We start from the raw sequence: 57,671 nt of genomic DNA on the forward strand, positions 1-57,671 counted from the left end.
CGCCTGGTGCGCGACGGACAGTGACCTTTGGTTTTTGCCTACCCGGTTAAAACCATGCACGAAAGTTTTCGCCGGGCACGGAGCCAAGCCCGGTAGGAAAAATTGAAGACAAAAATTGAAAGCCAAAAATTGAAGACAGCCATTAAAATGTAACCGTTTACCCTCATTACCAAGCTCCAGCTTGGTAATGCCTACCTTGCAAGCTCCACTTGCCGTGTTAAACTTCTAAAATGGCTCGAAGCAATTATCAAATCCTCAATGAAGCATTCCCTTATTTCCATACTGCAAGCGTTATAGCCTGGTTGCTTGTTTTCGCCCGTAGAGCTTGGGAATGAGGGGACTGTTATGCACTCTGCCAAACTAAACAAAGGTCATCCAACATGAAGCTTTAATCAAGGAGAAATGGAATGCCTATTTCAATCAATAAACCATTAGCAAAAAATGTTAAATTTGATACTGATATGATGTGGCTTGAGCTGGTTGATGGTCGAAAATTAGGGGTGCTGCTGGCTTATTTTCCACGTTTACTCAATGCGCAACTGGAGCAGTGTCAACACTATGAAATCAGTGGCGGCGGTAGCGGTTTGCATTGGGATGAACTTGATGAGGATATTAGTGTTGAATACCTGTTAATGGGCATTGGAGACAGAACACAATCTTACCCACCTTCAAAAAATTTAGCCGCATAGCGTGACAGCGTGGATAAATTCGTAAGGCGAGTAACTCGTAAGGCGGATAAGCGATAGCGTCATCCGCCATTTTGATACTTTATTTGGTGTATAACACTATCACTCTAATATTCATCTCGCCAAAGCTTTTAATACTGCTTGTGGCTCTCGATCCACAACATTAAGCAATACCAATGCTGGACCATGAGGTACACGATCACCCCGCTCCCAATGTCTTAATGTACTTACACTAATACCAAATGCAGATGCAAATTCTGTTTGACTCATATCCATTTTGGTACGAATATTTTTTACATCAACAGAGGAAAATTCATGGACAATAGCTTTGGTATGTTTTCCTTTTGAATAATCAACAGCTTCTTCAAGCCCCTGTTTAATGCTTTTAAAAAAATCAGTCATTAGATACACCATAGTTCTTTAGTAAAAGTTGTGTGAATCTAGCAAACTCATTCCGTTCTGATTTAGATAAATTTGCCTTTTCACTTTTGCCAAATAGTGAAAGCAGAAATAACGGCATGGTTTCATTGTGATAATAGTAAACCACTCTAACTCCGCCGCTTTTTCCCTTATTTCCAGATGCCCACCGAAATTTTCTAATACCTCCCGTACCTTGCATAATTACACCAGATTGTGGATGTGCTGCTAAGCAGGAAGATTTTGGTAATCGACTCTGTTGCCATAGGTTCTGGGTCTTCCCTCTATGCAGGTCAGGGTTTGCAACCCCAACCTTTACATTTTGGAAAACCCAGCATTCTGAACTCCTCTTCCAAATTCCTCCCACTACACCCCCAACACCCCACATCAGCTACATTGCCATAATGTCCCCACCCAAGTCAGGTAGCCAGGTAGGGTGCGCATAATGCCGCCGCTGAACTTTGTTTTGGCAAAAAATTAAAACGGCATTTTGCGCACGCAGGTAATGACCATAACTTTCCGCGTTCGCGCCGCGTAAAACTTGCGGCGCAAACCCTACTGTGCGGGGAAAATTGAAGACCGGGAAAATTGAAGCCCGGTAGGGTGGGCGAATTCCGTCCAATGAATTTTGCTGTGGCACTGAAACATCACGGAATTTGCCCACCATTCCCAATTGGCAATAAATAGTGGGCAAAATGCCGATAAACACTGTACCAGAACCAAACATCGTGGCGGCATTTCGCCCACCCTGCGCGGGATATTGCAATGGCAAATGATTGGATTTATCGGACTTTGCATCGGTATCTCAAGTCAGTAATAAAGCGTTCTTAGCCAGTGCTTTAAGTGCGCTATCCAAAACCTGATGCAACGCTTCCCGGGTCAATGTTGTTTTATCCACATTGGGCGGTGGTGTGATTCTCCCTTCTGCAATCCATTGTTGCAACTGTTCAACCAATTGCTCCCGATTATGATCTCCATCCAGTTCCAGCATAATATGCGCAAGTATGGGGTTGTTGAGACGTATGGTTTCATTTTTCAGATTAAACAAGGCCATTTTGCCTTGTTGCAACTGCAAACGCGCCAAGGGGCTGGCTAAGGGGCTGTCACCCGGTTCCAGCGTATAAACAGGCGGCGTGATGCTGCTTTCAATCGCGCTGCTGCTGGCATAACGCGCAAGAATAGTTGCCAGTTCTTCTCGCTCATTCCCTGTTGGCTGATAAGCCTGTTCTACCAATAGCTTGCTGGCTTGTTGAAAAATGTCTGCAAAACTTAACATGGCGGGGTATTGTTGATATAGAATCAGCAACGCTGCTTTACCAATGGGGCGTTCTTCCGTAATCAGGATACGGCGGTCTTCAAATTTTAGCGCACCGATTTCCACCAATGATGGCATGGACTCGGTTTCCGGTTTCAATGAGGCGCTGAAATAAAACGGTTCCATCACCGCAACGCCACGCTGTTGCGTTTCATCCGAGCTTGCCTGGTGGCGTAACAATGTCTGGCGGAACTGGCGATTTTCCAGAAAATCCAGATATTGTTCCTTATGTAAGGTATCCAGCTCGCCCAGGGTTTCCAGCACCCGTACTGACTTAAACTCGCGGAACATGTTGATTAAACTGGCATCACCGGCATAGGCCAGATTAACACCGTGCGCCTTATCCATAAACTCATGAAAATACAGCGGCTGATTACAGTCTTCCAGAAACTCATGGAACAGATAATCGGCATCCATTTCCGAAAAATATTCACTTTCATTTTTCAGATACTGGTAATAAACCTGATCATTACCCAGATCCGACAGGTCATCACGACTCATTTCCGTCATATGACTTTTCAGAAAATCCATCCAGGCACGCATTTGCGCAATCCGGGTATCCATGTCATCAAATTGCTGAGTGTGATACAACAGCATGTCACGGATAGTGCTGCGCATGTTCCAGCCGGGGCGGGTGTTATAACTGATATAGGCCACACCTTCAGGGGTTAATTGTTTAGCGCAGAGTTTAAGGATATGTTGTTGAATAGCTTCCGGTACCCAGGAAAAAACGCCATGTACAATAATATAATCAAACATGCCGATTTCTGGCCCCAACTCCAGAATATCGGCATGGCGTAATTCAATATTTTCCAGTTGCAGCGTTTGAATTTGCTGTTGTCCTGCTTCGATTTGACGCGCTGAATAATCAATGCCCAAACAAAAGCTCTCTGGCAAGGTGACGGCAATGGATAACAGGTTAGAACCATCAGCGCAGCCTAATTCCAGAATGCGGCTGCCGCTGACATCAGGCGATGATAAACCTAATAAACTGACAACGCTTGCCAGGCGCGCAGGATGCGTTGTCGGTTGTGGTAAACAGGTATAAGGCAGGTCATCATAGCTATTGACAGTGGGCATAACAGATCTCTTTGGCGTAAATCAACTCAAGTTAGAATCAAATAATTTTTTGTCCACTCATATACGTCTGTAAAACGTCTGGAATCGCAATACGGCCTTCAGCATCCTGGTAGTTTTCCAGCACCGCAACCAAGGTGCGACCAATGGCCAGACCTGAACCATTAAGGCTATGCAGTAATTGTGGTTTTTTCATGTCTTTGCTGCGAAAACGTGCTTTCATGCGCCGTGCCTGAAAGGCTTCAAAATTACTACAGGAAGAAATTTCACGATATTTCTGTTGACCTGGCAGCCAGACTTCCAAATCGTAGGTTTTGGTGGCGGAAAAACCAATATCACCCGTACATAAGGCCATCATTCGGTAGGGTAGTTCCAGCTTTTGCAGTACAGTTTCTGCGTGATGGGTGAGTTCATCCAAAGCCTGATAGGATTTTTCAGGATGTACAAACTGTACTAATTCAACTTTCTCGAATTGATGCTGGCGTATCATGCCGCGAGTATCTTTGCCATAAGCACCGGCTTCACTGCGAAAACATAAGGTATGCGCAACATATTTAGCCGGTAGATGTTCGCCTTCTAAAATTTCATTACGGGCAAGGTTAGTGATGGGGACTTCTGCGGTAGGGATCAGGTAATAACCCTGCTCGGCAATTTTGAACAGGTCTTCCTCAAATTTAGGTAACTGACCGGTGCCGCGTAAGCTGTCGGCATTCACCAGAACCGGCACATTCAGTTCAGTATAACCGTGTTCCTGGGTATGTAAATCCAGCATAAACTGCGCCAGGGCGCGGTGCAGACGGGCAATTTGTCCACGCATCAGTACAAATCGGCTGCCCGTGATTTTGCTGGCATTTTCAAAATCCAGACCGCCCAGCTGGGTGCCGAGATCCACATGATCTTTAGGCTTAAAATCAAACTCACGCGGCGTACCCCAGCGCTGCAATTCCTGATTTTGTTCTTCGCCATTACCGACCGGTGTGCTTTCATGCGGTAGATTAGGGATTCCCCAGAGCAGTGCTTGTAAGTCTTGCTGAATTTGTTCAAGGTCGTTCTGGCTTTGCTTGAGCTTATCGCCCAGTGAGGAGACTTCATCCAGTAAAGGCTGAATATCCTCGCCTGAAGCCTTGGCCTTACCAATGACTTTGGAACGTTGATTGCGCTCATTTTGCAGATTTTCAGTTTCAATCTGGCAGCTTTTGCGTTTATTTTCCAGTTCAGTAATCTGTGCAGCGGGCAGTTCAAAACCGCGATTTGCCAATTTCTCGGTGACTTCGCTGAGGTCATCCTGGCGTAAAATATGTGGATCTAACATTGTTTATTTCTCAATTTCGGTCAGGGGCGTATTATTCAAATCGTCCCTACAGGGCTTAATCATTGCTATTTTGATACCCAGAGCAACGCTTCACTGACATTATGCTGGCACAAAAGTTTAAAGGAGGCCAAGCCAAGGCTTGGCCTCCTTTTCAAAGCAACGGCTGTTTCGGGAATGCCCCGGTAGAACCTTCCCAAAGCAGTCAGGACTAAATGTTACGCAGTAATTCGTTAATACCGACCTTACCCAACGTTTTAGCATCGACCTGTTTCACAATCACTGCACAATACAGGCTGTATTTACCATCTTTGGAAGGCAGGTTACCGGAAACCACCACTGAACCCGGTGGCACATAACCATAACTCACTTCGCCGGTTTCACGATTATAAATTTTGGTACTCTGACCAATATATACGCCCATGGAAATCACAGAGCCTTTACCAACAATCACGCCTTCAACCACTTCCGAGCGCGCGCCGACAAAACAATCATCTTCAATAATGGTGGGTGCGGCCTGCAAAGGCTCTAACACGCCACCAATACCAACGCCACCGGATAAATGTACGTTTTTACCAATTTGCGCGCAGGAGCCGACAGTTGCCCAGGTATCCACCATAGTGCCGCTATCCACATAAGCGCCAATATTGACATAAGAAGGCATTAATACCACACCCGGTGCGATATAAGCACCCCGGCGCACGTTTGCAGGCGGTACCACGCGCACCCCGGCATCTTTGAATTGCTGGCTGTTCATGTCAGCAAATTTGGGTTGCACCTTGTCGTAATAGTTGGTGTAACCATCACGCATCACCTGATTTTCTTCCAGACGGAAGGACAATAACACGGCTTTTTTCAGCCATTCATTAACCACCCATTGCTCGCCTTGTTTTTCTGCGACCCGTTGCTCGCCACTGTCAATTAAAGCCAGCGCTTCATTCACGGCAGCGCGAACATTGGCATCGGCATTGACCGGGGTGATGTCAGCACGGTTTTCAAAAGCGGTTTCAATGGTTTGTTTGAGGTTTTCCATGTAGGTTTCCTGATTTAAAGCGAATGAAAAGTTGATAAGCTATTGAAATATCTGTACAAGCCAGTTTTCTAAATTTTTATAGTATTCGATATCTTCATCCAAAAGATTTTCTTTAATAGCCCAATAAAGCCCATGTCCAGGCTGTTTTTGCCAAGCCAACCATGTTGCTATTTTAGCTTTGGTTTTTAAGTGTGGTTTGAATTTTGGACTACTTAGAGAAGCTACGGCTTGACTGGCTTTTTCAAATAATTCAGATTCATCATTTTTAATGCAGGGTTTTATCCAATCTTCCAGCATACCTTCATTTTCATTGTCCGGCATAACCCATAAGCCAAAATCTGAAAACCCATCAGAATGCTTGAAATATAGACCCTTTTTCCTATCATCTTGCCTAAGTTCAAAATCAAAGGGTTTTACAATTTTTGAAACCCTTTCAATCGTTCTTTGTAAGCCTAAGCCATTACACTCGACATAATCAGCATCTATAACAACAGCAATATGGGTGAGTTGTCCGTCAGCAAGTTGAGGTAGCAAGATTTCTAAACGTTGAAACACTCCCTCTTTAGAATTACGTCCACCACCTACATCCTTAGGCGGTGCAACTTGTACACTATTATCTAATGATAGTTTTTTACAAATTTTCTCAAAAAAACTTTTATCTGAATCACCTTCAACTAATAATATTTTTTGGGAAGTAGGCATCAGCGTACTTCGACATCGGATTGGGTAATATTATAAAGCTGTTCTTCATCAAAAACAGTGGCAATTACCTTGCCTTTATCACTATTACGGGCACTTTTACCTACCCTAAACAAGATGCCATCAATATCTTTTTTGTTTACCGCAACTTTTGAAAAGCTCTCAATACAATCCCAGCTATGGGTTGTTGTAAAAATTTGTATATCCAGTTCTATGGATAACTCAAATAATAAGTGCCAGACTTTTTCCTGTACGCTGTAATGCAAGCCATTTTCAAACTCATCAATAAGTAAAAAACCACCCTTGGCAGGAAATATTTTTAAGACTAATTGTAAGATTCGCAACATGCCATCACCTAAACTATTCAGTGGCACTGGGCGAGATAAGCCCGATAGTTTAACTTTAGGCAAACGCCGTCTTTGTTTAGCCTGAGAAGGGTTATCAACAAAAATTAGGTTTTCAAATTCCGGCAAGATAATCTGTAAAGATTTTTTTACAATGGCTTCTGCTTCAGTTAATCCAATTGTATCCCATTCTTTGGCTAAATCATCCATAGGAATAAGCTGAGTTGGAATAAAGCTACAGGGTGTTATCATCTTTGATTCAGTATTAAGTTGCTTAGTACTAGGGGCTACATTATTGAAATCAATAAGAGATACTTTTTTCCCTTTAGTGATTAACAATCCATCACCTAATACTACTTCATTCTCCTGTAATTTATTTGGAAAGATAGGTATACGGCGCTTTATAGTACTTTTTTCATTTAACTCATCTATTATATCAAAATCTTTTTCAATAAAAAAAATATGAGTAATACCTAAAGATTTTTCTGAATTTTCTAAATCAGCTATTAAAATATTATTGTCTTCATCAAAAAACTTTCTTCCTGTAAATAAATCCTCAAATGGTAATGTCGTATCAAATTGCCCTTGTGCTTGATAAGTTGAAAGGCCGGTTTCATCATGTCCTAATGCAATTTCTTCCAGCAAGACTCTGTTAGCGTTAGCGGCATAAATTCTTAAGGCCTCAAGTACAGAGCTTTTTCCAGAATTATTTTTACCAACAATTAAGTTGACCCGCCCCAGCTTATCAATCTGAAAGTCTTCTAAGGATCTGAAATTTTTAATTTTTAATGAGGAAAGCATGTTTACGCGGTAATCCTGTCAGCATAAATAAAGGCAATTATAACTGAAAATGTCATTATGGCGATCTTACACCTTGAATAAATCAATATCCCATAGCTTGGAACTGTGCATATAAATCATCGGGTAAATAAATCTGCGTTCTATGCATAAGCGCCTCTATGATGTATGTTCTGACACATTATACATCATGAAACTTTAATGATTCCCCCCATTCACGTATAATCCAACAATGATGTTTAAGCCCTTACCCTTTTATATCGGCCTGCGCTATACCCGCGCCAAGCGCCGTAATCATTTTATTTCTTTTATCTCCCTGACTTCCATGTTCGGCATTGCGCTGGGCGTGACTGCGTTAATTACGGTATTGTCAGTAATGAACGGCTTTGAAAAAGAGCTGCGCGAGCGCATGTTGGGCATGGCCCCGCATGTCATGGTATTTGCCGCAGGTGATCGGGGCATGGCTGATTGGGAAGTGATGGCAAAATTGGTGCGCGATACACCGACGCAAGTCACCGGTATTGCGCCTTATGTGCAGGGACAGGCGATGCTGACCCATCGTAAGCGTATTAAAGGCACCTTGTTTCAGGGTATAGACCCGGCGATTGAGTCGGAAGTCTCCCAGGTGGGCGATAACATGAAACAAGGCAGTTTACAGGATTTACAGCCGGGAAAATTTAATGTCTTGCTGGGTCAGGAACTGGCGATGGCGATGGGCGTCATGGTTGGCGATAAGGTCACTGTGGTGGTGCCGCAGGCCAATATCACGCCGGTTGGCGTGTTGCCACGCATGAAACGCATGACCGTTGCCGGTATTTTTGAAGTCGGTATGCATGAATTTGACAGTTCCCTGGTATTGATGAATATTGCCGATGCTGCGCGTTTATTGCGTATGCCTAAAGCACATGTACATGGTATCAATATTAAAATTACCCAGATGTTTGATGCGCCCAAAGTCAGTCGCGCTTTGGTGGATGAGCTACCAATTGGTTATTACATTCAGGATTGGACTTATCGTCATGCCAATTTTTTCCGGGCGATAAAAATGGAAAAAACTGTGATGTTTGTGATTTTAAGTCTGATTGTTGGCGTAGCAGCATTTAATATTATCTCGACCCTGGTGATGGTGGTAACGGATAAAGAAGCCGATATTGCAATTTTGCGCACCTTAGGTGCAACGCCGAATACGATTATGGCGATTTTTATGGTGCAGGGTTCCTTGATTGGGGTATTTGGTACCTTGCTGGGACTTGTCGGTGGCGTCAGTCTGGCACTGAATGTGGAAACCATTATTCCCAGTATCGAACAAGCATTTAATGTACAGTTTTTGGATTCCTCGGTGTATTACATCAGTGATTTACCCTCGGAACTAAACTGGGATGATGTGCGTAATATTGGCATTTTATCCTTACTGTTAAGCCTGCTGGCAACACTGTATCCTGCACGCCGTGCGGCAAAAACCCAACCTGCTGAGGCGCTGCGTTATGAATGAGTTGGTGCTGGAAGCAAAAAACCTGAAAAAAACTTTTCATGATGCCGACTTATCGGTTGATGTTTTAACAAATGTTGACTTAAAAGTGGGCAAAGGTGAACAGATTGCCATTGTCGGTAGTTCTGGCTCTGGTAAAAGTACCTTATTACATTTGTTAGGTGGCCTGGATGATCCCAGCGCGGGTGAAGTGCTTGCCGGGGGTAAAAGCCTGTTTGACATGAATGCCGCCAAACGCGGTATCTGGCGTAATAAAACCCTGGGCTTTGTGTATCAGTTTCATCACCTGTTACCGGAATTTACGGCACTGGAAAATGTAGCCATGCCCTTGTTGATTCGTGGTTTAAGCGTGGCAGACGCGCAGGAGCAGGCAGCGGATATGTTGGATAGAGTGGGATTAAAACAACGCCTGAAACATAAACCCGGTGAGCTTTCCGGCGGCGAGCGCCAGCGCGCAGCCGTTGCCAGAGCCTTAGTCACCAAACCTCAGTGTCTGCTTGCCGATGAACCGACTGGCAATCTGGATCAGCACACCGCGCAACATGTTTATGAAACCATGCTGGCCTTAAATACAGAAATTCAAACCAGTCTGGTCATTGTCACCCATGATATTCATCTGGCGCAGAAAATGGACAGAAGTTTTACCCTGAATAATGGGCAGCTTGAGGCGATTGATACAATGGTTAATGATAAATAATGGTTAAATTTAGAAAAATTATTGATTTTGTTATTTTCTAACAGCCTCCTAGAAGTATTCATAATTTATTCAGTGCTACTGCAAATAAAAATAGTATTTTTATTGCAGCGAGTTAAATCCAAATAAACCATGCGCACCTGGTCTATTTATCATCCTATCGGTATTTCCCTGATTGCCCTGGCCTGTGTGGTGTTAGGTGCTGTCACCCTGCCCCGCCTGGGGCTGGATTTACTCCCGCATATTATTTACCCGGAAGTGCGGGTGCGGGTGCTGGATTCCGGCGTGCCTGCGGTGATTATGGAAGAACAGATCACGCGCCAGCTTGAAGAGCAACTGGCAATTACTGAAGGTCTGGTTCATATTCAATCACGTACTTCTCAGGGGCGCAGTGCCGTAGATTTATCCTTTCCTTATGGCTGGGATATTGATAAGGCCTTGGCAGATGCCAGTATTCGTCTGGATCGGGCGAAACGCTTTTTACCCGATACCATTTCCCCACCCGTTATTTACAAACGTGATCCCTCACAATTACCCGTTGCCGAACTGGTGCTGAGTTCCAACTTACGGGGTGCTGTAGCGTTGCGGGATTGGGCGGATAATCAATTTGCGCGCTGGTTGTTAAACCTGCCCGGCGTGGCGGCGGTTGAGACCGGTGGCGGTTTGCGCCGGGAAATTCAGGTGATACCGGATTTATCGCGTTTGCAGGCGCTGGGGCTGAGCATTGCTGATGTGCTGGACAGTTTGCAATCAGAAAACCTGGAAGCACCATTAGGACGTTTACACACACCGGGGCAGGTTATCAGCGTGCGTTTAAGTGGACGCGCTCTGGCCTTGCAGGATTTGGCAAAAATTCCCCTGCAAACCGGGGATAACCCCGTGCATCTGGGGGATGTCGCGCAATTAAATGACGGTCATGAAGAAGAGCAACTGCGGATTCGGCTAAATGGCGAAGCCGGGGTTAAGCTTTCCATTCAAAAACAACCCCGGGCGAATACCGTTGCTGTCGCTGATGCTTTACATCAACGCCTGGGTTGGTTGAAAAGTCAGCAAATTATCCCGGAAGATATTGAAATTGCCGTGGTGGGTGATCAATCGGTTTATGTGCGTCAGTCGCTGCAAAATACCGCCTGGGCGGTGCTTGGTGGGGCGCTGCTGGCGATGCTGGTGGTGTATCTATTTTTGGGTGATGTGCGCCGCACGCTGATTATTGGCAGTAGTATTCCGATTGCTTTGATGCTGACTTTTGCTTTGATGGGCTTGGGTGATTTACATTTGAATATCATGACCTTAGGCGGCCTAGCTGTGGGCGTTGGTTTGCTGGTGGACAGTGCCATTGTCATGCTGGAAAATATTGCCCGACATCAGCAGCAGAATACAGCAAAAGCGGCAGAAATTGCCACGCAGGAAATCAGCAGCGCTATTTTTGCTTCAACCTCCACCAATCTGGCAGCCATATTGCCATTTTTATTTATCAGTGGTTTGATTGGTTTGTTGTTCCGGGATTTGATACTGACCCTGGTGGCTGCAATGTTAGCTGCAATGGTCGTGGCCTTAACATTGGTTCCTGCATTAAGTGCAAAAGTCAGCGCTGCTAACAAAGCAGGCAAAGCAATCCAAGCTGGACGTTTGTTTTCTGCCTTGACAGGTTTGCACCAATGGTTATTGCGCCAAGTGTTGCGTTGGCCTTATCTGATGATATTGGTATTTTTACTGGGACTGGTCTGGGCGGTTTCGGTATTACAAAATAAACCACAGCGTTTTTTACCCAATATGGATGAAGGCCGGGTACAGATTTCAGTACGGGCGGAACCCGGCATTCCGCTGGCACGGATGGATGCCGCAGTGACAAAACTGGAAAACTTGCTGTTAGCCGATCCGCAGGTGATTTCCTTATATGCTCAAGTAGGTGGTTTTGTCTTCGGGCGCTCACAATATCAGGCCACGCATCGCAGCAGCCTGAAACTACAATTACAAGCAGGGAAATCGGGGCGCTGGCACAGTCAGCACTGGATAGGCAAAACCCGCAAGGCGATTAAAGCGCTACAACTGGTGGGCATACAAGTCTATTTACGCAGTCGTGGCATACGTGGCATACGTTTAAGCCAGGGTGATGATGACATTAGTTTGCGTTTGCAGGGGCCGCAGCTTGATACTCTCAAACAACTGGCACAGCAACACGTCAAACATCTGAAGGCACTGCCACAATTGCGTAATCTCAGCCACAGCCAGGAAGATGCACGTCAGGAACTGGTATTGAAAGTGGATCGTCTGGCTGCCGCCGCACTGGGTTTTTCACTGGAACAGATACGTGATGGTGTAGACGTGTTGTTACGCGGCAAGCAAGTGGGTTATTTGATGCAAAATGATCAGCAAATCAATATCCGGGTGCGTTTGCTGAAAAAGGATTTGAACACACCGCAGGCATTGTCTGAAATTCTGCTCTATAACAAATCAGGGCAAGCCGTGTATCTGGATGAACTGGCGCATTTGGAATGGCAGACGGCTATGGCGCAAATTCAACGTGATCAACAGCAGCGAATTGTGGAAATCAGTGGCTCACTGGCAGCAGGTAGCAGTCTGGAGCAGGCTTTTGCTGCGATAGAAAATCACATGATGCAACATCCCTTACCTGCGGGTTACAGCTATTATGACGGTGGCGAGATAAAAAACCTGCAAACCGGGCGTAAGCTGGGCATGTTATTACTGGGATTAGCCATTTTCCTGGTGTTTGTGGTGATGGCGGTACAGTATGAATCCTTGCGCAATCCGCTGGTGATATTGCTGGGCATTCCTTTTGCCCTGATTGGTGTAGCAGGTGGTTTGTTTATGCTGGATGTACCGCTGTCCATGCCGGTCTGGCTGGGGCTGATTTTATTGGCGGGGCTGGTGGTGAATAACAGTATTGTGCTGGTGGAAACTATAGAGCAGCAACGCTGTCAGGCGACTGTGATAGAGGCAATTTTAACTGCAGCACGTTTAAGGCTGCGTCCGGTGCTGATGACTACGCTGACCACCGTTGCCGGTATGATTCCATTGGCGCTGGGCTGGGGTGCGGGTACGGCTTTATTGCAACCCTTGGCAATCACCGTGGTGTTTGGTTTGAGTTTTTCATTGCTGGTGAGTTTGTTATTAATTCCGGCTTTATATGCCTTGTTTCACCAATATACATTAAATGTTGCTAAGAAATAAGCCCATGCTTAACTTTCATGACAACACGTTATCAGGTAAGCTTATGAGTTAATATATAACAAGACATGAGGATTTTATAATACCTTTTATTTTAATCCTCATTTTCACACTATTCACATAAGGGCGTTCCACATTAAGGGGTTTATTACATGGCGACATTACCCAATAATCTGTTCAAACTGGAGGAAGGACAAGATCCGGCTGCTTTATGGGAACAGATTAATGTGCATTACGATCTGGAAAAAAGTATTACCCAGACCCATGACAGCATCTGTTATGACAGTTTTGACTGGCGCTTGTTTCTCCAGGGCTGGCAACTGACTGCGCATAATAAAAAAACAGCATACGAATCTGGGCAGAATACGGCGCAGCAGACTGAGTGTTGGAGCATCATATTGGAATCTGTTGATGGACAGCAGCAATATGCCAGGCAGTCCCTGAAACAGGTTCCCACTTTTGCCTGGGACTTTCCAGACAGTTTGCTGAAAACCCAATTACAGCCAATATTGGAAATGCGGGCATTATTAGCCCATACCCACTTACATTGGGTGGTGCAAACCTGGAAGGTGTTGGATGATGAACAAAAAACGGTGGTGCGCCTGCAATTGGAAACCGTTTATGTAGTTGGTGAAAATTCAGAACACACTTGTCTGGGGCAAGCTCTACGTGTGTTACCCGTGCGCGGTTATACAAAAGCTTTGCAACGGGTTTTACAGATTATTCAGGCGCAGGCACTGGAAACGGAGCAGAAAAGCTGGTTGGAACTGGCATGGCGGCAAACTCAGCAGCAACCGGGCAGTTATAGCAGTAAACTCAATCTCCAATTAAAACCGGATATGCCTGCCAATATTGCTACTAAAATTATTTTGCAGCGTTTGTTAGATACCATGCAGGAAAATGAAGCAGGTACCCGGCAAAATCTGGATTCTGAATTTCTACATGATTTCCGGGTGGCTATTCGTCGCACCCGTTCTGTGCTCAGCCAGGTAAAGGGGGTTTTGCCAAAAACTACTGTAACCCGCTTCAAACCCCAGTTTGCCTGGTTAGGTAGTGTCACCACCCCAACCCGGGATCTGGATGTGTATTTACTGGATTTTGATAAATATCACGCCATGTTGCCAGCGCAGGTACAACCCGATCTTGCGCCATTGTTGCACTTTTTACAGCAGCACCACCGGCAGGCACAGCAGAAAATGGCTAAAACACTGGTGTCTAAAACCTATCAGAAACTGATCCAGGAGTGGCAACAGTTTATTCACAGTCCCAGTCGCGCACACCCGCAAATTCCTAATTCCGGTCGTCCAGTCATTGAAGTGGCTAATGAAAATATCTGGAAGGCTTATCGTAAAGTGCTGAAGGCAGGTAAACGAATTAATGATGATACGCCGGTAGTTGCTTTACATGAACTGCGCAAGGATTGTAAAAAATTACGCTACCTGATGGAGTTTTTCCAAAGCCTGTACCCAAAAGACAGGGCCATGCGTTCAATTAAGATTCTGAAAGATTTTCAAAATATTCTGGGTGATATTCAGGATTATTTTGTGCAAGTTGAGCACTTACAATCCTTTGCCGAGCAGATGGTGGAAGAAGGTACAGGAAGTAGTCGTACCTTATTGGCAATGGGCGTTTTGGTTGGACATTTACTGGATTTGGAACAACAAGCACGCACCCGGTTTACTGAGCGTTTTGAAATCTTTGCCCAGGAAACCAATCGCCATCGTTTTGCTGAGTTATTTAAACCCCAAAAAGCCAAGATTACAAAAGTGATTACAAAAGCCACCCAAGCAGGGGGGGCGTAACAATGAAAATTATTGCTTCTTATAGTATTAAAGGTGGCGTGGGTAAAACGTCAACTGCGGTAAACCTGGCATGGCAAGCTGCGCAGGAAGGTGCGAATACCCTAATCTGGGACTTAGACCCACAAGCGGCAGCCAGTTTTTATTTCCGCATCAAACCTAAAATTAAAGGTGGCACCAAAAAATTATTAAAACCCAAAAGTGTACTGGATAATTTAATTAAAGGTACTGATTATCTGAATCTGGATTTGCTGCCGGCTGATTTTTCTTACCGCCATATGGAATTGGGTCTGAATGAGCAGAAACATCCCACCCAGCAATTATTACGTTTATTGCGACCTTTAACCCAGGAATATGATTATATTTTTCTGGATTGCCCACCCACGCTGACGCTGGTATCGGAAAATATTTTTCAAGCCGCTGATATTATGATCTGCCCTGTCATCCCGACCACCTTATCATTGCGTACCCTGCAACAGCTTGAGGATTTTTGCAATGATAACAACTTAAAACATTTATCGATTTTACCCTTTTTTTCCATGGTAGACCGGCGCAAAAAAATGCATCAGCAAATTATTGAAACCTTTAAACCTCAGGGTTTGTTTTTAAACCAGCAAATTGCTTATGCCAGTGATATTGAAAAAATGGGCCTAAGGCGCGCGGCAGTAGGGGATTATGCCGCCAGCAGTCAGGCTGCCAAATCCTACCAAAGCTTATGGCAGGAAATACAGCAACGTTGGTAGCCTCTTAGAAGTGTTGCCAAAGCATAAGTTTTTTATTCAAAATGCTAAAATTCAGTACACACTATCAAGAACTTAGCATGAGGCGGGAGCGGTTTTCAATGCCTTAAGCATTGAAAGAAGCTTACGCCGAACTCAGGTAAAATATGTTTATTACTTTGGAAGGTATTGAAGGCGCAGGGAAAAGTACCCAGCAGCAATTATTGTGTGATTATTTATGCGAACAAGGCGTGAATTTTATCCAGACAAGGGAGCCTGGTGGTACAGATTTAGGTGAACAACTGCGCGAGATGTTGCTGCATCAGTCTATGTGCACAGATACTGAATTATTGCTGATGTTTGCAGCGCGCGCGGAACATTTGCAGCAGGTGATTTTACCTGCACTGGCAACAGGGCAGTGGGTGATTTGTGATCGCTTTACCGATGCCAGTTATGCTTATCAAGGTGGCGGGCGGGATGTACCGACTGCGCGTATCGCTGCGTTGGAAACCTGGGTGCAGGGTGAACGGCAACCGGATATGACCTTGTTATTTGATTTGCCCGAAGCACTGGGAAGGCAACGCGCGGCATCACGCAGCGCACCAGATCGTTTTGAACGCGAACAACAGGCTTTTTTTCAAAAAGTGCGCGCGGCCTATTTACAACGCGCCAAGGCACAGCCACAACGCTTTCGGGTGTTCAATGGATATCAGGATATTCAAACGCTGGCACAACAGGTGCGTGATTGCTTAAATCCCTTAATAACGTGAGTTCGATATAAGATTTTTTATCGAAAAATGCTGTGACTCAGCATAACTGTTCAGCCCCCATTGTAGATTTTGCCGCAGAATTCACTGAAATACACAGAATGGGTTAACTTTAAGTTATTTTCTGTATTTTCCGCAGCAAAGAATAATCGGAGTCTGAATGGTTACGAGTGGGAATCAGAATTTTAAATTTATTCATGCCTTTGAATTTACAGATACCCGTAATTATAATTTGCAACCTTCCCGGCAGTGCGCACAAAGTGTGAAAAGTTATCTGGTTTCGGTTTATCATATCCCGCCTTCATGTTTGTATATTGCAGCTTATGGCGAAAAACAGCCCTTACGCGGTGATTTATACCACCGTAGAGACGCAGCACTGCTGCGTAACATCTGTTGATTAGGCGTGGCTTCTGTTGATTAGACCTAGCAATGCTACGTCTCTACTATTTGTATAGGATGTATGAATAAAAATCTGTTTCGCGCCCTGGGAACGGTTAGCGGTTTTACGTTTTTGTCCCGTATTCTGGGTTTTGTGCGTGATATGGTGATTGCCCAGGTTTTTGGTGCCAGCACTGCCACGGATGCTTTCCTGGTTGCCTTCAAAATTCCAAATTTTATGCGCCGTTTATTCGCAGAAGGTGCGTTTTCCCAGGCCTTTGTGCCGGTACTTGGCGAATACAAAGAAACCCGGGAACAGCATTATGTCAAACACCTGATTGATCATGTGAGTGGTGCGCTGGCTGGTATTCTGACCTTATTAACCGTATTGGGCATATTCGCCGCCCCTCTGTTGGTTTTAATTTTTGCGCCTGGTTTTGCGCAGATGCCGGAAAAATACGCACTGGCAACTGATCTGTTGCGCATCACCCTGCCTTATATGTTGTTTATTTCCTTAACTGCATTTGCTGGTGGCATACTCAATACTTATGGGCGTTTTGCGGTACCCGCAGTGACCCCGGTATTGCTGAATTTATGTATGATTGCAGCAGCACTATGGTTTACTGCCTGGTTTGAACGTCCGGTATTGGCGCTGGCCTGGGGTGTTTTTGTTGCCGGTGTGGTGCAATTATTATTTCAGATACCGTTTTTATATCGTTTAGGTTTATTACCTAAATTTGCTTGGCAATGGCCCTTGCATTCCGGGGTGCGTAAAGTTCTGCGCTTAATGCTGCCTGCTATTTTTGCCGTTTCTGTCACTCAAATCAGTTTATTAATTGACACGCTGATGGCTTCATTTTTGGTGACGGGCAGTATTACCTGGCTGTATTATTCTGATCGGATGCTGGAATTTCCCGTTGGCGTGTTTGGGGTTGCGCTGGCAACCGTGTTATTGCCGCGCTTGTCGCAATTATCTGCGAAAAAATCTGAAGTGGCTTATCAGCATTCTTTGAATTGGGGACTGCGCTGGGTGTTTCTGATTGGTCTGCCGAGTATGCTGGGGTTGATGCTGTTATCCGGGCCGATATTGACCACCCTGTTTTATCACGGGGCTTTCCGGGCGGAAGATGTCACCATGTCCAGTTATAGCTTAATTGCTTATAGCGTAGGTTTGCTGGGTTTTGTGTTGATTAAAATTCTGGCTTCCGGCTTTTTTTCCCGTCAGGATACCAAAACCCCAATGCGGATTGCCGTGATAGCTATGCTGGTCAATATTACCCTAAATTTTATGTTGATCTGGTCTCTGGCACACATCGGCTTGGCCCTGGCAACTGCGCTTTCAGCCTTGTTAAATGCCGCTTTATTATATCGCGCATTATCAGAGCAAAAATTATTTATTCCAGAATCGGGCTGGATACGATTCTTTAGCCAACTAGTATTTGCCAGTCTTGGCATGTCTGCTTTGTTGTGGTGGGGCGTTGGTTCGTTTTCTGATTGGTTAATCCAGCCTCTGGGCTGGCGTATCTGGCATTTGTTTGGCTGGATAGGTGCAGGTGTGGTTTGTTATTTTACGCTACTGTGGCTGGCAGGTTTAAGACCTGCGCATATGCGCCTGAGGCATTAGGTAACTCGCAGCGAAATAGGGGTGTTATTTCTTGCGAGTTACCTGAGTCCATATTGACTGCAAGCCGTGAACAACTGGCAGCCGTTGACGGGGTGGGAACATCTACGGCTGAGCAAATTCGCTGGTCTGTCAGTGATGAGCAGGAACAGTATTTTTGATGTGCATCCTATTTTTAAAGTCCATACTAATGGCGCTGCTTAATTGCCATTTTCATGGCTAAACTCAGGATCCATCATCTCAATAAAGCTTTTTGCCTGGGGTGACAGAAACTTGCCTTTTCGCAGCACAATGCCATAGCTGCGTTTTGGAAAGTATTCATTCAATGGAATTCTGGAAACCTTATCACAGTCAGTCAGGCAAATATCGGTGACAATAGAGACACCCAGGCCAATTTCAACATATTTTTTAACAATCTCCCAGCCACCCGCTTCAAGGGCAACCTCATAGGTTGCATTATTCTGGGTAAAGACCAGATCAACCATGCGCCATGTACTGAGATGACGCGGCGGCAAAATCAATCCATAGGGACTGATTTCTTTAAGCGTCACGCTCTTTCTATTAGCAAGCGGATGATCAAGCGGGGTAATCAGGCAGGGATCAAAGCTCATGCTGGGGTGATAGATAATGTCTTCAGGCACTTCGAGCATTGAGCCTACGGCAAAGTCAGCCTCATCAGCACGTAACATCGTCATGCCATCACGCCCGGTGACATTGTGTAGCTTAATCTGAACCTGAGGGTAAGTTTTAGCAAATTTGGTAATACACTCTGGCAGAATATAGAGAATGGTTGATTCCCCGGCAGCAATATTAAGCTCGCCACTTTCCAAAGAACCAAATTGTGCGGCAAAAGTTTCAGGCAGTTTATCAATGCCTTCCACCAGAGGATCAGATAATTGATAGAGTGCTTCTCCTTCTGGCGTCAGGCTAATCTTTGGCCCTCGTCGTTCAAATAATTTGACCTGTATATCCCGTTCCAGTGCCTGTATCTGCAAGGTCACGGAGGGTTGACTTAAAAATAGTGCTTCAGCCGCCTGCGAAACACTCCCTGTACGGGCGGCGTAACAGAAGGCACGCAACTGCTTGAGCCGGTTATGCTTATAGTAGATCGGTGATCCCATCATTATCTCCAGAATTATTGGATACGCTATTGTCCGGCACCTCAATTAAAAGTATTTCATCTATCTGGTAGAGGTGGTTTATGTTATATGTCTCAATTATGATAAGATTCAATACTTACTATTTAATTAATAAAAATTAATAATTAGTATTGAAAGAATTAACTTTGACAATAATAAAACCCAGTATATCCTAATACTCAACTAGAAATTAATTGATTATTTTAATAATAAAATAAAGCCGGAGGATATTTGCAAAATGTCAAGTTTTGAATCGATGCTCATCGCAGCCTCCTTCATGGGCGGGCTGGGACTCTTATTGGCGATTGTATTGGCTTATGCTAATCGTCGCCTTTTTGTTTTTGAAGACCCCAGAATAGATGAGGTGGATGAAATGCTGCCACATTCTAATTGCGGGGCTTGTGGTACGCCGGGGTGCCGTCCCTTTGCCGAGAAGCTGATTGACGGCAGCGTCACGCCCGGTCAGTGTACGGTTAATTCCAGTGAAATGAATATTGCCATTGCTGATTTTCTGGGGGTCGATGTCGGCAACATAGAAAAGCAAGTGGCGCGTCTCGCCTGTGCAGGCGGCTCTCATGTTGCTTATACCCGCGCTAGTTATGAAGGACTCAAAACCTGTCGCGCAGCGGCATTGGTGTCCGGTGGCGGTAAAGGCTGTACCTGGGCCTGTTTGGGTCTGGGGGATTGTGAAGTTAGCTGTGATTTTGATGCGATTCACCTGAATAAATTTGGCCTGCCCATCGTTGATGTTGACAAGTGTACTGCTTGTGGTGACTGCGTTGAGGTTTGTCCCAAATCGCTGTTTTCATTGGAACCAGTCAGCCGCCGCCTATGGGTGGCCTGTAAGAGTCTGGATAATGCGGATGAGGCTGAAGCTGACTGTGATGTAACCTGCAACGCCTGTGGGCGCTGCGCCGCAGATGCCCCGGAGGGGTTGATTACGATTAAAAATAATCTCGCTGTTGTCGATTATGACAAAAATGATCTCTCCTCCAGGGTCGCCATTGAGCGTTGCCCTACGGGTGCGATTGTATGGCTTGATGAGGTAAATGGCCCGGTTAAGGGCGTTGGCGCTAAAAAAGTGATTCGTCGTGAACCGCTACCCCGTGGATAGTTGAGTTTAATTAAACTAGAACCGAACAATATATCTAGTATCTGGAGAGAGTGAAGGCTTATGAACAAAAAGGTATCGACATTTAAGTATCCTGGGGTACGCCAGGCAATGGACGGCAACACCGCCGTCATCATGTGTGAGCGTGAATCATCTGATGCTGCTGGCGCTTATCCCATCACGCCCTCAACCCAGATGGGTGAATATTGGGCAGAAGAGGCTGCCAAGGGGCATGTGAATGTCTCAGGTCGCCCCCTTATTTTTGTCGAACCGGAAAGTGAGCACGCCGCAGCGGCGGTCACTGCCGGCCTTACCATGACCGGCCTGCGCTCCACCAACTTTTCATCGGCGCAAGGTGTCGCCTTTATGCATGAATCACTTTATGCAGCCTCGGGAAAACACCTGCCTTATGTACTCAACATCGGCTGCCGCGCCATTACTAAGGCCAGTTTGAATGTTCATTGCGCACATGATGATTATCACTGCGTTGATGATACTGGCTTTTTTCAGGTGATGGCTAACGGCGCTCAGGGCGCGGCTGATCTTAATATCATTGCCCATAAAATATCCGAGCTTTCACTGATTCCCGGTATCGTGGCACAGGATGGTTTTTTAACCACCCACCTTATCGAATCAATTATGGTGCCGGAACGTGGCTTAATTGAAGAGTATCTGGGCCGCCCCGATGACATCATCGACACCCCGACCCCTTCCCAGAAAATGCTGTACGGTGATAAGCGTCGCCGCATTCCAGCGATTTGGGATGTTGATAATCCGATGACTTCCGGCAGCGTGCAAAACCAGGATGCTTATATGCAGGCAGTTGCCGCGCAGCGTCCTTACTTTTTTGACCACATCCCGGCGATTACCGAGCAGGCGATGGAAGAATTCTATCAGCTCACCGGACGCCGTTATAACCGCATCAGTCAGTATCGCACGGAAGATGCCGACTATGTTGTGCTGGGTTTTGGCAGCATGTTAATCACCGCGCAGGCAGTGGCTGATTACTTGCGTAAAACCCGCAGTATTAAAGTGGGCGTGATTGATGTCACCATGTTCCGCCCATTCCCTGGCGATCTTTTAGGTAAGGCGCTGAAAGGGAAAAAAGGCGTTGTGGTGCTGGAACGTACCGATCAACCCTTGGCAGAAGATCTGCCACTGATGCGTGAAGTGCGCGCAACGATTTCCAAATGTATCGAGAACGGCATTGTTGGCGGCACGGATCTGCCTTATCCCGAGTATACGGCTTATAAGACGATGGATGAAACGCCACGTCTCTTCTCTGGCGCTTATGGCCTGGGCAGCCGGGATTTGCAACCGGAAGGGATTATTGCCGCGATTGAAAACATGTTGCCTGGTGGCAGCAAACGTAATTTCTTTTATTTATCCGTCGAATTTGTACGTGATGACTCCGCCAGTCCCAAGCAGGAACTGTATCAACAAGAACTGCTGGAAGCCTATCCCAAAATCAAAGATCTGGCACTCAAAGGCAGTGAAAACCCCAATCTGATGCCTAAAGACGCCGTTACCGTGCGGATGCACTCAGTCGGTGGCTGGGGTGCTATCACTACGGGTAAAAATCTGGCAATGACCTTGTTTGAGTTGCTGGATTTTGATATCAAAGCCAACCCGAAATATGGCTCAGAGAAAAAAGGCCAGCCCACGACTTATTATCTCTCAGCCGCGCCGGAACCTATCCGCATTAATGCTGAGTACCACTATGTTGACGTAGTGCTGTCGCCCGATCCTAATTCCTTTGAACACTCCAATCCGGTTAGTGGCCTGAAAAAAGGTGGCGTGCTGATCATTCAGAGCAGCCTGGAAGGCAGTGATGCCGTCTGGCGCTCCTTCCCGGTCACCATGCAGCGCTTTATTATTGATAATGAGATCCAGGTTTTCTATATTGATGCCTTCAAGGTTGCCCGTGAGGAAGCTTCCAATCCTGAATTGCAACTGCGTATGCAGGGGATTGCCTTCCAGGGCGCTTTCTTTGCCGCATCGCCAGTGATGGAAACAGCCGGACTTAATGAAAAAACATTATTCCTCGCAATTGAAGATCAGATTCGTGCAAAATTCGGGGGCAAAGGCGAGCGTATTGTTGCTGATAACCTGCGCGTAGTACGACGCGGTTTTGATGAGATTCATGAGATCACCGAAAAAGAGGTGGTTCAGGTTTCGCAGCAGATGCTGCGCAAAGAATCACACCTGCCGATTATGCTCAAGCAAATACCGAAATCGGATAACCGCATATCGGACATTCATCGTTTCTGGGAGCAGACTGGTAACTTCTACACCAGTGGACAGGGTAGCGACAATCTGGTCGATCCCTTTATCGGCCTGAGCCTGATTCCTGCTTCGACTGGTATTTTCCGCGACATGACCCAGATCCGCTTTGACTATCCTGACTGGGTTGCAGAGAATTGTACCGCCTGCGGTAACTGTTATACCGCCTGCCCGGACAGCGCCATTCCCGGACTGGTTAATACCATTGGTGAAGTGTTTGACACCACCATTCGACGTATCGAAGGCCAGGGTATGCCGACCCGACACCTGCGCCGCGCCGTGCGCACGGTAGAGAAAAAGTTACGTACTGCTGTCGAAGCACAGGGTGACGAGTGCAATGTTAATCAACTGTTACTCGATGCCATTAACGAAACCCTGGTTGAAGCTGATTTGGGTGAGCAGGAGAAAAACCGGCTCTCAACGGAATTTGATCAGTTTGAAGCGGCAATGGATGGCTTTAAGTTTGCCGCAACCAAACCGTTTTATAGCAATAAAGAAAAACGTGCAAAAGGCAGTGGCGGTCTCTTTTCCATCACCATTAACCCTTACACCTGTAAAGGCTGTATGGAATGCGTTGATGTGTGTGATGATGACGCCCTGCGCGCAGTACCTCAAACCAAAGACAGCGTAGATAGATTGCGCAAAGACTGGGCCTATTGGCTGGAATTGCCAACCACCTCACCGGATTATATTCGTATTGATGATCTGGATGAAAAAATTGGCGCTCTGGAAACCCTGTTGCTCGATAAGACAAACTATGGCTCTATGGTTTGTGGTGATGGCGCGTGTAACGGCTGTGGCGAAAAAACCATTATTCATATTTTCACCGGTACGGTGACTGCGCTGATGCAGGCACGGGTGAAAAAACACCTGGCACACCTTGAAGGATTGATTCAACAGCTTGAAAAACACATCCGCACCAAGCTGGCTGATACCATGGATCTCGGTAATACCGAAAATATCAATGCCGTCATTGATGAGCACAATGATATTGATCTCACGCTTTCGCGTCTTTCCATGGGACTTGACGGTAAGGGAGAAGCGCAGCCTATCGACAGTGAATGGTTGCGTTGGGTAACTCAATTGCTGGAGAAACTCAAACATCTTAAATGGCAGTACACCACTGGCGTCACCAATAAGGGTCGCTCCAGCATGGGGATTGTTAACGCCACCGGTTGTACTTCGGTATGGGGCGCGACTTTCCCTTATGCGCCTTATCCTTTCCCCTGGGCCAGTAACCTGTTCCAGGACTCCCCTTCCATGGCGATGGGGCTGTTTGAAGGGCATATGGTGAAAATGGCTGAAGGCTTTAAGGCGATACGCCAGGCTGAGCTGGAAATTAAAGGTCAGTATAAACCTGAAGAGCATGATAGCTTCTTCACCTACTTTAACTGGGAGCAGTTCAGCGACGAAGAGTTTAAACTCTGTCCGCCAGTGGTTTCAGTCGGGGGTGATGGCGCGATGTATGACATCGGCTTCCAGAATCTGTCACGCATGATGATGTCCGGTCTGCCGGTTAAAGTGCTGATCCTTGATACTCAGGTTTACTCCAACACTGGTGGTCAGGCTTGTACCTCCACCTATGTTGCCCAGGTTGCTGATATGGCACCTTACGGTAAAATTGTGAAGGGTAAAAAAGAGATTCGTAAGGAAATGAGTGTCATTGCCATGGCGCATCGTACTTCTTATGTATTGCAAGGTTCGCCTTCCAGCGTGACCCATCTGATCGAGTCCTATATTGATGGACTTAACAGTCGTCGTCCTGCGGTCTTTAATGTTTACGCAGTCTGTCAGCCAGAGCATGGTGTGGGTGATGAAGCCACCACCCGACAGAGCAAAATGGCTGTTGAGTCACGCGCTTATCCGCTGTTTACCTATAATCCTGATCTGGGAACCACTTTTGAGGAATGCTCATCACTCAGTGGCAATCCTTCAATGAAAACCGACTGGCCTACTTATAAGCTGGAATACCAGGATGAAGAAGGCAAAGCCGCAAGTATGGAACTGCCGCTGACCTTTGCCGATTTTGCACTGACTGAAGGCCGTTTTCGTAAGCAATTTCGTAAAGCACCGCCTGAAACCTGGAATGATAATATGATGCCATTGGCTGAATTTATCGACCTGGATGATGACACTGACAAAGAAGAACTCTTCCCGTATATCTGGGCGGTGGATGCTAAAAATCGCCTGATGCGCGTACTGGTGAGTGCCGAAATCGTCAACTCAACTATCGAGCGGCGTGATTTCTGGCGGCAACTCAAATCTCTGGTCGGTGTTGATCAGGTGGTTGATGTTGAGCAGATTGCTAATGATGCCAAAATTGATATGGCGCAGAAAATTACCAGTTCATTACTGGCAATGGGAGGCGGCAGCGGCACAGCGGATATGAGTGCTCTGCTCAGTAACTCCGGCGCAGGCGCAGGAGTTGGTGCAGCAACATCAGCAGCAACACCGGAAGATTATGAACCGGTCTGGATTGAAACCCCGGAATGTACCGCATGTGATGAATGTATGGATCTGAATCCTAATATCTTTGCTTATAACGATGATAAGCTGGCTATTGTGGTTGATCCTAAAGCAGGTCCCTTTGTGGATATTGTCAAGGCGGCAGAAAAATGTACCGCTGAGGTGATTCATCCAGGTACGCCGTTTAATCCCAATGAGGCGAATCTCGATAAGCTCATTAAACGTGCTGAAAAGTTCCAGTAATCAATAATTTAGCGTGAGGTGGGGTGGTTTTCAGTATTTTTAATGCTGAGCCAGCCTCCACCGAACTCAGATTAGCCAGGGATTTAATGATGGGATTATTTCAATCATTGTTTACCAAAACCTTTGCTCACGGCATTCATCCGCCAACCAGCAAAGGACAGACGCATCAATTGCCAATACGGCGTATGCCGTTTTCAGATCTCATTACGGTGCCACTGTCACAGCACTTTGGTGCGCCCTCCAAGCCATTGGTGCACAAAGGTCAGGAAGTGGTACGTGGTGAGCCTATTGCCGAGGCGGATGGTTTTATGTCCGTCCCCATGCATGCGCCAGTCACTGGCGTGGTGGTGGGGGTGGAACTCACGCCCACTGCCAAGGGGCCGAAAACGGAAGCCATTATCATCAAGACTCACCCTTCTGCCAGTCAGAAGGTGATGTATGGCAGCGAATATGATTGGCAAAACGCCAATGCTGAAGACTTGATTCATGAGATCCAGAATACCGGCATGGTCGGGCTGGGCGGTGCGGGTTTTCCCAGTCATGTAAAAATGCAGGTGCCGGAAGATCATCAAATCGATACGCTGGTGATCAATGGTTGTGAGTGTGAACCCTACCTCACCACCGATCACCGGCTAATGCTGGAAATGACCGATTCATTGCTGCTGGGTATTCGCATCGCGCTGAAAATTTGTGGTGCAAAAAAAGCCATTATCGGTATTGAAGATAACAAGATGGACGCGGTGGCTGCAATCCGGGAACGTCTGGATAAAAGCGACCCCATCAGCGTTGGCGTGGTCAAAACCAAATATCCTCAAGGCTCGGAAAAGTTATTGATTACCGCGCTTTTAGGCCGCGAAGTGCCCTCGGGTGGACTGCCCTTTCAAGTGGGAGTCGTGGTCAATAATGTGGCAACACTGGCGCAGTTGGGAGAGCTTATTCCAGAACGTCAGGGACTCATTGAGCGCGTGGTGACGATTGCCGGTCCCGGCGTTGCCAAACCGGGCAACTATATGGTGCCTCTCGGGACGCCGCTGCGTTTTGCGCTGGAACATGCCGGTTATTTTGGCGATGCCAGTCGCTTGGTGTTAGGCGGGCCGATGATGGGCAATACCGCTGCATCACTGGATGTTCCTATCACCAAACCGGTATCCGGGATTCTGGTTCTGGAACCGACCGAGAGTAACAGTGAGCAGCAAAAAATCTATCCCTGCATCCACTGTTCACATTGCCTTGAAGCCTGCCCGGTTAACCTCAACCCATCACAACTGGGACGCCTAGCGGCAAAACGTGAATATGAGGTCATGGCCAGTCAATATCATCTTAATGACTGTTTTGAATGTGGCAGTTGCAGTTATGTTTGTCCCTCCAACATTCCACTGGTGCAATATTTTCGTATTGCTAAATCCGTTAACCGGGAGCGCTCTAGCTAATGAATCAGCCTCTTGTTGAGATTCGTACCTCCCCGCATATTCATAGTAGCCCGACTGTGGCGCAGATTATGCGCAATGTCACCTACGCCTTAATGCCACTGGTTGCCTTTGCCGTATTCCAATTTGGCATTAGCGCACTGGCATTAATCGTTACTGTGGTCACTGCAACACTATTAACTGAGTCACTGTTTGCAAAACTGAGTGGTCGTGAGAATACCATTTTTGATAGCAGTGCCGCGATTACCGGCTTATTGCTGGCACTCACGCTGCCCCCCGGATTTCCCTTATGGATGGGGGCGGTGGCAGGGTTTATTGCTATCGCACTGGGTAAGACCCTGTTTGGCGGTATCGGCTTTAACTTGTTTAATCCCGCGCTCATTGGTCGTGCCTTTGTGCAGGCAGCATTTCCGGTAGCGATTACCACCTGGAGTCCCGCCTTTGCGCCGGGACGCTTTGTGGAATTTATTCCGTCAACATTGACCATGCCTTTAATGCGTCCCGCTGATCTCACGCCCTGGATAGAGAAAATCAATGCCAGCGCAGGTAATGCTGTTGATGCTTTTTCTGGTGCAACGCCCTTAGCTGCCTGGAAATTTGATGGCATCGCGACCGATAGCATGGACTTGTTAACCGGTATGGTGACAGGTTCCAGTGGTGAAACTTCAGCATTGCTGATTCTTCTTTGCGGCGGCTATCTGGTGTTGCGGAAAATGATGAATTGGCGCATTCCGGCTACGGTCTTGGCAGGCGCATTTATCACCGCCCTGCTGCTGTTTTTATTCGACAGTGAAGCTTATCCCGACCCGCTATTTGTTCTCTTTTCCGGTGGTTTGATGCTGGGCGCAATCTTCATGGCAAGCGATATGGTGGGCAGCCCCGTCACGCCATTGGGGGTTTTGATTTATGGCTTGCTTATCGGATTTTTTACCGTGATTATTCGTACCTTTGGTGGACTTCCAGAGGGCGTGATGTATGCCATCTTGCTGGGTAATGCGCTTACGCCACTCATTGAATCGGTGACGCAACCCAGGGTTTATGGTGATAAGCAAAAAAAGGGGAATAGCGCATGAGTACAGTTACCCCAGCTCAGAACAGTAATACTCAAAATAGTGCCAAGATGATCAAAACCCTGACATTGATTGCAATGATTTCAGGTCTGTTGGTGGTTTTGACATTTGAGTTAACGCGGCCTTTAATTGCTGAAAATCAGCGTATTGCCGTAGAGCAGGCAATCTATCAAGTGATTCCTGAAGCAGTGGACTGGCAGGAATATCGGCTCAGTGACGGCAAACTGCTTGTAGCAAGTGAAACCACAGAGGGTATTTCTATCTACGCCGGTTTTAATCAGGCAGGCGCACTGGCGGGTATTGCCAGTGAAGCGGTGGCGCAGGGCTATGCTGATAGCATTCGCCTGCTCTATGGTTATAATCCGGCCTGTGAGTGCATTACCGGGATCAAAATTCTCAAGAGCGCGGAAACACCGGGATTGGGTGATAAAATATTTAAAGACCTGGATTTTATTGCCAACTTCAAAGCCCTGGAAGCTAAGCTTAATGGAGAACAAAGTGCGCTTGAAAATGCCATTATAACGGTTAAACACGGAGAAAAAACCCAACCCTGGCAAATTGATGCCATCTCTGGCGCAACCGTTTCATCAAGGGCAGTCGGCAAGGCGCTGAATGATTCCGCTCAATACCTGCTTCCCAGGATGGTTAATCAATTGACCACCATAAAACAGATGAGTATGGAGGATGAAACAAAATGAGTTCACGTCCACGTATTAAAGAAACGCCCGTCACTATGGATACTTTCCTCAAAGGTATATGGGAAGAGAATCCGGTATTTGTGATGTTACTCGGCATGTGCCCGGTGCTGGCGGTGACAAATTCCACGATTAACGCGCTGGCGATGGGTATTGCCACCACCTTTGTGTTACTGGGTTCGAGTGCCTTGGTTTCTCTGCTGCGTCGCGGTATCCCCAAACAGGTGCGTATTGCAACTTATATCATCATCATCGCCACCTTTGTCACCATAGTTGATTATTTAATTCAGGCCATCAGTCTGGAACTCTACAACGCGCTCGGTGCCTTTATTCAGCTCATCGTGGTCAACTGCATGATTTTAGGGCGTGCGGAATCTTATGCTTCCCGCAACAATGTAACCAAATCAGTGGTCAGCGCACTGGGCATGGGCGCAGGATTTACCATTGCCCTGCTGTGTCTGGGTACTGTGCGTGAGATTCTGGGGGCGGGTACTTTGCTTGGCTTCCCACTCTTTGGCGCTGACTTTGAACCTTGGGTGGTGATGATTTTACCCCCGGGTGGATTTTTTGTTTTAGGCAGTTGGTTATTGATCTTTGCACTGCTGAAGCAGCGCAAAACCAAGATGGAGGAACTTACTCGTGCCCACTGAATCACTTGGTTTTATTTTCCTTAATGCACTCATTATTAATAACTTTGTGCTGGCATCATTTTTGGGTATTTGTCCTTTCCTGGGGGTTTCTGGAAAGCTCAATACGGCATTCTCCATGGGGGTAGCCACCACCCTGGTGATGTTGATCAGTTCCATTTGCGCTTATTTCATCAACATACTGCTGGTAACATTTGATATCGAATTTCTGCGCCTGATTGCCTATATCGCAGTGATTGCCTCAGCGGTGCAACTGGTTGAAATGAGCATGAAAAAATTCAGCCCAACCTTGTTTCGCGCGCTGGGTATCTTCCTGCCACTGATTACCACTAATTGTGCAATTTTGGGATTGGCACTGTTTCAGACTTACCGTGAGTATAATTTTCCCCAGTCGATAGCCTATAGCTTCGGCGCGGGCGGTGGTTTTATTATCGCCATCATACTGATGGCAGGCTTACGGGAAAAACTGGAACTGGCTGATGTGCCGGGAATCGCTCAAGGTGCAGCCATGACCTTGATGTTGGGTGGTATTCTTTCGCTCATTTTTATGGGCTTTGCCGGAATGGGAGGCGCATAAATGTTCATCAATATGCTTATCGCCATTACCGCGACCTTAACATTGCTCATTGCCTGGCTGCTTGTACAGCACTTCTCCCGTATTTTTTCAAAACGTCACCCAGAGTTTGGGCCAGTAAGGGAAGAAGGAAGGGGCTGCGGTTCCAGTTGTGGATGTCATGGTAAAAAGTCGTGCAAAAATAAATAGTTTACCTGAGTTCGGCATAAGCTTTATTCACCACCAAAAGCGGTGAAAGCCGCTTCCACCTCACGCTAAATTGTTGCTGGTGCGTGGTGAAGTTTGACTGGTTTTCATTAAAAAACTTATGTCGAGTTCAGGTTAAATAATATTTTTGCTGTTGACTAATTCTTTATAAAAAAGGACTGGTAAACCTATTGTGCTTGATATAAGTAGGTAATCATAATTATATCCACCTACTTAGTGGCATATTGCAACACGGTTTATCAACAGCTAATAAAACCTTAAAGGGGTCTGTTGTGGACGAAAATATCGTAAAGTTTGAATCACTCGGTATGTCTGATGTGTCACGCGTGGGTGGTAAAAACGCTTCACTGGGAGAAATGATCAGCTCACTCTCAGCAATGGGGGTGAAGGTACCAGGGGGTTTTGCAACCACCGCTGACGCATTCAGACGTTTTCTTCAGCATGAGCAACTCGATGAGCGCATTAACGCGTTGCTCTCTACGCTGGATACCAATGATGTTACCGCACTGGCAGAAGCGGGTAATAGCATTCGCCGCTGGATGATCGATGTCCCGTTTCCAGAAGACTTAAAAGATGGCTTATGCCATGCCTATGATGTCATGTCTGAAGGTATTGAAGGTGGCGCGATTGTCGCCGTGCGCTCATCAGCCACCGCTGAAGACATGCCTGATGCTTCTTTTGCCGGGCAACAAGAGACCTTTTTGAATGTAAAAGGCATCGATAGCGTACTTTCAGCCGTTAAACATGTCTTTGCCTCGCTCTACAATGATCGCGCTATCTCCTACCGTGTACATCAAGGCTATGATCACATTGATGTTGCGCTCTCTGCCGGTATTCAACGCATGGTGCGCTCAGAAACCGGTGCCAGTGGCGTGATGTTTACCCTGGATACCGAATCAGGTTTTAATGACGTGGTGCTGATTACCGGCTCTTACGGCTTGGGTGAAGCTGTGGTACAGGGCGCGGTTAACCCCGATGAATTCTATGTCCACAAAGAGACGCTGACAGCAGGACGACCTGCGGTACTGCGCCGTACCCTCGGCAGCAAAGCACTAAAAATGGTTTACGATGACAACACCACTATCGGTCGCACCATCAAAACAATTGATGTAGCTGGTGCAGATCGGAGCAGATATTGTCTGACTGATGCGCAGCTCGAATCACTCGCCGCACAAGCCATCACTATTGAAAAACACTATCAATGCCCGATGGATATCGAGTGGGCGTTGGATGGTGATGACAATAAACTCTATATCGTTCAGGCACGTCCTGAGACCGTCAAAAGTCGTGAAAATAAAAATATCATTGAACGCTACCAGCTTAATGAAAAAGGCGAGCTGCTTTGCGAGGGTCGCGCCATCGGTGGCGGCATAGGCTCAGGACCTGCGCGCGTCATTAATGACATCGCACAGATGGATCAAGTGCAGAAGGGTGACGTACTGGTAACAGACATGACCGACCCCGATTGGGAACCCGTCATGAAACGCGCTGCCGCCATTGTCACCAATCGCGGCGGACGTACTTGTCATGCCGCAATCATTGCCCGTGAACTGGGCATCCCTGCGGTTGTTGGTTGTGGTAATGCCACCGAAGTGCTCAAGCAAGATACGCCACTGACTGTTTCCTGCGCTGAAGGTGACACCGGTCACATTTACCAGGGAGAGCTTAACTTCCAGATCCAGAAAACAAATGCAGGTGACACCCCAGAGTTGCCCACCAAACTGATGATGAATGTCGGCAACCCGGATCGGGCTTTTGATTTTGCCGGTATTCCCAATGAAGGCATCGGTCTTGCGCGGCTTGAGTTTATCATTAACCGCATGATAGGCATTCACCCCAAAGCCTTATTGGCATTTGAGCAACAGACCCCGGAATTACAGCAGCAGATCAGTGAACTCACCAGCGCCTATGCCGATCCGGTGAGTTTCTACGTTGATCGACTGGTTGAAGGCATCAGCACCTTGACTGCTGCGTTTAACCATAAACCCGTGATTGTGCGCATGTCGGATTTTAAATCCAACGAATACGCCAATCTGCTGGGGGGCGAAAACTACGAGCCACATGAAGAAAATCCAATGATTGGCTTTCGTGGTGCTTCACGTTACATTTCCTCAGATTTCAGGCAGTGCTTTGATCTTGAATGTCAGGCGCTTAAACGGGTGCGTGATGAAATGGGTTTTGTTAACCTGGAAATTATGATCCCCTTTGTACGTACCCTGACCGAAGCCGAAGAAGTGATCAAGCTGCTGGCAGAAAATGGTCTGGAGCGAGGTAAAAACGGGTTGCGGATCATTATGATGTGCGAACTCCCCTCCAATGCGATCCTTGCCGATGAATTTTTGACATACTTTGACGGCTTCTCTATCGGTTCCAACGATATGACCCAGTTGACGCTGGGACTGGATAGAGACTCCGGCCTTATCGCCCATGCCTTTGATGAACGCGACCCTGCGGTGAAAAAAATGCTGCATCTGGCTATTGCTGCCTGTAACCGGGCTGATAAATATGTCGGCATTTGTGGTCAAGGGCCTTCCGATCATTCTGATTTTGCGCAATGGCTGCTGGAAGAGGGTATCAGCAGCATCTCATTAAACCCGGATACCGTCGTTCAGACGGGGCAGTTCCTGGCACAGCAAATGGATAGTTAGATGAAACGCGCCGCTTTTTTTGTATCAGACCGCACCGCCATCACCGCTGAAATGATGGGGCATAGTCTGCTCACGCAATTCGAGTCTATCGAGTTTGAGCAGATCAATCTTCCCTTTATTGATTCGGTGGAGAAGGCAGAGCAGGCAGTCGTACAGATTAATGCGGCGGCTGAGCATTATGCCTGCAAGCCACTGCTGTTTATCACGCTCATTGATCGAGCCGTCATCAAAGTGATTGAGCAAAGCGAGGGGATGATATTTGACCTGCTCAATACCTTCATTCACCCGCTGGAACAGGAACTGGGTATTCACTCCGCTCACGCCGTGGGACGATCACACGGCATGAGGATTTACTCGACCTATAAATTACGCATTGATGCGCTCAATTTCTCGCTGGCTAATGATGATGGCAATACCTTAAAGCACTTCCCCAAGGCCGACATCATCTTACTGGGTGTATCGCGCAGCGGAAAAACCCCAAGTTGCCTGTTTCTGGCACTGCAATATGGCATCCTTGCCGCCAACTATCCACTGGTTGACGATGATCTGGAAAGCTCACGTCTCCCTGAAGTCCTGAAACCTTATCGCGACAAGCTGTTTGGCTTGACCATTGCCCCCGAGCGTTTACAACAGATTCGCAAAGAACGCCGCCCGGATAGCAGCTATGCTGAGTACCAGCAGTGTCAATATGAAGTGAATGCCGTAGAAAAAATCTATCGGGCGCAGCATATTCCCTTTCTGGATACCAGCGCTGTTTCAATTGAAGAGATCGCAACCACCATTTTGCAAACCAGCGGCTTAGAGCGCAGGTTGCATGGGTAGTATCTGATCCGGTGGGGCTATTTGTTAGAGCATTTTTGCATTGACATTCAATATTTGTTTATTATACTAGGTACTTGCTGTAGGTTTCGATAAGGAACACCCACATGAGTACCAATATCACAATAAAAGAAGCGGCTAATACACTAAATATTAGTGAGCAACGAGTACGCACATTATGCCGCACTGGTGTTCTTTCAGCCACTAAATTTGGTCGCTCATGGATGCTCGAGCAAGATTCAGTAAATCATTACGGACTACAATCGGCTCATGTGGTTGCAGAAGATCACGCAACTTATGATGTACATAAAAATACTAAACCCATCGCTCTAAGTTTTTTCTCAGGTGCAATGGGGCTAGACCTTGGTATTGAAAAAGCAGGATTTGATGTTCGACTTGCGTGTGAAATTGATAAATATTGTCGTCAGACAATCGCGCTTAACAAGCCTAATATGGCTCTATTGAGTGACATAAACGATTATTCTAAACAGGATATATTGAATGCTTCGGGACTTAGAGAAGCGGATGATATTGACCTTATAATTGGTGGCCCACCTTGCCAAGCTTTTAGTACAGCAGGGAAACGCAAGGCCTTTAATGATGATCGAGGCAATGTGTTTCTAAAATATATCGATTTGGCTATTGAGTTAAATCCTAAATATATTGTAATTGAAAATGTAAGAGGTCTGCTATCTTGCCCAATGCATCATAGGCCCCATGATGAAAGAGGCTCTGAATTTCCTGACCTAACTGCTGATGAAATGAAAGGTGGAGCCTTGAATTTTATTTTATCAAAGTTAAAAAAATCAGGATATTCTTACTCTTTTAATCTCTATAATTCTGCCAATTTTGGCTCGCCACAAATAAGAGAGCGCGTAATAATTGTATGTGCGAGAGATGGGGAAACTCCTCCATATTTATTACCAACACACTCTGAGAAAAAAGAATACGGCTTACCAAAATGGAAAACATTTAAACAGGCTGTAAAAGGCTTAAAAGAGCATCAACACTTAAACTTTCCAGAAAAGCGTTTGAAATACTATAGAATGTTAAAGTCAGGTGAAAATTGGAAAAACTTACCAGAAAAAATACAAAAAGAAGCGTTAGGTAAATCTTTTTATGCTGGCGGAGGAAAAACGGGGTTTTTAAGGAGGTTAGACTGGAACAAGCCTTCACCAACAATTGTTACTCATCCTGCTATGCCAGCAACCGATTTAGCACACCCAGAAGAAGACAGACCATTGTCTATTCAGGAGTATAAACGTATTCAAGAATTTCCAGATAATTGGGAGGTAACTGGGCCTCTTGTACAGCAATATAAGCAAGTTGGAAATGCCGTACCTTCTAGCCTCGGCTGTGCTATTGGGAAACTTATTATCTCCCTCATTAATAATGAAAAAGTAAATCAATTTATTGGATTTAGTTATTCAAGATATAAAAATACCAGCAATCATGAGTGGGAGATACAATTCAATGAAGCTTACAAAAAATCTATAGAACCAACATTGAAGCAAAAAGAAATAAGCTTTGGGTAACTCTATTTACCCAAGTTCTTTTTTTCTTCTTTAATATATTTACTTACAAATAATTTGAATTCTTTTTCGTTTAGATTATAGCCTTGTATTAATGATGGTAATTTCTGCCAATTAGTAAAGCTAGGCCTGCCTTTTTTTGTGTCTTTTGAAAAAGACCTGAACCATTTTTGAATTCTAGTTCCGTCTCGAATTGCACTACTAGATGAGTTTTCAGAGTTATCTCTATTTTTTATTTGAAGCGCGATCCATTCACCATTATCATTTTTACCTAAAAAGTCTATTGCTTTTACAAATTCTCCACAGCACCAATTCCAATGGCTTGACCTTAGCTGTGAATCTAAGTACCTTTCTAATAAATTACCAACGCAGTTTTCAGCACACATTGAATACTGATGCTCAACTTTTATTTTTTCACATTCTGCCGCTGAATATCCATACGCATTTTCCATAATAACAGATACCATTTCGTCAGGTATCGTACTTGGTTCTGCCGGAAAGTCTGACCTTCTGTATGCTTCAAAGTAGCGATTTGCCAACATTTCTAGACCTTCATCAGTGGCTGCATCTGGTTTTTTTGGATTAACCTTGCTGGTTCGCCATGAAAGCTCATCTGGAAATTCTGAGAGGAAGGAGCAAACCTCTACGAATGAACTAATTAAAGTTTTCTCATCCTCATTTATACATGCTTTCTCTGCTATAAGACTTACTTTCTTTTTATTGAAGCTCAAAGGTTACTCCTGTTTCTGTGTTTTTTACTCTAAGGAGTGAGAATTTTATAACTTCAGCAACTTGGCTGGTCTTTTCCTTCATTTTCTGCGTTGTGAAAACAGTTACATAGCTTGCTATGCGCCTGTTTTCACACCTTGAAAATGAATAAAAATCCTGCGCCCAGTTTCTGCATTTATTTCATCCTCACTCCTAACAATAAATTAGCATGAGATGTAAGCGGTTTTCAGACGCGAAGCGGATGAATTGAGCTTACATCGAATTCAGGTTAATTTACCAAGGCCTTGTTTCAATCAACTGCCTTTGGCTGAATTCCCAGGCGCGGCGCTCTTCCAGTAAAAACTGACTGCCTAATAAACGCCCTGGGTTACTTTCCACGCGATTCAAGATTTGATCCACCAGTGCTTCCGGTATGTTAGGGCGTTGCCCAGCTTGCGGTTGGCTGCCTATGGCGCTACCTTCTTCGCCATCTTTCGGGTCTTGCTCCTGACCTTGGTTCATCTGGTCAAATTCACTGACTGCTTTACTGGAAAGATCTTCCAGGCTGTGTTGTTTTGCCGGGGCATTTTCAGCAGGCTGATCTTCACCACCTTCTTCACCTTTGGTATCTTCTTCCTCAGATTCTCCAGCACTGGGGGTTTCCTGGGTTTCATCTTCACCTTTGCTGGCTTCCTCACCGGGTTCTGGTTCAGGTTTTGGTTCCATGCCTTCCCCGCTTTGTTCTTCACTTTGTTTATCTTCTGATTTTCCAGTATCTTCCTGGTTCGGGAATTCTTCTGTTTTTCCGGCATCAGGCTCAGATTTTTGCTCACCTTGCTCGCTGTCTTTTGCAGCCTGTTCCTGAGTTTTATCTTCCTTATCGCCTTCAGATTTTTGTTCCTGTTCCTCTTCGCCGCCCTTATCTTGTTTTGGTTCAGGGTCGTCACTTTCCTGTTCGCCTGTTTGGTTTTTTTCCTGTGCTTCTTCGCCCTCGCCTTTTTGCTCGGTTTCCTGCTGTTCCTGACCGCCTTTTTCGCTTTGTTCTTGTTCTTCTTTGCCTTGCTCGGAATCGGCTTCATTTTCCTGTTCAGACTGCGCTCCACCTTGCTGGCTTTCGCTGTCCTGTTCTTCCTGGCTGGCACCTTCTTCAGATTCGCTGGGTTTGTCCTGCTCGCCAGATTGTTCTCCAGACTGGGCATCTTCTGAACTTTCGCCGGACTCGTCCTGCTGCTCGCTTTCCCCGGATTGTTTTTGTTCAGACTCTCCGCTCTGGCTGTCTTTTTTCTCCTGCTCGTCCTGTTTTTGTTGTTCGCCTTCCTGTTCTTCCTGCGGCTCGCTGTCTTCTTTCTGTTCTTCTCCTTCCTGTTCTTTTTTCTCTTCCGAGTCACCGCTCTGGCTTTCTTCTTGTTCCTGTTTTTCCTGCTGTTCTTTCTGTTCCTGCTGTTCGCTGGCTTGCTGCTCCTGGCTTTGTTCTTCTTGCTCTTGCTCTTGTTTTTGCTCAGTTTCTTCCTGCTGCTGTTGTTTCTGCTCAGCCTCTTCCTGGGTTTCTTCTTCCGGCTTGTCTTCTTCCGCCGCTTCCTGTTTTGCAGCATCTTCTTTTTCTTTTTCCATCTCTGCCAGTAATTCCGGCGCAATCAGTGCTAACTGGCCTTTTGCCAGCGCCAGATTATATTGCGCATCTTCATGCTCGCTGTCACGCTCCAGCACTTGTTCATAAGTTTCTATCGCATCCCGGTAACGCTCCAGTTGATAATAACTGTTACCCAGATTATATAAAGCATCGGTTTGTACCACGGCGCGAGTCACATGTTGGAACGCACTTGCTGCCGCTTCATAATCACCAATGCGATAAAGTGCTACACCGCGCCGGTAGTTGTCTTTGAAACTTTTTGCAGCTTTTTCATACTGGCCTTGCTGAAATAATTCCGCCGTTTTCTGCGTATCGTTTTTAAACCAGTTGCTAAGCATCTGCTCAGTCGTTGCAGATGCTGGCCCGGAAAGCCACAGGCTCATCAATAAAATCAAATTTTTCATAATCTCAATGCCTTAAAACTGCGCTGCCACGACGAAACCGCATCAATAGCAATAACATCAATAATATCAATGGCAGATAATAACGCTCATTCCATAAACGCAGCGGGTTACGCTCTAATACCGGTGGTGCATCCGATTGAATCTGTTGCATCAATGCTTTGGTATCATTATCTTTATAATGCGCGCGTTGATAAAAACCACCGCCCATGTCTGCCAGCTTTTCCAGTTGCGCTTCATTGAGCTTGGAAACAACCGCCTGACCTTTGGGATCTAATACCCAGTTAGCGCTGGTTTCCTTGGGTGCGGGTACGCGACTGCCTTTTTCCGTGCCGATACCCAGCACATAAAAATGAATGCCTTGCGCGCGTAATGTCTGAATCCGTTGCGCCAAATCCGGTTCATTAAAATCACCATCACTGAGTAATAAAACGGCGCGTGAGTTGCCATCAGGTTGTCCGGCAAATAATTGTTCTGCGCGATCCAGGGCGCGAGTCAGGCGACTGCCTTGCAAGCGGACTAAATCGGTGGATAAAGATGTCAATGTATATTTCAATGTGTGGCTGTCTTCGGTAATCGGTGCAACCACATGGGCAATGGTGGCAAAAGCGATAATACCCACCCGGACACCTTGAGTGTTATCCAGTAAATCCATGACTTCCTGACGCGCACGCCCCAACCGGGAAGGGCGCACATCGTTCACCGCCATTGAGCGCGATAAGTCCATCAGCACCACCAAATCGGAACCCGGTTGAAATACGTTCACATCCCGAAAATCCCAGCGCGGCCCCGCCATTGCCAATACACCAAAGATCCACAACGCCGCCCATAACATCAGACTTTGGCGTTTACGACGTGCTTCCGCTTCAGGATAAATTAAAACATGCGGCAATAAATGCGTGTCGGCATAACGGCGCAGACGTTCCTGTTCATTTCTGACAGATTGCTTACCCGGTGGTAATAACCACAATATCAGCGGCAGCAGTAACAGGTACAACCAGGCAGCTTGTGCAAAATGAAATCCGGCAGGTTCAGGTGCTAACATGGATAAAGTCCATTTTCTGTAAACAATAACGAGTGTTACGCAAAAGCTTCTTTTTCGCAGGTCTTGAAGGTTTGGAATGCGAAAAAATCGCTATTGCTTCACGCTGGTTTACATTTGTCTCTCGGTAAACCAGGTTTTGTGCTAAAAAACACGCAACTGCGTAACATTAGCAAATAAGGAGTGAGGATGAAATAAATACAGAAACTGGGCGCAGGATTTTTATTCATTTTCAAGGCGTGAAAACAGGCGCATAGCAAGCTATGTAACTGTTTTCACAACGTAGAAAATGGAGAAAAAGACCAGCCAGGTTGCTGAAGTTATAAAATTCTCACTCCTAAGCTCAATAATCAGCACTATATTGTACACACCCATACCATAGAGTCTATACACTATTGTTGCCCAAGCCGTTGCAATAATAAACCGCCATCCGCCATGAGTTGTAAATCCGCATTATAACGCGGCCCATCCACCTCGCTACTGAGTTGAATATCCGGCACATAAAGCAAGCCGCTGCTCAGTTCAAAGTTGGCATAACTGACACCGCCGGGTTGCCCGCTTAGCATATCAATAGCATCAATATTGAATAGCAGACCATCCGGCCTATCTTCCAGCAATAAATCCACCTGGAAATAATCCGTACCGCCCACAGTATTAGCGAGGGTGACAACGGGTACATGCAGCAAGCCTGTGTTGGCATCAAAATCAGCGCCTTGTATGGCAATACCACTTTCCACTTTTAAGTTAATACTTGGCGATTCGGTAATAAAACCGCTGTTATCTTCCGCTTTGACCGTCAACTGGTAATCGCCCTGGTAATTAAACGCATCAATATTACCCTGCCAGTCACCGGTTTCGCTACGGCGCAAATAAAAATTGGGCGTGGGGTTACGTGAATAACCAAATTCATTACGTTGGCTGGCAACTTCCGGCGTACTCAGTGAGGCCCAGACATTACGCACGCTGCCACTGCCAATATGGGTTGCCACTTGCAGTGGCAGACTTTGCCCCGGTGCAACCACGCTGGGCGGTGGCTCTACGGTGAGCGTCAGCAAACCGGGCAGGCCACCAAAGCAACCGTTAAGACAGGCGTAGCTGAGTTGCCCATCTTCATCATATAACTGGGGTTGTTGCTGGTTTAAGGGCCAGCGCAGCCCGCTTAGACTGGCGGCAACCGTTTCCCTGGCCTGCTGGTAATTTTCCCCCTGGCGCAACTGGTCAAAAAATAATTTAAGGAAAGACAGCCGCCCCAGATCGTCATAATAGGCCAGTTGTGCATCAGTGCTGCTGATAACCAGACGCTCAGTGTCACTTAAGACTGCCGCCACGGTGCCGGTATGGCAGGCTTCCAATACCACCACCACACTGTTCCCTGTGGTTTGCTGATAATCATCCAGCAGCGCGTCCAGTGCTTGTGCAGAAATACTGTCCAGCCCTTGCGGATCGAGCAATAAGGATTCCGGCAAGCCGTGATCAATAAACAAAACCACTAAGGGCTGATCCAGCGAACCTTGATTTTTAGCCCAGCGAAGTGCAATTTCAATATCAGTCTGCTGCAAATCTCTGGCAGGCGTGCCTGTGCGTTGCTGGGTAAGCGTGACCGGGGCATCGATCACATTCAAGTCAGATTGCCCGTCACCGTTGACATCAATATCCGGTTTATAGGAGAGAAAATAGATTTCATCATTGTCATAACCACGGGCGCTGAGGCTGCGGTAGGCATAAGTTGCCATAAAATCCACCGCCGCCGCCTGGTTATAACCGCTGCCACTACCGGAAGGATGAATAATCAGCGCGGCACGACGTTCCTGTAACAAACTGTCTCTGGCGCTCTGCTCGGAAATACTGCGTAATAATTTATTTTTTTCTCCGAAATTCAGCATTGCCAGCCCCTGTTGAGTACCCAGCCACAAGCCACCTTCCACATTCTGGCTGAGTACGGCAACCGACTCATCCGGCAACTGACTGTTGCTATTGTCAAAATGTGTCCACACGCCGCTATTACTGCGATGAGCCAAACCAGACCAATACACTGCAATCCATAAACCACCATTGCCATCATCCATCAAGCCCTGGATGGAACTGCCCGGCAATTGTTCCGGTAATTCCTGAAAATGCGCCTGCATTTGCTGCATATCATTCCAGTGCAGCAGACCTTGATTGCGGGTACCTATCCATAAGCCACCAACGCCATCCATCAATAAAGCCGTAATATCATCATCTGGCAGGGTGGAGGCATTTTTTGCCCAGAAAGTCCAATTACCAAGCTGGTCTCGCCGCGCCAGACCACCAGGGATACCGGGGTCGAGTTCATCCAGGCCAAAACCCAGCCACACGGCATCATCTTCATCCAGCAACAGGGTCTGAATCCGATTATTGGGAAAACCGGTATTATCCTGGTTATACACCGTCCATGCACCGGTAGCCAGCGCATCAAAATGCACCAGACCGGTATCTTTGGTAGTAATCCAGAAGCCATCTTCATTATCATGTAATAATTCGTATAATTGATTACTGGGCAGGCCAGAATTGTCTACAGTGTATTGTTGCCAGTCGCCGCTGCTGCCGCGATAAAACAGGCCATTATCCAAAGTCGCAACCCACATACCGCCATTATCGACATCTTCCAGCAGGCTCATCACCCGCGTATCATTAACCGGCAGCGGAGAATTGCTCTGGTCAAACAATACCTGGCTTTCATCCGCTAGGATATGCAGCAGAAACCCACCCGCACCAATCCAGGTTCCGCCCTGGCTATCAACCAGAATCGTTTGAATTTCATTATCTGGAATTCTATCTGCGCTGGTATCCAATACCTGGATTTCACCCGCGCTGAAATCCGTTAAATCTGTGAACAAGGCCAAGCCCCCGCCATCCCAGCCGGACATGCCTATCAGCAGTTCTTCATCCAGGGTTTTGGTCAGAACACTGATGTTATCATTAGGTAAATCGCTATCGTAATGATTCATGCTCGCCCAATCATTATCTGCATCCAGATGTGCCAAGCCGCCACCGCTCATGCCCACCCATAAACCACCTTCACCATCAGCCAGTAATTGCCCGATATAGTTATAAGGCAAATCCGAATTCTGCTCGGTCAGGCTAGACCATGCTCCATTGACATCACGATGTGCCAGACCACCGGTTTCATCCTCTGCACCCAGTCCAATCCATACGCCACCAGCATCATCACCGCTGATAGCCCTGACAATACGCCCTTGCAGGGGGCTGTTGTCCGGGGAAAAAACCTGCCAGGTTTCGGTATCCCGCTCCAACCAGGCCAAGCCCTGATCCGTGCCCATCCATAACTGGCTTTCATCAGCTGACAGCCACAGCCTGTTAACCTCATTATCACTTTCCGGGAAACCCACTTCAGTCAGTTTCCATTGCTGCCATTGTTCGTCAGCATCCCGATAAAGTAGCGAGCCACGCACACCGACCCATAAACCGTGTTGATTATCCAGATATAAAGCAGAGATATGATCATCATACAGATCGGTCGATTCAGAAGGATAAATCGTATGAATATTTTTACCATCAGCCTCGCCATGCACCAGGCCAAAAACCGTACCGGCCCAGAAACCGTTATTACCATCACTGACCAGAGAGATGATACGGTTATACGGCAAGCCATCAGCAGAAGTCAGCACTTGCAGGATTTCCCCGGAATAAGGATCACGCTGCTCAATACCGCCCTGAGTGGCAATCCACAGGCTTTCGCCATCTTCGCTGTAAACAATAGACTGAATTTTGCTGCGGTTACTGAAAATCTGCCAACGGGCATTTTCCATCGACACTTCCAGCGGGGGTTGCACTGAGGGGGTGACAGTAATGGATAACACTGCAAACTGCGCCAAGCTGTCCAGCACCGTGACCACATCGGTACCCGCCTGTAAGGGCGCGGTATACAACACCCGATCCCCCGCGCCTTCAATGCGACCTTTCAAGGCACTCCACAAGACCAGACCTTCACCACCGGAAATTTCCAGACTACGGCTGTAACCAGCTTCCACTTGCGGGCTTGCTGGCGTGAACTCCAAAGCCAGCAACGCTGCGGGTAAAAAAAGGATAGAGAGTAGCAAATATTTGAAGTAGCGCAACATGATCAACCCCCTGACAAAATAAATGAAGTCCAAGATTAAGGCGTGAGGATGAAATAAGTGCAGGAACTGGGCGCAGGGTTTCTGACGTTATAAAATTCTCACTTCTAAGGTAACTTGCAAGAAATAACATCCCCGTGGCGCGCAGGATTTTTATCCGTTTTCAAGGCGTGAAAACCGGCGCATAGTGAGCTATGTAACGGTTTTTACAACGCAGAAAACGGGTAAAAAGACCAGCGAAATGGGAGGTGTTATTCGCTGCGAGTTACCTAAGTATAGAACTTAAATTTTATCGGAGTGTTGCTTGAACAATATTTCTTGTTCCCACGCAGGGCGCGTGGGAGCGATGGTGAAAGGCTTATTCTCCCATGCTGGCGAGTTGATCGGCCTGATATTCATGGGTTAAGGGGTCAATGACTTCCCCTAGTTGCCCATTATTCATCACATCTTCTAGCTTGTATAAAGTCAGGTTGATGCGGTGATCCGTCACCCGCCCTTGCGGGTAGTTATAAGTGCGGATGCGCTCGGAGCGATCCCCGCTGCCCACCAGACTGCGCCGGGTTGCGGCTTGTTCGGCTTCCTGCTTTTCGCGCTCGGCGTTATTTAAACGTGCTTGCAGCAAAGACATGGCGCGGGCGCGGTTTTTGTGCTGCGAGCGTTCGTCCTGACATTCCACAACAATGCCACTGGGCAGGTGGGTGATGCGGATGGCGGAGTCGGTTTTGTTGACGTGCTGCCCACCCGCACCGGATGCGCGGTAGGTATCCACTTTTAAATCGGAAGGATTGATGTCGATATTTTCCACTTCATCGACTTCCGGCATGATTGCCACGGTGCAGGCTGAGGTATGAATGCGGCCCTGAGTTTCAGTTTCTGGCACCCTTTGTACGCGGTGCGCGCCGGATTCAAATTTCAGTTTGGAATACACGTTTAAGCCAGCGATACGGGTAATGATTTCTTTATAACCCCCATGTTCGCCCTGATTTTCACTGATTACTTCAACTTGCCATTTTTGCTGCTCGGCATAGCGCAAGTACATACGCAATAAATCACCAGAAAAAATAGCGGCCTCGTCACCGCCTGTGCCAGCACGAATTTCCAGAAAGATATTGCGGTTATCATCCGGGTCTTTAGGCAGTAATAAAATTTGTAATGCCTGCTCTAACTGTTCAATTTGTGCTTTGGCTGCCGCGATTTCTTCATGCGCCAGTTCCCGAATTTCAAGATCGCTGTCATGAACCATTTCCTTGGCATTGTCCAGTTCCTGGTTGGCCTCCAGATAAGCGCTAAAGCTATCCACCACCGGCTTGATTTCAGCGTATTCTATGGACAACTCACGAAACTGGTTTTGGTTGCTGATGATTTCAGCATCAGACAATAATTCACCCAATTCTTCCAGGCGTTCGGTAAGGTTTTCCAGTTTGTTGTAAATACTCGGTTTCATGATGTTTTTTTCTCCTGAGAAACGATTGCTAAACCTATTGCGCTCGACATAGCAGCGTTGCGGTCAGCGTGAAAAATCCTCATGTACGACTTGTACACGCCGGTTTTTCGCACTGCCTTCGCTCATGATGGTTTAGTAACAGTTTCGGAACGCGTGCATTGCGGGGGAATTTCCGGCAGATTAAATAATTGCCGGGCGACATCAATAAATTCCTCATCACCATTACTGGCGGCTTCCCGTAATTGGGTGGAAGGTGCGTGTAAAAATGTATTGGTCAATTGATAGGCCAGTTGTTGAATCACATCTTCAGGATCGCCGCCATTTTTCAGCAGGCGCAAGGCGCGATCACTCACTTCCTGCCTTTGTTGCAGCGCCTGTTCCCGAATTGCACAAATGGTATCCACCGCGCCCAGGGAATCCAGCCAACTGATAAAATGCGTAACCTGGGTGTCGATAATTTCTTCTGCCTGCACCGCAGCCTGCTGGCGGTTGCGCAGATTTTCCTGAATCACATCATTGAGATCATCAACCGTATATAAATACACATTTTCCAAGTCACCCGCCGCTGCTTCAACATCACGCGGCACGGCAATATCGACAATAAACATGGGCCGATGTTTGCGTTTTTTAACGGCTTCCTGGATTTGTGAGGCTAATAAAACAGGGATGTCACTGCCGGTGGAACTGATAATGACATCGGCTTCTGCCAGATGCTCAGAAATTTCCGGCAGGGTAATGGCGTAACCGCCCATTGCCATTGCCAGATGCCGCGCACGCTCCAAAGTCCGGTTTGCCACCACCATGCGCCCCAACTGGTTTTCATGGAGGTGACGTGCTGCCAGTTCTATGGTTTCGCCTGCGCCAATGAGCAGCGCTGTGCGATTGCTGAGATCGCCAAACACTTGCTGCGCCAGACGCACGGCGGCAAAAGCCACAGAGATGGGGCTGGAGCTGATGGCGGTATCGGTGCGCACTTGTTTGGCAACGGCAAAACTGTGTTGAAACAAACGCCCCAACAACATGCCCAATGTGCCGCTTTTCTGCGCAATGCGATAGGCATTTTTTAGTTGCCCCAGAATTTGCGGCTCACCCAACACCATAGAGTCCAGGCCGCTGGCAACGCGCAGCAGATGGCGCACCGCAGAACGGGCGGAGTGCACGTATAAACTGGTATTCAGCAAGTCACGGGAGGTGTTACGATACTGGCTGAACCAGTCTATCACCTGACTGCCATCTTCTTGTATTCCGCAGTACACTTCGGTGCGATTACAGGTAGACAATAACACGGCTTCACGAATGCCGGTTTGTTGTTTTAAGTCCTGTAGCGCGACGGGCAGTTGCGTTTCAGTAAAACTAAAACGCTCCCGAATATCGACAGTGGCTGTGTTATGGTTGATTCCAAAAGCAAATAACCGCATAACGTATTAAAAGATTTCTTTAAGGTTAGGAAATTAAGGTACCTCTAGTAATCGCCTAGAGGAAAAAGGGTGCTATTATATACTCTTGCTAGATTCGATTTTATTTTTTTCCTGGATTCAGGATGGTTTTTTCTGGAATAAGCTGTGAAACTGTTTTTACGTAATATTTTGATTATTTTTATATTGATTTTAAATTCCGCCCTGCAAGGCTGCGCCAGTGAGCTGTCTGTAGAACACCGCGCTGAAGTTATAACGCCACAAGAAACAAGTGGTAAGGCACAAGCGGCTGAATATACTGATGCCAGCAAAAATTCTGGGGCGGTTGCCAAACCTGACAAGGCTGTGCCAGAACAAAAATTGATGCCACCAGCAAAAATTGCAGAAAAAAATATCAACAATGCCATGAAAAATCGTCCGACTTTTCATTCGGCAGAGCAGGTGCGAATTTATCATAACAGCCTGTATCAGTTGATGATTGCGGAAATGGCTGGATTTCAGGGCGATTATTCGACTGCGGCAAAACATTATTATGAAGTTGCAAAAACTTCAGAAAATCCCAAAATTGCCGCACGCGCCACCCGTCTGTCTTTATATGCCAAGTTACCCCAATTAGCCTTGGATGCTGCAAAATTATGGTATCGCCTGGCACCTGATAATAAAGGTGCGCGTCAGGCATTGATCGCGACTTTATTACAACACGGGGAAACCGATGCAGCGGCTGAACAGATACAAGCGATGCTGGCGGCAAGCAACATCGCTACTGATAGTGCTGATGCTCAGGAAACCGATAGCCAGGAGAGCACAAAAGCTGCAACAGACATCAGCCAGGATGAACAAATTGAGACTTTAATTTTATTGCTCAAACAAGGCGGCAACCAGAAAGCGGCGATTGAAGTTATGGATAAGCTGGTGCTGGCGCAACCGGAAAATGCCGCTTTATTGTATTTATATGCGCGATTACTGATTGGCTCGGAAGAAGGGGATAAGGCGACAAGTGTATTGGAGAGCCTGTTGAATCTGCAACCAAATCACCCCGAAGCTGTCTTGTTATATGTTGAGTTATTACATCAGCAGCATAGCCAGCCCAAGGCACTGCGTTTTTTGCGTAATCTTCTGCAAAACTATCCCGATCACAATGACTGGCGCATGATGTATGCGCGTATGCTGGTCAGCGCAGAAGAATATGATTTAGCCGCGCAACAGTTTGAGCACTTATTACAGGAAAATCCAGGGGATTACGATACATTATATGCTTTGTCATTGATTTATTTGCAAAATAAAAACTTTAAGCAGGCGCGCCTTTATTTAAATGAAATATTAAAAAATGCGGAACTGGAAGAGCAACGTGATACCGCCCGCTATTTTCTGGGACAGGCCGATGAGCAGGAAGAAAAATTCAGTCTGGCGATACAAGCTTACAAAGGGATAGATCACTCCAGTCAATATTATTTCAGCGCTAATGTACGTGTTGTTTTGTTATATATTGATCAGAAAAAATATAACCCTGCGTTGGAGCATCTCAAATCCTTAAACAGCAATGATGCTGAGGAATCACTGACGCTGCTTAAACTTGAGGCAGAAATTTATACTCAGCAGGAACGCCATGATGCCGTACTCAAGGTCTATCAGCGCGGCCTGGATGCCGATCCGGAAAATGTTGACCTGTTGTATATGCATGCAATGACAGCGGAATTGCTCAATGAGCTTGAACTCAGTGAACGCGGGTTTCGTAAAATTCTGGCGCTTGAACCGGAAAATATTGATGCCTTAAACGCCCTGGGATACACGCTGGCTGATCGCACCAATCGTTATCAGGAAGCCTATGAGCTGATTTATAAGGCTTATGAGCAAAAACCGGATGCCTTTTATATTTTAGATAGCATGGGCTGGGTTTTATATCATTTAGGTGAGCATAAAAAAGCGCTGGGTTATTTACGCAAAGCCTTGCAACTCAAAGATGATCCAGAAATTGCTGCCCATCTTGCTGAGGTTTTATGGGTGTTGGGTGAAGAAGTCGAAGCCCGTCACATACTGAAAAAAGCTTTTGCCAAATTTCCTGATGATAAACGCTTGCAAAAAGTGATTCAGAAATATCTGGGCGCCTTGTAGGCGCTGTTGATAAACCCCGTCTAAAAAGACAATCGCCTTAATTACTCAATGCTGCGAATAAAAGGCTTATAAACGGTCAAACTATTTGGTAATTGATGCAAAGCGGCCTGAGCCTGCTTGCGGTTGTTAAAACCGGCATAGATTAAAAGCCAGATATTGGCTTTGTTTTTTATCAGGTATAAATGATTTTGCAGGGTCTGTAAATTATCTTGCGCCAATGCTTTACGCAATACGATGGGGTTATCACTATTTAATCGCATAAGCTGTATGTAATATCGAGCTTTATCCGGGTTTTCTTTCCAGTTTTTGCTGTAACGCATTTTTTGCGGCAAATCAATATTGGTCAAGGATAAGGATTGGTCAAAGCTGAAAAAACGGCTATGCTCTGGTGTCTCTAATCGTGGGGCGGAAGGTTCAGGTGTCACTATCGTTATCACTGGAAGAGGTTGATCGCCTACCTGAAACCATTTATTGATTGGTGGTTCAGAGGCCATTGTCGAGGCCGTTATCGAGGCTGGTGTCAAAGTGGATTGCCCAATAGGCAACCAGGGCATGGAAAAAAGTTTTCCCGGCAGCCAATGCTTGGTGGCGAAGATGGCTAAGCCCACTAATAAAATGAATCCCATGCTTGCCAGACTCATTCTTTGCCAACCCCTTAAGGTTTGCTCTTGATAGCCACTGTCTTTGGCTGCCAGTAATATATGTTTTTTGCTGACGCTGTGGGTATTATCAGAAAAGGCGGCTAACAGGGCTTTATCGGCAAGGATGTTCACCCGCCGCAATAAGCCCAAAGAATAGTGTTTCAGCGTCCGTAATGCACTGGCTGAAAATACACTGGGGCCGCGATAACCCACAATCTGCATACGAAAATCCAGATAGCCCCGAATGTCCAATAATGGCGGCAGGTAAAAGTGATGGGTAATGCGCTCGCGTAGTTGCCTGATGCTTTTGTGCTTCAGATTGTCATCCAGTTCCGGTTGTCCAAACAGAATAATTTGTAATAATTTATGCTGACTGGTTTCCAGGTTGCTGAGCAGGCGAATCTCTTCCAGGGTTTCCAGTGGCATCCCCTGCGCTTCTTCCACCAGCAATAAAACCTGCTTTTTCTCACTGTGTTTTTGTAACAGGGTTTCATGCAGGCGCTGCATAAGCTGTAAATGATTGACATCATTTGTAAACTGCAAATCCATTTCCATCGCAATGGCCTGTAAAATGGTATCCGGTGTCAAGCGGGGATTTGCCAGATATAACACTTCCACCTGCTCAGGCAGTTTTTCCGGCAACATTCGGCACAACATGGTTTTGCCGCTGCCCACTTCACCCGTGACTTTAACCACGCCTTCACCATTGCCAACGGCGTAAACCAAAGCATCTAACATCAAACCACGCTCTTCACCACGATAAAATAATTGTGGATCGGGCGTGATCTTAAAGGGCGGGCTGTTCAGGCCAAAATATTCGTAATACACAGCTTATTACACTTCATTATTTTCCGGCATCGGTGGTTCCCAGGTTGGCAGTGTTTCTTTCGCCTGATTCAGCATTGCCTGGATATCCTTGGAAGCATTTTGCCACAGACGATCAAGTAACTCACTGGCAAACAGGCCGGGATCTTCGTGTAGCACGGAAGCTGCCATGAGCAGGGCGTGTTGTATCCGCGCCAAATCAGCATCATCTAATAAACCATAATCATGGATGACATGGTGCAAGCCACCATATTGAAAGGATTTTTTTATCCAGTCAAAATTCAGTAGCAAGGAACGCGCTTCCTGCAAGCGTCCGGCTTTCAGTAGATGGGTGCACACATGCGTATAGAAATAACCATCATCCGGGCCACTTAACCAGCCTTGTCCGCATTGACGCAAATAGGCTGCAAGCATATGCTGATGTAGTTTATCTACATCTGAAAAATCATGTAAATAGGCATATTGAAAACTATGCAGACTGACATAAGCTTGTTTGCCTTGTCCATGTTGTTGTAACAAGCCTTTTTCAGCAAAGTCATCCAGCAAACTTTGCGCTTCCTGCGCTGGCAGATTGAACATATATTGCCACAGCATAAAAATAATCGGCACGGGCATCCAACTGGGGTCTGCAAATACCGCCAATACCAGATAACATTCGCCTTGCTCGCCCAGAGCTTCCAGGTATAAATACAAAGCCTGCATTAAATAATAAGGATGGCCTTCATCAAACTCCCAGTCATCTTCCTGTAAACGCTCCAGTAATTGTTTCCAGGCGGATTCCGTATCACTGACCATGCCAGTTTCTAACCAGCTTGCCAGTGTATTGGCTGCTAATTTCAGTGCCAATGGGTTAGATGCGCAGGTTTCAAGAATGCCATTAAGTGATGAGTCTGTACTGGGCATGGGTTGCTGGCTGTTATCACCTAATAATTCTATTGCGCTGGGTTGCTCTAGCGGTGCTAACTGATAATGTAATGTCTGATTGGTTTTATATTGTAAAAAAGTCGGCAGGGTTGCATTATGGGTGGTAATTAATACCCGGCATTGGTTGCCCAGTTCCATAAATGCTAAAACACTTTCGATATCTTCAGCATTATCCAATATCAATAAACAGCAACGGGCAGCAAATAAATCCTGCATATAGGCTAACAGGTTTTCTGGCTCCACAAAAGCTTGTATGGATTTATTGAAAAAACCTGCCAGACGTTGATATTGCTGAAAAATATCGGAATGTGCATCCATGCCAATCCAGAAAATTCCATCTGAAAACTGGGAGCGAACATCCTGATCATAAGCCAAATGCGCTGCCAGCATGGATTTACCCATGCCACATTCCCCTTCAATTAATATGGGTGTTTTTTGCGCATCTACTTTTGCTTGTAATTTAGATTTAATTTCTGCAAATAAAGGGGGTTCGATCCAGTTTTTCTCGGCAAGCAGTGGTATGTCAAACAAGTCTCGATCTGCTTTTTTTGCCCCTGAATTAGCAGCGGCTTCTGTTCCCATCTGATTTTGCATTTCTTCTAATGCAAACTCAATATTGGTAATAATTTGTTGTGCCTGCTGATCCTTTTTAGCAACATCAGCTAATTTCTCAATTATTTTTAATTCCTGCAAGGTTTTTGCCAGTAAATCTTTATATTCGGTATTTTGTGTCCTGAGTTGTTGTTCTACGGACATTGTTGTGCTCCTTGAGTTTCAGGCGATTGCTGTTATGGTATACTTTTTTTCAAACACGGATCGACTCAATTTCACCTAAATAAGCGATGAAAACCAATATCAGGTTTTTTAAGTAAAAAATAGTCAGACCCGGTACACACTATCAAAAACCTGGCATGAGATGGAAACGGTTTTTAGCCACAAGTGGCTAATCGATCTTACACGAAACCAGATTAAACAAGGAGTCTTTAGTACCCATCATGAATGTCATCACAACTGAAATTCCCGGTGTATTAATCATTGAACCCAAAGTCTTTGGTGACGAACGTGGTTTTTTTCTGGAAACCTACCAGGCAGAGCGTTATAAGGCTGCGGGAATTGCTGAGCCTTTTGTACAGGATAACCATTCACGTTCTCGTTACGGCGTATTGCGCGGTCTGCATTTTCAGCGCCAGCGTCCACAAGGTAAGCTGGTTTCTGTTACCCAGGGAGAAGTCTTTGATGTCGCCGTTGATATTCGTAAAGATTCCCCGGCATTCGGGCGCTGGGTGGGCATTACCCTGACCGCTGAAAATCATACCCAGTTTTATGTACCGCCAGGTTGCGCACATGGGTTTTGTGTCCTATCTGAAACAGCCGACTTTACCTATAAATGTACGGATTATTATCAACCGGATGATGAGGGCAGCTTAATCTGGAATGATCCGGATGTTGGTATAGAATGGCCTATCAGTGATCCTGTTTTGTCTGAAAAAGATGCCAAAGCACCGCTATTGAAAGCTTTATAAGCTGGTGTTATGTAAAAGCTTCTGTTTCGCCGGTTTTGAGGATTTGAAACGCGAAAAAACCGCTTTTGCTTCACGCTGGTTTTCATAACCCCTTCAGGAAAACACATGACACATCAAAGAAAACGTATTTTATTAGTCAGCAATACCGGGCAGGTCGGCGCAGAGCTATGGCGCTCGTTACAATCTTTAGGCGATGTGATCACGGTGGATCGTGATCATCCCACTTATCCAGTGGATTTAGCCGATCACAGTCAACTGCGCCATGCTGTGCGCGATGTTGCGCCTGATATTATTGTTAATGCCGCCGCTTATACTGCGGTTGACAACGCAGAGCAGGACGAAGCACTGGCTATGGCAATTAATGGCACCGCACCCGGTATCCTGGCTGAAGAGGCTAAGGCGCTGGATGCTTTGCTGGTGCATTATTCCACAGATTATGTATATAACGGCAAACATGTGGATAAACCTTATGTGGAAACCGATTTTTGCGACCCACGTAGTGTTTATGGTAAAACCAAACTGGCGGGGGATGAAGCGATTCAAGGTATCGGCTGCAAGCATCTGATTTTCCGTACCAGTTGGGTTTATGGACGTTATGGAAATAATTTCCTGTTGACCATGCTGCGCCTGGGACAAGAGCGTTCCGAATTAAGCATCGTCGCTGACCAAATTGGCGCGCCAACCTGGAGCCGCCTGATTTCTGATGCCACAACGCAGGTTTTAGTACAACTTCAATCTGCTTTATGCCCACATTCGATTGAGGATTTATCTGGTATTTATCATCTCACTTGTGGTGGTCAAACCAGTTGGTGTGATTTTGCCAAGGCCATCGTTTCTCACCTGCCTAATCCGCCCAGCGTATTCCCTATACGCACCGAAGAATATCCTGCACCCGCACCGCGTCCGGCCTATTCGGTTTTATCCAATGACAAACTTGCAGAAACATTTGGCGTGCGCCTGCCTGACTGGGATGTTGCTTTAGATGTTTGTCTGAGCCGCGAACAGGCAAAGTCTATTTTTCGATAATCCCATATTATCCGGTCTGTAGAGATGTAGCTAAGACGTAGCACTGCTACGTCTCTACGGAGAATAATTTGTCATGTTCCCAGCTTAGGAGTGAGAATTTTATAACTTCAGCAACTGGGCTGGTCTTTTTCTCCATTTTCTGCGTTCCGAAAACAGTTACATAGCTTGCTATGCGCCTGTTTTCACGCCTTGAAAATGAATAAAAATCCTGTGCCCAGTTTCTGCACTTATTTCATCCTCACTCCTTAGTTTCAGGAATTATAAAATCCTCGTTCCTAAGTTTTAATACAGTTTCTGAATTTGCCTGAGTACCGGCACATCTAATCCAGCCCTGTCTGCAATTTCTAATGCACGTTGCAAACGCCCAGGGGCGGAACGTCCCATACACTGATGTTCCGGGTCATTGTCAAAGGCTTCCACCATTGCGTTAATAAGATGCGCTTGCGGCAATTCTTCTGCGCTGAGAAAAGCTTGCAGTTCCAATACCTCGCTGGCAACTGATTCTGCTAATTCGTGATGCTGTTCCCAGAGTTGCCCGACATTACCCCCCACTTTAATACCTGCGATATTACTGGTCAGGATATACAGGTTTTTGCGTACCAGTTCAAATAATAAACTGGCTTTATCTTTTAACACCCGCACGGGAATTGAAAGACTGCCAAGGCTGTCTGCAATGACTTGCGCCTGTGGGCCATAAACCGGGGAGGGAATAATCACCTTAAAATCCTGTCCCGGTTTTTTCTCAAACCAGACGGAAATCACCGTAGGATTATCCAGATCATGTTGTTGCCAGTCTTTAGGTAATAATTCATTTTGTAATAAAACCAAACGCGTCCGCCAATGTTCTGGAATATGCTTAAGCAAGGGATGTAAATCTTGCTCTCCGGTGGCAAGTAACACTAATTGTGGCTGCGGGATGAGTTGCGCAGTCTGTGACAGATCGGTATTGCGAGTGACCGGATAAACCGGATACCCCGCACGTAAAAAGCCCCGGGCAAAGACACCGCCCATTTCTCCCAGACCCACTAAAATTACAGGGGATGGATATGTCATTCTGTTCTCCTTGTAGAATAAGCTTTTTAATCACGTCAAATCATGGCTTGCCTGACGTTATTGCAGAGATAAAATATGCTATTGTATACACCAGTTTAGTTGTTCTACCGCGCTTGCTTTATTGGGTTAGCTTGCGCGGTTTTTTTTACACCTGACCTGGTAGCGGTTTACGTGGATTTTTTAATACCCCTATTTTGACCTCAGGATGATGGTCATAAATTAGTGCTTTAACCGGTTCAATTTGCCCACTTGGCATATCAACAATTAATAGAATCTCTCCCTGGTAAATTCTATCCTGAAAATTATTCAGTTCGTGATTGGGTATATCGCTGGCAACCAGCGTGGATACCGCGATACCAAATATTGTGCCAATCACCGTGGTGGTGATTAATACCAATTTACTATCCAGTTCCAGCCCGGCAGGTGGTAACATGACCGCTGCCAGTCCCGCGCTTAAACCTGCGAGACCACCGACAATAATACCTAAGGCTAAGCCATATCCTAGTTCTGTTTTTTCCAGCTTAGTGGCCTGGTGTAAGCCTTCCAGAGAAATATCCTCTCTGGCAGCCGCATGAATATAATGATTAGAAATACCATTTTCATTGAGTTCTGCCACCAGTTTTTTGCAATGCGCAACATCCGGTAACATGAAATACAACCTCCTACGCATAAGTACCTCCCAAATTTTTAATCTTTTATAAAATCTACTGTAAAGCAGGGTTAAATTTTTTGCAAAATTCATTACATTGGATTCAGGTTAAAATACATTTTTACTCAAAAATCTGACCTCGGGTTCAGGTTATTTAAAGGATAGGGACGATGCCACGTAAAATAAACAGCACCGGACAATATTTTCAAGTAGCAGATGATACCCATTTGTGTGCCTGTTTTTGCTGCGGTTTGGTGCAAAAATTCCCTGATTTGGTGCAGCGAGTCCCTGGTTTGGTGCAAAAGTCTAAAAAGCATCCCCTACAACTGATTTGTCAGGCTGGTGAAATCCCCTTGCCGCACACCAAAAATACAGCGCCTTCCCCTGCTAATCAACCCTCGGCAATGCTGGCCTTGAGTGCTTTAATCCTGTATTTGCCAGCAATATTGTTGCCGATGTTGCGTACACTTAAACTACTTTTATTGTACCTGTTATCCAATAAAGCGCATTTATTGCATGGCGTGGAATTGCTGGGACGCCGGGGTATGCTGGATGTGATGCTGGTGGCAGCTATGTTATTTAACCCTTATGCAATATGGTGTAATGATTATGAGCGATAGCGACTGGCAACCGGGTGCAAACCGGGAACGCTTACAGGCAAGAGCGAATTTATTGTCTAAAATTCGGGATTTTTTTGCGCAGCGGGATGTGCTGGAAGTCGAAACCCCGGTATTATTTCGTGCCTGCGTGCCCGATCCTGCCATTGAACCCTTGCTGACGCAATATCATGGGCCGCAACCAGGCACATTATATCTGCAAAGCTCCCCGGAATTAGCCATGAAACGCTTATTAAGCGCGGGCAGTGGCGCGATTTACCAGATTAGCCGGGTGTTTCGGGATGGGGAGGCGGGACGCTTACATAACCCTGAATTCAGTTTATTGGAGTGGTATCGTCCTGGTTTTGATCACTGGCAATTAATGCAGGAAGTCGATGCTTTATTACAAGTCACCTTAAACACACCGCCTGCAACCTATCTGTCTTATATTGATGCCTTTTTACATTATGCCAAACTTCATCCACTGGATACGCCGCTGCAACAATTACAACAGCGAGCAGAGCAATGGCTGACACCCGTTCAGGCACAAAGTCTCGATAGGGATGACTGTCTCAATCTGATTCTAAGCCATGCTATTGAGCAGTATTTAGGGGTGCAGGCTCCTCTGTTTTTATATGATTATCCAGCCAGTCAGGCATCACTGGCGCGTAAGCTTCCTGACAGACCTGAATTAGCCGCGCGCTTTGAGTTATATATGCAGGGCGTGGAACTCGCCAATGGTTTTTTTGAACTCAATAATGCCAAAGAGCAAGCGCAACGTTTTAAGGAAGAACTGGCACAACGCAAACAGCGTGGTTTATTACAACCCGTGCAAGATGAGCGTTTTCTGGCTGCGCTGGAAGCGGGTTTACCGGATTGCGCAGGGGTTGCCCTGGGGCTGGATCGGTTGTTAATGTTACAAACCGGTGCACAGCATATTGATGAGGTATTAAGTTTTTCTATACAACGTGTTTGATGCTAAAACATCCGCAACATTCTATTGTCGGGCTTCATAGCAAAGACCTGTCAGGTCTGCACTTCTGTCATACTGGATTTCACTATTTTTTCTTAACACGCCTTACATCGAGTTCAGATTGATGTTAGGTAATAGGAGTACAAGATGTCTGCACCCAAGCTGGAGCACTTACGCCCCTTATTAAAGTCCGTAGCACAAGAGGAATTATTAGCGCGTTTCCAATCCTGTGATGCTCAACAAAAAGCCGATGGCAGTTTGGTGACTGAAGCGGATCTGGCTGCGAACACACGCATTATTCAAGCCTTAAAACAATCCTATCCAGATATTCCGGTGCTCAGCGAAGAAATGCCTGCAACAGAACAGGAAGCGTTGTTGGCTGCGCAAACCCCACTTTGGTGTCTGGATCCCTTAGATGGTACCACCAATTTTTCTGCGGGTTTACCTTGTTTTGCAATATCGCTGGCATTATTGGAAGCCGGACAGGCGCAAATGGGCATGGTCTATGACCCCATGCGTGATGAATGTTTCAGTGCCATACGGGGGCAGGGCGCTGAGCTTAATGGCCAAAAGCTTGGCACATTAAAACCCCGCACCCCACTGCACAAAGGCGTGGGCCTGGTGGATTTCAAACGCTTATCCCCAACGCTGCAACAGCGTCTGCTAAGTGCGCCACCTTATGCCTCGCAGCGTAATATTGGTGCGGTGGTGTTAGACTGGTGCTGGCTGGCGGCAGGGCGTGCGCATGTGTATATTCACGGTGGACAAAAGCTCTGGGATTACGCCGCAGCCGCTTTAATTTTTGCTGAAGCAGGTGGTTCGGCATGCAGCTTTGAAGGTGAAGAAATTCAGCCCAATACCTTAAAAAGCCGTTCAGCGATTGCAGCATTAGATGCTGAAATTTTTGAGCAATGGCAAAATTGGTTAAATAGCTAGTACAGTAACTGGTAAAAACAAATAATAACTTCAGGACTGGCAGTCCCTAAAGGACTGCCAGTCCTACGCTCAAAGTTATTATGTGAACTTAGTGTTCGCTGTACTAGGAGGCTGTCCGAAAACACAAGACCTACTGCGGAAAAGCTGGATTTGGTCAGATTTCTCCCTTATTTTCGTTAAATATACCCAATATTCGCCTCAAATAATGAAAAAATCTGCCTCAAACCAGCCTTCCCTCGCTACGGCCTCTGTTCTCGGATAGCCTCCTAGGAGGCTGTCTGAGAATAGCCTCCCAGGTCGTGTTGTACAATAAGATAACGATAAGACAGTATGCAAAATCAAAAAATAATGAAAAATAATCAGGGCATTGCCATCCTTAAACAAGCAGACTGGCAATTAGAATACAACCCGGAACCCAACCCAGGCTCCAACCCAGGCTCCAACCTGGAAAGCCAACCTGTGCTGATTGTCGTCATTG

At 46.3% G+C, this 57,671-nt stretch carries 47 protein-coding genes (2 of these 47 running past the window's edge); 28 read left to right on the forward strand and 19 right to left on the reverse strand.

Features of this window, described 5'->3' with window-relative positions:
- Both QUF61_RS00480 and QUF61_RS00485 read left to right on the forward strand, forming a co-directional pair.
- Window positions 1-24 carry the 3' end of an Lcl C-terminal domain-containing protein gene (locus QUF61_RS00480; RefSeq protein WP_289679928.1) on the forward strand. 468 nt of this gene lie to the left of the window's left edge, so only the last 24 of its 492 coding nucleotides appear in the window; the start codon falls outside the window, past its left edge; it ends in the stop codon at window positions 22-24.
- A 383-nt stretch (window positions 25-407) separates the two neighbouring features.
- Window positions 408-689, forward strand: coding sequence for a DUF2442 domain-containing protein (locus QUF61_RS00485; RefSeq protein WP_289679929.1), 282 nt, complete (start codon window positions 408-410; stop codon window positions 687-689).
- 111 nt (window positions 690-800) lie between these two features.
- On the opposite strand, the gene nadS is transcribed toward QUF61_RS00485, so the two are convergent.
- The 8 genes from nadS to QUF61_RS00525 form a co-directional block, all read right to left on the reverse strand.
- Window positions 801-1,088 (reverse strand): NadS family protein, encoded by a 288-nt coding sequence (gene nadS, locus QUF61_RS00490; RefSeq protein WP_103918982.1) that lies wholly within the window; start codon window positions 1,086-1,088, stop codon window positions 801-803.
- A complete protein-coding gene (locus QUF61_RS18150) occupies window positions 1,081-1,491 on the reverse strand; it encodes a type II toxin-antitoxin system RelE/ParE family toxin (RefSeq protein ID WP_103918981.1) in 411 nt (136 codons plus the stop codon). The genes nadS and QUF61_RS18150 overlap by 8 nt, the downstream gene beginning before the upstream one ends.
- Before the next feature lie 3 nt (window positions 1,492-1,494).
- Window positions 1,495-1,875, reverse strand: coding sequence for a hypothetical protein (locus QUF61_RS00500; RefSeq protein WP_146066494.1), 381 nt, complete (start codon window positions 1,873-1,875; stop codon window positions 1,495-1,497).
- A 33-nt stretch (window positions 1,876-1,908) separates the two neighbouring features.
- The gene (locus tag QUF61_RS00505; RefSeq protein ID WP_289679932.1) at window positions 1,909-3,498 is read right to left on the reverse strand and encodes a methyltransferase regulatory domain-containing protein; all 1,590 of its coding nucleotides are present in this window, start codon (window positions 3,496-3,498) and stop codon (window positions 1,909-1,911) included.
- Window positions 3,499-3,535: 37 nt separating this feature from the next.
- Window positions 3,536-4,807: a serine--tRNA ligase gene (serS, locus tag QUF61_RS00510; RefSeq protein WP_289679933.1), complete on the reverse strand. Its 1,272-nt coding sequence runs from the start codon at window positions 4,805-4,807 to the stop codon at window positions 3,536-3,538.
- Window positions 4,808-5,015: 208 nt separating this feature from the next.
- Complete coding sequence (gene dapD / locus QUF61_RS00515) at window positions 5,016-5,837, reverse strand: 2,3,4,5-tetrahydropyridine-2,6-dicarboxylate N-succinyltransferase (RefSeq protein WP_289679934.1); 822 nt, start codon at window positions 5,835-5,837, stop codon at window positions 5,016-5,018.
- Between the two features lie 39 nt (window positions 5,838-5,876).
- Window positions 5,877-6,539, reverse strand: a complete 663-nt coding sequence (locus tag QUF61_RS00520) for a DUF3226 domain-containing protein (RefSeq protein WP_289679935.1) — start codon at window positions 6,537-6,539, stop codon at window positions 5,877-5,879.
- Window positions 6,539-7,681, reverse strand: coding sequence for an AAA family ATPase (locus tag QUF61_RS00525; RefSeq protein ID WP_289679936.1), 1,143 nt, complete (start codon window positions 7,679-7,681; stop codon window positions 6,539-6,541). The genes QUF61_RS00520 and QUF61_RS00525 overlap by 1 nt, the downstream gene beginning before the upstream one ends.
- Window positions 7,682-7,910: 229 nt before the next feature.
- Here QUF61_RS00525 and QUF61_RS00530 point away from each other — a divergent pair, with 229 nt between their 5' ends.
- The 9 genes from QUF61_RS00530 (at window position 7,911) to QUF61_RS00570 (ending at window position 18,495) form a co-directional block, all read left to right on the forward strand.
- Window positions 7,911-9,170: a lipoprotein-releasing ABC transporter permease subunit gene (locus QUF61_RS00530; protein WP_407080039.1), complete on the forward strand. Its 1,260-nt coding sequence runs from the start codon at window positions 7,911-7,913 to the stop codon at window positions 9,168-9,170.
- On the forward strand, window positions 9,163-9,864 hold the full coding sequence (gene lolD, locus QUF61_RS00535; protein WP_103921405.1) for a lipoprotein-releasing ABC transporter ATP-binding protein LolD: 702 nt from the start codon (window positions 9,163-9,165) through the stop codon (window positions 9,862-9,864). The genes QUF61_RS00530 and lolD overlap by 8 nt, the downstream gene beginning before the upstream one ends.
- Before the next feature lie 129 nt (window positions 9,865-9,993).
- Window positions 9,994-13,053: an efflux RND transporter permease subunit gene (locus tag QUF61_RS00540; protein ID WP_289679937.1), complete on the forward strand. Its 3,060-nt coding sequence runs from the start codon at window positions 9,994-9,996 to the stop codon at window positions 13,051-13,053.
- Window positions 13,054-13,202: 149 nt separating this feature from the next.
- A complete protein-coding gene (locus tag QUF61_RS00545; protein WP_103921403.1) occupies window positions 13,203-14,852 on the forward strand; it encodes a CHAD domain-containing protein in 1,650 nt (549 codons plus the stop codon).
- Window positions 14,853-14,854: 2 nt separating this feature from the next.
- Window positions 14,855-15,592, forward strand: coding sequence for a ParA family protein (locus QUF61_RS00550; protein ID WP_103921402.1), 738 nt, complete (start codon window positions 14,855-14,857; stop codon window positions 15,590-15,592).
- 143 nt (window positions 15,593-15,735) lie between these two features.
- On the forward strand, window positions 15,736-16,338 hold the full coding sequence (gene tmk / locus QUF61_RS00555) for a dTMP kinase (protein WP_289679940.1): 603 nt from the start codon (window positions 15,736-15,738) through the stop codon (window positions 16,336-16,338).
- A gap of 157 nt (window positions 16,339-16,495) precedes the next feature.
- Window positions 16,496-16,732: an OmpA family protein gene (locus tag QUF61_RS00560; RefSeq protein ID WP_103921400.1), complete on the forward strand. Its 237-nt coding sequence runs from the start codon at window positions 16,496-16,498 to the stop codon at window positions 16,730-16,732.
- Window positions 16,733-16,795: 63 nt separating this feature from the next.
- Window positions 16,796-18,337, forward strand: coding sequence for a murein biosynthesis integral membrane protein MurJ (gene murJ / locus QUF61_RS00565; protein WP_289679943.1), 1,542 nt, complete (start codon window positions 16,796-16,798; stop codon window positions 18,335-18,337).
- A gap of 53 nt (window positions 18,338-18,390) precedes the next feature.
- The gene (locus QUF61_RS00570) at window positions 18,391-18,495 is read left to right on the forward strand and encodes a hypothetical protein (RefSeq protein WP_289679945.1); all 105 of its coding nucleotides are present in this window, start codon (window positions 18,391-18,393) and stop codon (window positions 18,493-18,495) included.
- A gap of 39 nt (window positions 18,496-18,534) precedes the next feature.
- On the opposite strand, the gene QUF61_RS00575 is transcribed toward QUF61_RS00570, so the two are convergent.
- The gene (locus tag QUF61_RS00575) at window positions 18,535-19,458 is read right to left on the reverse strand and encodes a LysR family transcriptional regulator (protein ID WP_286019488.1); all 924 of its coding nucleotides are present in this window, start codon (window positions 19,456-19,458) and stop codon (window positions 18,535-18,537) included.
- Window positions 19,459-19,711: 253 nt separating this feature from the next.
- On the opposite strand from QUF61_RS00575, the gene QUF61_RS00580 reads away from it, so the two are divergent.
- From QUF61_RS00580 to QUF61_RS00625, 10 genes are all read left to right on the forward strand, one after another.
- Window positions 19,712-20,587: an RnfABCDGE type electron transport complex subunit B gene (locus QUF61_RS00580; RefSeq protein ID WP_286019487.1), complete on the forward strand. Its 876-nt coding sequence runs from the start codon at window positions 19,712-19,714 to the stop codon at window positions 20,585-20,587.
- 60 nt (window positions 20,588-20,647) lie between these two features.
- On the forward strand, window positions 20,648-25,576 hold the full coding sequence (locus QUF61_RS00585; RefSeq protein ID WP_289679948.1) for a 2-oxoacid:acceptor oxidoreductase family protein: 4,929 nt from the start codon (window positions 20,648-20,650) through the stop codon (window positions 25,574-25,576).
- 86 nt (window positions 25,577-25,662) lie between these two features.
- The gene (gene rsxC / locus QUF61_RS00590; RefSeq protein WP_286019486.1) at window positions 25,663-27,006 is read left to right on the forward strand and encodes an electron transport complex subunit RsxC; all 1,344 of its coding nucleotides are present in this window, start codon (window positions 25,663-25,665) and stop codon (window positions 27,004-27,006) included.
- The gene (locus QUF61_RS00595) at window positions 27,006-28,076 is read left to right on the forward strand and encodes an RnfABCDGE type electron transport complex subunit D (RefSeq protein WP_103921394.1); all 1,071 of its coding nucleotides are present in this window, start codon (window positions 27,006-27,008) and stop codon (window positions 28,074-28,076) included. The genes rsxC and QUF61_RS00595 overlap by 1 nt, the downstream gene beginning before the upstream one ends.
- On the forward strand, window positions 28,073-28,771 hold the full coding sequence (locus tag QUF61_RS00600) for an RnfABCDGE type electron transport complex subunit G (RefSeq protein WP_103921393.1): 699 nt from the start codon (window positions 28,073-28,075) through the stop codon (window positions 28,769-28,771). The genes QUF61_RS00595 and QUF61_RS00600 overlap by 4 nt, the downstream gene beginning before the upstream one ends.
- Complete coding sequence (gene rsxE, locus QUF61_RS00605; protein ID WP_289679950.1) at window positions 28,768-29,418, forward strand: electron transport complex subunit RsxE; 651 nt, start codon at window positions 28,768-28,770, stop codon at window positions 29,416-29,418. The genes QUF61_RS00600 and rsxE overlap by 4 nt, the downstream gene beginning before the upstream one ends.
- The gene (locus tag QUF61_RS00610; RefSeq protein ID WP_103921391.1) at window positions 29,408-29,992 is read left to right on the forward strand and encodes an electron transport complex protein RnfA; all 585 of its coding nucleotides are present in this window, start codon (window positions 29,408-29,410) and stop codon (window positions 29,990-29,992) included. The genes rsxE and QUF61_RS00610 overlap by 11 nt, the downstream gene beginning before the upstream one ends.
- Window positions 29,993-30,468: 476 nt before the next feature.
- Complete coding sequence (ppsA, locus tag QUF61_RS00615; protein WP_289679951.1) at window positions 30,469-32,844, forward strand: phosphoenolpyruvate synthase; 2,376 nt, start codon at window positions 30,469-30,471, stop codon at window positions 32,842-32,844.
- Window positions 32,845-33,666, forward strand: a complete 822-nt coding sequence (ppsR, locus tag QUF61_RS00620) for a posphoenolpyruvate synthetase regulatory kinase/phosphorylase PpsR (RefSeq protein WP_289679952.1) — start codon at window positions 32,845-32,847, stop codon at window positions 33,664-33,666.
- 104 nt (window positions 33,667-33,770) lie between these two features.
- The gene (locus QUF61_RS00625) at window positions 33,771-35,198 is read left to right on the forward strand and encodes a DNA cytosine methyltransferase (RefSeq protein ID WP_103918362.1); all 1,428 of its coding nucleotides are present in this window, start codon (window positions 33,771-33,773) and stop codon (window positions 35,196-35,198) included.
- A 2-nt stretch (window positions 35,199-35,200) separates the two neighbouring features.
- Here QUF61_RS00625 and QUF61_RS00630 read toward each other — a convergent pair whose 3' ends face one another.
- The 6 genes from QUF61_RS00630 to hemA all read right to left on the reverse strand — a co-directional run bounded on the left by QUF61_RS00630 (window position 35,201) and on the right by hemA (window position 45,938).
- Window positions 35,201-35,926, reverse strand: coding sequence for a SinI family restriction endonuclease (locus QUF61_RS00630; protein WP_103918363.1), 726 nt, complete (start codon window positions 35,924-35,926; stop codon window positions 35,201-35,203).
- Between the two features lie 271 nt (window positions 35,927-36,197).
- Window positions 36,198-37,937: a tetratricopeptide repeat protein gene (locus tag QUF61_RS00635; RefSeq protein ID WP_289679956.1), complete on the reverse strand. Its 1,740-nt coding sequence runs from the start codon at window positions 37,935-37,937 to the stop codon at window positions 36,198-36,200.
- A 4-nt stretch (window positions 37,938-37,941) separates the two neighbouring features.
- Window positions 37,942-38,979 carry a vWA domain-containing protein gene (locus QUF61_RS00640; protein ID WP_103921387.1) on the reverse strand — a complete coding sequence of 346 codons (1,038 nt, stop codon included), beginning with the start codon at window positions 38,977-38,979 and terminating at the stop codon, window positions 37,942-37,944.
- A 389-nt stretch (window positions 38,980-39,368) separates the two neighbouring features.
- Window positions 39,369-43,079, reverse strand: a complete 3,711-nt coding sequence (locus QUF61_RS00645) for a ligand-binding sensor domain-containing protein (RefSeq protein ID WP_289679957.1) — start codon at window positions 43,077-43,079, stop codon at window positions 39,369-39,371.
- Between the two features lie 355 nt (window positions 43,080-43,434).
- The gene (prfA, locus tag QUF61_RS00650; RefSeq protein ID WP_103921385.1) at window positions 43,435-44,520 is read right to left on the reverse strand and encodes a peptide chain release factor 1; all 1,086 of its coding nucleotides are present in this window, start codon (window positions 44,518-44,520) and stop codon (window positions 43,435-43,437) included.
- A gap of 122 nt (window positions 44,521-44,642) precedes the next feature.
- Window positions 44,643-45,938 (reverse strand): glutamyl-tRNA reductase, encoded by a 1,296-nt coding sequence (hemA, locus tag QUF61_RS00655; protein ID WP_103921384.1) that lies wholly within the window; start codon window positions 45,936-45,938, stop codon window positions 44,643-44,645.
- 144 nt (window positions 45,939-46,082) lie between these two features.
- Here hemA and QUF61_RS00660 point away from each other — a divergent pair, with 144 nt between their 5' ends.
- Entirely contained in the window at window positions 46,083-48,047 is a 1,965-nt protein-coding gene (locus QUF61_RS00660) for a tetratricopeptide repeat protein (RefSeq protein ID WP_289679958.1), read from the forward strand.
- Window positions 48,048-48,088: 41 nt separating this feature from the next.
- On the opposite strand, the gene QUF61_RS00665 is transcribed toward QUF61_RS00660, so the two are convergent.
- Both QUF61_RS00665 and QUF61_RS00670 read right to left on the reverse strand, forming a co-directional pair.
- Entirely contained in the window at window positions 48,089-49,516 is a 1,428-nt protein-coding gene (locus QUF61_RS00665; RefSeq protein WP_289679960.1) for an AAA family ATPase, read from the reverse strand.
- Window positions 49,517-49,522: 6 nt separating this feature from the next.
- Window positions 49,523-51,193: an NB-ARC domain-containing protein gene (locus tag QUF61_RS00670; protein ID WP_289679961.1), complete on the reverse strand. Its 1,671-nt coding sequence runs from the start codon at window positions 51,191-51,193 to the stop codon at window positions 49,523-49,525.
- A 239-nt stretch (window positions 51,194-51,432) separates the two neighbouring features.
- Here QUF61_RS00670 and rfbC point away from each other — a divergent pair, with 239 nt between their 5' ends.
- Together rfbC and rfbD are read left to right on the forward strand one after the other, a co-directional pair.
- Window positions 51,433-51,960, forward strand: a complete 528-nt coding sequence (rfbC, locus tag QUF61_RS00675) for a dTDP-4-dehydrorhamnose 3,5-epimerase (RefSeq protein ID WP_103921380.1) — start codon at window positions 51,433-51,435, stop codon at window positions 51,958-51,960.
- Between the two features lie 105 nt (window positions 51,961-52,065).
- On the forward strand, window positions 52,066-52,986 hold the full coding sequence (gene rfbD / locus QUF61_RS00680; protein ID WP_103921379.1) for a dTDP-4-dehydrorhamnose reductase: 921 nt from the start codon (window positions 52,066-52,068) through the stop codon (window positions 52,984-52,986).
- 282 nt (window positions 52,987-53,268) lie between these two features.
- Here the strand turns inward: rfbD and QUF61_RS00685 are convergent, their stop codons facing one another.
- The gene (locus tag QUF61_RS00685; RefSeq protein WP_103921378.1) at window positions 53,269-54,039 is read right to left on the reverse strand and encodes a ketopantoate reductase family protein; all 771 of its coding nucleotides are present in this window, start codon (window positions 54,037-54,039) and stop codon (window positions 53,269-53,271) included.
- Window positions 54,040-54,184: 145 nt separating this feature from the next.
- Window positions 54,185-54,688: a DUF1269 domain-containing protein gene (locus QUF61_RS00690; RefSeq protein ID WP_103921377.1), complete on the reverse strand. Its 504-nt coding sequence runs from the start codon at window positions 54,686-54,688 to the stop codon at window positions 54,185-54,187.
- Window positions 54,689-54,858: 170 nt separating this feature from the next.
- On the opposite strand from QUF61_RS00690, the gene QUF61_RS00695 reads away from it, so the two are divergent.
- From QUF61_RS00695 to QUF61_RS00710, 4 genes are all read left to right on the forward strand, one after another.
- Window positions 54,859-55,308 carry a paraquat-inducible protein A gene (locus QUF61_RS00695; protein ID WP_289679963.1) on the forward strand — a complete coding sequence of 150 codons (450 nt, stop codon included), beginning with the start codon at window positions 54,859-54,861 and terminating at the stop codon, window positions 55,306-55,308.
- A complete protein-coding gene (gene epmA / locus QUF61_RS00700; protein WP_177428576.1) occupies window positions 55,298-56,260 on the forward strand; it encodes an EF-P lysine aminoacylase EpmA in 963 nt (320 codons plus the stop codon). Before QUF61_RS00695 ends, epmA begins: the two co-directional genes overlap by 11 nt.
- Before the next feature lie 144 nt (window positions 56,261-56,404).
- Window positions 56,405-57,193 carry an inositol monophosphatase family protein gene (locus QUF61_RS00705; RefSeq protein WP_103921374.1) on the forward strand — a complete coding sequence of 263 codons (789 nt, stop codon included), beginning with the start codon at window positions 56,405-56,407 and terminating at the stop codon, window positions 57,191-57,193.
- A gap of 330 nt (window positions 57,194-57,523) precedes the next feature.
- Window positions 57,524-57,671 carry the 5' portion of a glycosyltransferase family 4 protein gene (locus QUF61_RS00710; RefSeq protein WP_289679965.1) on the forward strand. It continues 1,931 nt past the right edge of the window, so only the first 148 of its 2,079 coding nucleotides appear in the window; its start codon is at window positions 57,524-57,526; its stop codon lies beyond the right edge, outside the window.

This window comes from Candidatus Venteria ishoeyi, assembly GCF_030378065.1.
In the GTDB taxonomy this organism is placed as follows: Bacteria; Pseudomonadota; Gammaproteobacteria; order Beggiatoales; family Beggiatoaceae; genus Venteria; species Venteria ishoeyi.

Excerpts from the sequence above, each read along its gene's own strand:
- QUF61_RS00485 (WP_289679929.1), top strand. The coding sequence starts at position 408 with ATGCCTATTTCAATCAATAAACCATTAGCAAAAAATGTTAAATTTGAT.
- QUF61_RS00595 (WP_103921394.1), top strand. The coding sequence starts at position 27,006 with ATGAATCAGCCTCTTGTTGAGATTCGTACCTCCCCGCATATTCATAGT.
- rfbC (WP_103921380.1), top strand. The coding sequence starts at position 51,433 with ATGAATGTCATCACAACTGAAATTCCCGGTGTATTAATCATTGAACCC.
- QUF61_RS00690 (WP_103921377.1), bottom strand. The coding sequence starts at position 54,688 with ATGTTACCGGATGTTGCGCATTGCAAAAAACTGGTGGCAGAACTCAAT.
- tmk (WP_289679940.1), top strand. The coding sequence starts at position 15,736 with ATGTTTATTACTTTGGAAGGTATTGAAGGCGCAGGGAAAAGTACCCAG.
- QUF61_RS00705 (WP_103921374.1), top strand. The coding sequence starts at position 56,405 with ATGTCTGCACCCAAGCTGGAGCACTTACGCCCCTTATTAAAGTCCGTA.
- QUF61_RS00575 (WP_286019488.1), bottom strand. The coding sequence starts at position 19,458 with ATGATGGGATCACCGATCTACTATAAGCATAACCGGCTCAAGCAGTTG.
- QUF61_RS00505 (WP_289679932.1), bottom strand. The coding sequence starts at position 3,498 with ATGCCCACTGTCAATAGCTATGATGACCTGCCTTATACCTGTTTACCA.
- ppsR (WP_289679952.1), top strand. The coding sequence starts at position 32,845 with ATGAAACGCGCCGCTTTTTTTGTATCAGACCGCACCGCCATCACCGCT.
- QUF61_RS00520 (WP_289679935.1), bottom strand. The coding sequence starts at position 6,539 with ATGCCTACTTCCCAAAAAATATTATTAGTTGAAGGTGATTCAGATAAA.
- rsxE (WP_289679950.1), top strand. The coding sequence starts at position 28,768 with ATGAGTTCACGTCCACGTATTAAAGAAACGCCCGTCACTATGGATACT.
- prfA (WP_103921385.1), bottom strand. The coding sequence starts at position 44,520 with ATGAAACCGAGTATTTACAACAAACTGGAAAACCTTACCGAACGCCTG.
- QUF61_RS00560 (WP_103921400.1), top strand. The coding sequence starts at position 16,496 with ATGGTTACGAGTGGGAATCAGAATTTTAAATTTATTCATGCCTTTGAA.
- murJ (WP_289679943.1), top strand. The coding sequence starts at position 16,796 with ATGAATAAAAATCTGTTTCGCGCCCTGGGAACGGTTAGCGGTTTTACG.
- dapD (WP_289679934.1), bottom strand. The coding sequence starts at position 5,837 with ATGGAAAACCTCAAACAAACCATTGAAACCGCTTTTGAAAACCGTGCT.
- epmA (WP_177428576.1), top strand. The coding sequence starts at position 55,298 with ATGAGCGATAGCGACTGGCAACCGGGTGCAAACCGGGAACGCTTACAG.
- QUF61_RS00645 (WP_289679957.1), bottom strand. The coding sequence starts at position 43,079 with ATGTTGCGCTACTTCAAATATTTGCTACTCTCTATCCTTTTTTTACCC.
- rsxC (WP_286019486.1), top strand. The coding sequence starts at position 25,663 with ATGATGGGATTATTTCAATCATTGTTTACCAAAACCTTTGCTCACGGC.
- QUF61_RS00670 (WP_289679961.1), bottom strand. The coding sequence starts at position 51,193 with ATGTCCGTAGAACAACAACTCAGGACACAAAATACCGAATATAAAGAT.
- QUF61_RS00625 (WP_103918362.1), top strand. The coding sequence starts at position 33,771 with ATGAGTACCAATATCACAATAAAAGAAGCGGCTAATACACTAAATATT.
- QUF61_RS00695 (WP_289679963.1), top strand. The coding sequence starts at position 54,859 with ATGCCACGTAAAATAAACAGCACCGGACAATATTTTCAAGTAGCAGAT.
- hemA (WP_103921384.1), bottom strand. The coding sequence starts at position 45,938 with ATGCGGTTATTTGCTTTTGGAATCAACCATAACACAGCCACTGTCGAT.
- nadS (WP_103918982.1), bottom strand. The coding sequence starts at position 1,088 with ATGACTGATTTTTTTAAAAGCATTAAACAGGGGCTTGAAGAAGCTGTT.
- QUF61_RS00580 (WP_286019487.1), top strand. The coding sequence starts at position 19,712 with ATGTCAAGTTTTGAATCGATGCTCATCGCAGCCTCCTTCATGGGCGGG.
- lolD (WP_103921405.1), top strand. The coding sequence starts at position 9,163 with ATGAATGAGTTGGTGCTGGAAGCAAAAAACCTGAAAAAAACTTTTCAT.
- QUF61_RS00585 (WP_289679948.1), top strand. The coding sequence starts at position 20,648 with ATGAACAAAAAGGTATCGACATTTAAGTATCCTGGGGTACGCCAGGCA.
- QUF61_RS00600 (WP_103921393.1), top strand. The coding sequence starts at position 28,073 with ATGAGTACAGTTACCCCAGCTCAGAACAGTAATACTCAAAATAGTGCC.
- rfbD (WP_103921379.1), top strand. The coding sequence starts at position 52,066 with ATGACACATCAAAGAAAACGTATTTTATTAGTCAGCAATACCGGGCAG.
- QUF61_RS00550 (WP_103921402.1), top strand. The coding sequence starts at position 14,855 with ATGAAAATTATTGCTTCTTATAGTATTAAAGGTGGCGTGGGTAAAACG.
- QUF61_RS00640 (WP_103921387.1), bottom strand. The coding sequence starts at position 38,979 with ATGTTAGCACCTGAACCTGCCGGATTTCATTTTGCACAAGCTGCCTGG.
- QUF61_RS00545 (WP_103921403.1), top strand. The coding sequence starts at position 13,203 with ATGGCGACATTACCCAATAATCTGTTCAAACTGGAGGAAGGACAAGAT.
- QUF61_RS00685 (WP_103921378.1), bottom strand. The coding sequence starts at position 54,039 with ATGACATATCCATCCCCTGTAATTTTAGTGGGTCTGGGAGAAATGGGC.
- serS (WP_289679933.1), bottom strand. The coding sequence starts at position 4,807 with ATGTTAGATCCACATATTTTACGCCAGGATGACCTCAGCGAAGTCACC.
- QUF61_RS18150 (WP_103918981.1), bottom strand. The coding sequence starts at position 1,491 with ATGTGGGGTGTTGGGGGTGTAGTGGGAGGAATTTGGAAGAGGAGTTCA.
- QUF61_RS00540 (WP_289679937.1), top strand. The coding sequence starts at position 9,994 with ATGCGCACCTGGTCTATTTATCATCCTATCGGTATTTCCCTGATTGCC.
- QUF61_RS00525 (WP_289679936.1), bottom strand. The coding sequence starts at position 7,681 with ATGCTTTCCTCATTAAAAATTAAAAATTTCAGATCCTTAGAAGACTTT.
- QUF61_RS00635 (WP_289679956.1), bottom strand. The coding sequence starts at position 37,937 with ATGAAAAATTTGATTTTATTGATGAGCCTGTGGCTTTCCGGGCCAGCA.
- QUF61_RS00530 (WP_407080039.1), top strand. The coding sequence starts at position 7,911 with ATGATGTTTAAGCCCTTACCCTTTTATATCGGCCTGCGCTATACCCGC.